The following is a 57671-nucleotide window of genomic DNA, read 5'->3' on the forward strand; positions in this document are numbered from 1 at the left end:
CGCCGCTACGGCGATCTTGATGAAGGGGATCGGCGGCGTCTACTCGGACTTCCCGCAATGGAAGCTGGCGGTGATGTGCGTGGCCAGTTTGGCCTGGGGGTTGGGCGTGATGATGTGGGGTAAGGCGATCACCCACATCGGCATGTCGTTGGGCTTTTCGCTGTTCATCGGCACGGTAATCCTCGTCGGTTCGATCTTGCCGTTGGTCATCAACGTGATGGAAAAGGGAGCCGCCGGATTACCTGCCGGCCCCGCCTTGGCGGCGACCGCGGCCGGAATCGTGATCGTGCTGCTGGGGATCATTTGCAACGGCAAGGCCGGTTTGACGCGGGAAAAGGATGAAGCGGCCGCAAAGGATGCCGAAGACAAGGCCGACGAAAACACCGAAGGGGAAGCCAAAAAAGCGTCGATGGCCCTCGGTATTTTCATCGCCGTCTTCGGCGGCTTGTTGGCCACCGGCTTCAGTGTAGCGAACACGATCGCCAAGCCCGAGCTTCCCGAACTGACCGCCGCGGCAGGCAACCCCGATTGGGTCGCCGCCTTGGCCATCATGCTGCCGATCTTCCTGAGCGGCGGCGTGATCATGACCATCTATTTCGTATGGCAGCTTTCGGCCAAGAAGGCTTGGAGCGGATTCAAGACGCCGTATTTTCCGGTCAACTTCGTGCTGATTTTCATCATGGCGTTTTTCCACTATGCGGCCTCGGCTGTCTTTGCATACGCCGCGTATCGACTGGGCGACCGGCTGGGCGATACGGTCGGGTACGCCATTTTCAATACGACCTGCGTGGGCGTGGCGGTGTTGAGCGGGTTGGCGACCGGCGAGTGGAAGAAGGCTTCTTCTGCGGCCAAGACGTGGTTGTTCGCCGGATTGGCCTGCATGATTCTCGGAATCCTGTGCTTGGCCGGGGCGAACGCGCTGAACAAGAGCGCACCCGCCGAACCCGTCGAACAAGCCGCCGTCTCGGTCCACGTCGCCCCCGCTGAAACGATCGTTTCGGCCCAGTGAACCAACGGAGGGACGCCATGAAACTGACGCAATCGGAATTCGGACAAGTCGACGGTCGTTCCGTCTCGCTATTCGTTCTCGAGAACGACAACGGTATGACCGTCAAGCTGACGAACTACGGAGGCATCGTAACGTCGATCGTCGTTCCCGATGCCCGGGGCAACCGCGGCGACGTGGTCTGCGGATTCGATACACTCGCGGGATACTTCAGCGACACGTATCGCACGAACGCCCCCTACTACGGTTGCATCGTGGGACGTTACGCAGGCCGCATCAAGGACGGCCGCTTCACGCTCGAGGGGCAAACGTACCAACTCGCGACCAACGACGGTCCGAACCATCTGCACGGCGGTATCGTCGGCTTCGACAAGAAAATTTGGGATGCCGAGCCGCTCAAATCGGAAGATGCCGTCGCCGTGCGGCTTTCGCTGGTCAGTCCGGACGGCGATGAAGGCTATCCCGGGCGAGTCGAGGTGGCCGTCGAATACCGGCTCGACAACACGAACGCCTTGAGTATTCGGTATACGGCAACCACCGACAAGAAGACGCCCTTGTCGCTGACCAATCACACGTACTTCAATCTGAACGGATTTACGAGCGACATCCTCGACCACACGGCGCTCGTCGAAGCCGACGTGCGCATGGTGCCCGACGAAACGAACGTTCCCGTCGGCGAGACGGAACAAGTCGCGGATACGCCGCGCGACCTGCGCAAGCCGCGCAAGTTGCGGGAATGTTTCGCCGGACTGCCGATGGGCTTCGAGGATTTCTATATTTTTCGCGAACCGGCCGGCACACTTCGCACCGTCGCCCGCTTCGAAGAGGAAACGAGCGGACGCACGCTCGAAGTCGCCACGACCGAGCCGGGCATGATGTTCTACACCAGCCATTACATGTCGGACGAACTGAAGCGGGAAGACGGCACGCAGTTTGGACAATATCGGGCATTCTGCTGCGAAACGTCGAAGCTGCTCAACGGGCCGAATCTGCCCGACGGGCCGCACGGGATTCTCGAACCCGGCGCGACCTACGACGAAACGACCGTCTTCCGGCTCTCCTGGGCGTGAGCACCACGTGCCGGTGCACACGGTTTCAGCATAGGAAAGCGAGAGGAACGCAATGAAGAAAACGATCGACGGTATCGATCATTACCAAATGTTCATCGGCGGCGAGTGGGTTTCTTCGTCGTCGGGCGAGATGATCGACGTGATCAACCCGGCGAACGAGGCGCTGATCGCGCGGGTGCCCGCCGGTACGGCCGAGGACGGTCGTCGCGCCCTCGAAGCGGCACAGGCCGCGCAACCGAAGTGGGCGGCGATTCCCGCCCGCAAACGCGGCGAACTGCTCTTGGAGCTGGCCGACCGGATCCGCCGAAATCGTGAACAGCTCGCGCGACTGCTGACCTTGGAACAAGGCAAGACCTACGAACTGGCCTTGGGCGAAATCGACGCGACGGTCGATTACATTGCCTTTCCGGCCCAGTGCGCCCGGCGGATCGAAGGCGAGATCGTCCCCTCGGACGAGCCGAAGGAACACATTTGGATTCACCGCGTTCCCTACGGTGTGACGGTCGGGTTGGCGGCATGGAACTTCCCGGTGGCGTTGGCGGGGCGCAAGTTCGGCCCGTCGCTGACCGCCGGGAACACGATGGTCGTCAAGCCGCCGTCCATCACGCCGATCGCCACCCTGGAAATCGGACGCCTGGCCGAAGATCTTCTTCCCCCCGGCGTGTTGAATATCGTCACCGGCGGCGGAAGCACCATCGGCAAAGAACTGGTCTCGAACCCGATCACCCGTCTGGTCACGATGACCGGCAGCGTCGAAACCGGCCGGCAACTGTATCACCTGGCGGCCGAGAACATCACCGCCGTCCGACTCGAATTGGGCGGCAAGGCGCCCTTCATCGTGATGGAAGACGCTGATCTCGATCACGCCGTGTCGTGTGCGGTCGTGTCCCGCTTTCTCAACTGCGGGCAGGTGTGCACGTGCAACGAACGCATGTATCTGCACGAGGCGATCCACGATGCTTTCGTCGAGAAGTACGTCGAGAAAGTCAAGTCGCTGAAGATCGGCGATCCGTTCGACCCTGCCACCGACATCGGCCCGAAGGTTTCCCGCGACGAGGTCGAAAAGATCGACGCGATGGTCCGGCAGGCGGTTGCCGACGGCTGCGAGCTGGTGTGCGGCGGCAAGCGGCCCGAAGGCGAAATGTTCCAAAAGGGATTTTGGTACGAACCGACGGTCCTCATCGGTGCCCGCAACGAGATGGCCGTGATGCGGGACGAGATCTTCGGCCCCGTCGTGCCGATCGCCAAGGTGTCGAGCTTCGACGAAGCCTTGGCCTTGGCGAACGACAGCGATTTCGGATTGGCGGCTTACGTCTTCACGCACGACATGCGCCGCGTCGAACGCCTGGTCGACGAACTCGACTTCGGCGAAATCTACGTCAATCGCCCGATCGGCGAACAACGCCAAGGGTTCCATAACGGTTTCAAACTCAGCGGCGTGGGCGGTGAGGACGGCAAGCACGGCCTGGAAAACTACTTGCAAAAGAAGACCTTCTACGTTCGGTACGGCTGAATCGATCGCGGGAACGACGAAAGGCCCCCTCGTCGGCACCGTGTAACGGGGGTGTTGCCGTTCGATCGAGAGTCGTTTGCCGACGTACTTGTTTGCGTTTCAGCGAGGATCGAAATCATGTCCGAATCACGTTCCGCCGTTTCCATCGTGAAAGCGGCGGTCGAAGAATCACCGTTTGATTATTCCGCGAAAGATGTCGCCGCGTGTCGTGACGCGATCGACCGCGCCGTTTCGTTCTTGGGCGGTTTCGAATCGCTGATCGGCGGGGCGAAACAAGTCGTCGTCAAGCCGAACCTGGTCGAGGTTCCGTTCGAAACGACCGGCGGCTCGGTGATCACCGACCCGCGCATACTCGAGGCGCTGGTCGGCTTGCTCAAGGACTTCGGCGTCGAACGTGTACGGGTAGCCGAGGGCAAGTCGGTCAATCTCAAGCACGATCATTCCGGCCCGCGGAAAGCCTTCCAAGCGGCGGGACTCGATGCCGTCGTGCAACGGGCGGGCGGCGAGATCCTCGGTTGGGACGAAGAAGATTTCGTCGATGTGCCTGTTCCCGGAGGCGAACTGTACGATCACATCCGCCTGCCGCGGTCACTGGTCGAATCCGACGCCTTCATCAGCGTCCCCAAACTGAAGACGCACTGCCAGACGGAAATCACCGTCGGCATGAAGGCGATGCAGGGCGTCTTCCACGTCGACGACAAGGTGAATTACCACAACGAGGCCTTCCCGTGGAAGATGGTCGACATTTTGCGGGCATGTCCGCCCAAGCTCACCTTGGTCGACGGCTTGATTTGCGGCGAGAACTACGGGCCGATCTACACCGACCCGGTCGAAATGGGCCTGGTTGTCGCCTCGGCCGACGTCGTCGCCGTCGATGCCGTCTGCTCGGCGATCATGGGGATCGAACCGTTCGAGGTGCCGATTACGCGATTGGGACACAGTGAAGGAATCGGGATCGGCGATCTCGACCGGATCGACGTGCACGGCGAATCGATCGACGAGGTTCGACGCTACTTCAAACGCCCGCAAATCTGGAACCCGATCGGCGCCGCGAAGAACGTGCGCGTGTTCGCAGGCGGAGCGTGCCGCTTCTGCCTGGCCCAGGTGGGCGCCGCGATCAAGCGATTGGGCTACGAAGGCAAACTCGACAAGCTGGAAGACATCTGCGTCGTCATCGGACACAACGCGCCGCTGCCGCGGAAGGAATACAAGAACGTCTACATCATCGGCGATTGCGCCAAGGAAGCCGACATCGAGGGGACGTTCATTGCGGGCTGCCCGCCGCTGCCGAGCATCCAGATCGCCCGCGCCTTCGAAAAACACATGCGGGACGAAGACGATTCGTCACGCTGACGGCCCTTTCGAATCCGGCTCTTTCGTACTCTGCGAGGAACTTCGATGAAAATACGCGACGTTCAGGCATTTCCGATTGCCTTTCCGTTGGAAACCCCCGCCCGCGACGCGACGGGGGTGTGGGACAGTTGGAACACCGTCATCGTCAAGGTGATCGCCGATGACGGCACCGCCGGTTACGGCGAGATCGGACCGATCCACGGCGGCGGACTGCCGATCTTCAAAGCGATGGTCGATCACAAGCTGCGCCATCTGGTCGTCGGCGAGAGCGTATTCGACCGTGAACGGCTGTACGAGAAGATGCTCGGTCGTGGGACGTCTTCCTACGCACTAGGCCGCAAAGGTGCGATCGTCAGCGCCGTCGCCGGCATCGACATCGCTTTGTGGGACCTGGCCGGCAAGCTGCTCGGACAGCCGGTGTATCGTCTACTCGGCGGTAAAGTCCATGAGAAGATTCCCGCTTACGCCAGCGGCTTTTTCGGCAAGGAAGGCCGCCCCCTCACCCCCGACGAATGCGCCGAAGAAGCCAAGTCGTACGCCGACCAAGGCTTTCAAGGCGTGAAGATGAAGGTCGGCTTCGGACGTAAGCAAGACCTGGCGAACCTCGAAACCGTCCGCAAGGCATTGGGCCCCGAGTTGGGCATCATGGTCGACGCGAACCAGAGCTACTCGTACCACGACGTGGTCAAGATCGCGCACGAGCTGGAGGCCTTCGATCTGACCTTCCTCGAAGAGCCGTTGCCGATCGACGACCTCGACGCGATGGCCGACCTGGTGAAGGCGGTGGCCGTTCCTATCGCCGCGGGCGAAAACTATTACACCCGCTACGAGTTTCGCGAAGTGATCGCCCGCCGGGCGGTAAACATCGTGCAGCCCGACGTGATCCACGCAGGCGGCATCACCGAGACGAAAAAGATCGCCGATATGGCCTCGGCCTGGAACATTCCCGTGGCGCCGCACATCCACGCGACGATCGGCACCGCGGCAAGCATCCACTTGCTGACTGCGATTCCCAACACGCTGGCCGCCGAGTACATCACCAGCGGCGGGTCGTACGCCCTGCGACGCGAGTTGCTGGGCGACGTCTTCCTGGCGGAAGACGGATTCGTCTCGGCGCCCGACACGCCCGGCTTGGGCATCGAGGTAAACGAATCGCTGTTTGAAAAATACGCTCCGTGATCTCGAACAGGGGTGTTGCCGGTTTCGGCGAATTCCTGCCCGCCGGAACCACCGAAGGCAACGGTTTTCGTGCGGCGCCGCCGACGGCTCAGTCCTGCAAGTCGGCGGCGTCGTGCGTTTCTTGGATCGGCGGGGGCTTCCGTTCCTCGAAAACTTGGCAGGCACCGCCATTGTAGCATACGATGGAAGCCCCGGGCGGGCGGAAGCCGATCGTCTGCGGTTGCCGCGATGGTACCCCATCCGCCCCAAAACATGAGTTGTTGCCCCCCTGACAAAGCTGGAAACGGAGCGTCCCCCTATGCCGCGCATCGCACTGTGGTCGATGTTGATGTTCGTCTTGGTACCGTTCATGCCTGCGGCCGCCGAGCCGGTCGAGGTTTCCGCCGATATCGTCGTGTACGGCGGCACATCGGCCGGAGTGACCGCCGCGGTCGAAGCGGCACGCTCGGGCCGGTCGGTCGTCATCGTCGGTCCCGATCGACACCTGGGAGGACTTTCCAGCGGCGGTTTAGGATGGACGGATACCGGCAACAAGGCCGTCATCGGCGGCCTGGCACGCGAATTCTATCATCGCGTGTGGCTCCATTACCAAAAGCCCGAAGCGTGGAAGTGGCAAAAGCCCGAAGAATACGGCAACCGCGGTCAAGGAACGCCGGCCGTCGACGGTACGTTGCGCACGATGTGGATCTTTGAACCGCACGTGGCCGAATCGATCTTCGATGCATGGGTCGCCGAATACGATATTCCCGTCTACCGCGACAAATGGCTCGACCGCGAAAAAGGCGTCGTCAAACGTGACGGGCGCATCGTCGAAATCGCCATGCTCGACGGTTCCGTCTTTCGCGGAAAGGTGTTCATCGATGCGACCTACGAAGGCGATTTGATGGCGGCCGCGGGCGTGCGCTACCGTGTCGGACGTGAAGGTCGCGACGAGTACGGCGAGAAGTACGCGGGCGTCCACACCGAAATTTTGCACCATCGACATCATTTCGGCGTGCTGAAGACGCCGATCAGCGCCTACCGCATTCCGGGCGATCCGACCAGCGGCTTGTTGCCGCGCATCAGTCCCGATCCACCCGGCGAAATCGGCCAAGGCGATCACCGTGTGCAGGCATATTGTTTCCGCCTGTGCTTGACGAACCATCCCGAGAATCGCGTACCGTTCCCCAAGCCCGAAAATTACGATCCCGGTCAATACGAACTGCTGTTGCGCATCTTGCAGGCCGGATGGCGTGAAGTGTTTCATAAGTTCGATCCCATTCCGAACCGCAAGACCGACACGAACAACCACGGGCCGTTCAGCAGCGACAACATCGGTTACAACTACGACTATCCCGACGCCGACTATGCCCGCCGGCGCGAGATCGTCGCAGAACATGAGACCTATCAAAAGGGGCTGTTCTATTTTTTGGCGAATGATCCGCGAGTGCCGGAAGATGTCCGCAGTGCGATGCAAGAATGGGGCCTGGCCGCCGACGAATTCACCGACAACGGAAACTGGCCGCACCAACTTTATATTCGCGAGGCACGGCGGATGGTCGGCGCGTACGTGCTCACCGAGCATGACTTGATGGGCCGTCGCGAGACGCCGCAATCGGTCGGCATGGGATCGTACTCGATCGATTCGCACAACGTCCAGCGATACGTGACGCCCGAAGGGTACGTGCAAAACGAAGGCGACCTGGGGGTGCGATTGGCGGAACCTTACGAAATCGCCTACGGATCGCTCGTGCCGCAGCGAAAAGAGTGCGAGAACCTGTTGGTGCCGGTGTGTGTCTCGGCGACACACGTGGCCTACGGCTCGGTGCGGATGGAGCCGGTGTTCATGATCCTAGGGCAATCGGCCGCGGCAGCCGCCGACTTGGCGATCGACCACGGCATTCCGGTCCAGGCGATCGATTACGAGGAACTGCGAACGCGCTTGCTTTCCGAGGGTCAAGTCTTGCACTATAAGAAGTGAGTTGCCGATCGGCGTGGGAATCCGCACCAATGCTCGGCGGTCAGGCGGGGCTCTGTTTCGCCTGCCCCACCCGGTTTCGACTTGCGTCGGCTCTCGCCGCCATACCCGACGGCTGCCGCCGGTATCGCAGACGTGCGCGAACGTCCGCTCGCAAATCTCCGATTGCTTCCGCTGAAGCTGTTTCCCGCGAACGTCGAAGCAACGTCGGCGTTTCAGAGCTTTCAACCCGGCGGATAAACAGCATCGGCTGTCGAAGCCTTTTTCTGCGTTCGCGCATCGTGCCGTCAGAAACGCGGTCGAAAAAGCTTGTTTCTCAACGTTTCGTGCGGCTATTCTCTACAATCAGCCGCGGTCTGTGCAGAGGTTTTGCAACGGGCTGTTGACGCTGTCATTATCGAAAGGAAAAAAGATGTCTTCACCGAAACAAACCAATCGACGCGAGTTCCTCGGCACTACCGTAGCCGGAGCGACCGCGGCGTGGGCGGGAGCGAGCCTGTACTCCGCCGGTGCATCGGCCAGTCCTGGACCGAACGACACGATCAACATGGCTTTGATCGGCTGTGGCGCCCGAGGTGGCAATCAAGTGATGCCTCACTTTATGGAATTACCCGGCGTGCGGATGGTCGCCGTGTGCGACGTGAATTCGACGCGGCTGGCCCACGTTCGCGAGAAGGCGGGTGGGGACAAGGTCGCGGCCTACCATGATTTCCGCAAACTGCTGGACGACAAGGACATCGACGCGGTGATCGTGGCCACCCAAGCCCACTGGCACGTGCCGATCGCGGTCGCTGCCTGCCAGGCCGGTAAAGACGTTTACTGCGAGAAACCGGTTGGCAACTCTATCGGCGAGGGTCAGTACCTGATCAAAGCGGCGAAGAAATACAATCGGATTGTGCAGATCGGTACTCAGCAGCACAGCATGGAACACTATCGGAAGGCGGTGGACATCATCCAGTCCGGCCGACTGGGTGACATCTCGATGGTCGAGGTTTGGGATCACACGTACTGGGCACCCGGGCGTGGCTTCCCGGACAATTGCGATCCCCCCGCAGAATTGGATTGGGACTTCTACGTCGGCCCCGCGCCGATGCAGCCGTACAATCCCAATATCTACTACAACTACGGCTACGACTGGTTCAAGCTGTCTGGCGGTGGCCATCAAGTCGCCTGGGGTGTCCATCACTTCGACATTGTGCTGTGGGCCATGGGGGTTCAGTATCCGACGACCGTTTCGGCCATGGGTGGGCAGTTTGCCTATCAAGACAATTTCGAGTGGCCCAACACGTTCAGTGGGATAATCGAGTTCGGTCCGGGACCGGTGGCCAAACACGGGTTCGTTCTGCAGTACAGCATGCGGCTCGGCTCGCGCCGTGTCCGCCGCTCCCACGCCAAGTGCTTTTATGGTACCGAGGCGACGATGCTCGTCGATCGCAGTCGCATTTCCATCGCGCCTGAGGCCAAAGGCAAGGCCACCCAGACGCAGGCCGGTTACCTGCTCGGCGAAGAAGAGGAAATCTTGTCAGCGGATGACGAGTTCCGGCATTTGGAGGTCTTCCTGGAAAACATCCGGGACCGCAAGAATCCCGAGACGGATGCCCAGACGGGCCAGTATGCGAGTAACCTCGGCCATCTGATGAACATCTCCTGGCAGGTCGGCCGCAGCATTCAGTGGGATGGCGAAAACGAGCAGGTGGTTGGTGACGAGGAGGCGAACGGGCTGGTAACCAAGCCGTACCGAGCACCGTGGAAACTGGAAGTATGATTTCTGATTTCGCGATTGCTTGCCTTGATCACCTTTTTACCCGATTTTCAAACCGTGGGAGGCCTTCTGAGGCGTTCCGTTTTGTCGCCGGCGTGCATTTGGTTGTCGGTTTCGGTAATGGTTGGTACGGGTGCAGCAGCGCCGCGGCCGAACGTTCTGCTCATCATGACGGACGACCAGGGGGATGGAGACCTCGGCTTTCACGGGAATGATAACAGCGCATTGCACAAGCCGGGCTTGGAAATTGTGTGAAGTGGAATAAGGCCCGGCGGCCGCTTGGACCGCGCAAGACGGAATGGCCACGGGCAGATGAGAAACGTTGGCTGTCGAAGCCTTCTTCTGCGTCCGCGCATCGTGCCGTCAGAAACTTGGTCGAAAAATTTGCTCCTCGCCGCTTTGTGTCGCTATTCTCGATAATCAGCCGCAGCCTGCAGAGAGATTTTGCAACGGGCTGCTAACGCTTTTTTTGTTCATTTCCAAGAACGGCGCAATAGTATTTCAGACGCACACAGACCCGCTCGTGCTTCGCGCTTCTGAACGCAGCAGAACGATTCGTCGACATGGGAGTCGCCACCAACATGAGCACAATCAAAGTCGTTTGTCCCGGCATTTTCCTGCTCTGCATCGCCACGGCGCACGCACAGAGTCTTCCGAGGAGCCCACTCGATGCAGAAGGAACGAGCAGCCTTCATGCCCAGTTCGTGACTCCGTCTGACGAGTACGCCCTCGTTACCTCTGGGCGCATCACACACCTGCATGCCGACGAAAAAGAAACATCCATGCAGGTCGCCATCTGCCCGCGACTCGTACCGGATCCGGCGGCCGGGAAGCAAGATGAATTCGTCCGCCGCGTTGAGGACCTGTTCCTCAACAAGACGGGCCAGTGGCGATTTGTGTCTGAGAACATTTCCCACTTCAAGTTTTACTCCACGGCCATCAGCTGGATGGCCAGGGATCAACCGGAACTTCTGGAACGGGTGGTGCAGAGCATTGCCGCGAGAGATATTGGGATTGCCGTAGAGGTGGGTATCCGGCATGGCCACGCCGAAACCGCAAAACGCATCCTGGATCCGATCACCAGAGCCGGTGGGCGCGTTGACTTCATCGTCACGGACAACGTCTTTATTAAATCCCAGTATAACAAGGCTACGAAGGGTGCTTACAATTGGACCTACGAGCAGGCTGTAGAGAAGTACGCAGAATATGTGGCCGGCATCAAGAAGAAATATCCGAAGCTCAAGGTCGGAATGATTGAAGCAGCTTTCCGCTTCCACTGGGAAGACAAGGAGCGTTTTCCGGCAGAGAATCCGCAGAAGGACAACGGTGATCTGAAAAGGTTGCTGCTCGACGTTATCGAGGCGTGCAAGGCGAAAGGGACACGACTAGATATCTTCCAACCGGAATACTCTTACGAGCGTATCGAGCAGACGACAAATGGTTGGGAGAAAATGAAGGCAATGGAGACTTTTTGCCGTGAGCAGGGAATTGAGTTCTTCTTTCTGTTCAACGATCACACCGGAGGCAACCAGTCGGACAAACTGTTTTGCGAGAACGTGATGAAGTGCCTCAGAGCGGCGAAAGCCCACGACCTGACCCCGGACCTGGGCACAATCCAATCCTGGTACAAACATCCCGAGAAGGACCTGCCCGAGGACCAACCCTACAGCTTCATGTACTTGGCGAAGGAGTTCATCAAGGAAAACATGAAAATGAAATCCGCAGAATGATGACGAACAGAGGGATCGCTTGCACGCTTTTGCTGCTGAGCGACACTTCCGGAGAAACACATGAGAAGCTGGATCAGTTCGATTTGTTTGTCGGTCATTGTTTCGGTGCAGGTTCTTCCGCTCCATGCCGCGGACAAGGGCGGGCTGGCTGAGCAGTTTGTCGACCCGCCTGGTGAATACAGCTCCATCGTACTGTGGGAATGGTGTAACGGATGGATCAGCAAGGAGGCTGCCACCGCGGAACTCGAAGCGATGGCGCGCGTGGGACTCGGTGGCGCCAAGATTTTCAACGTGGGCGGCCCCGAAGGACCGGTCCGCTTCGCCTCGCCCGAATGGTACGCAATTGCAGCGCACTCCCTGCGCGAAGCGAGTCGGCTCGGTCTTCAGCTTTCGATGAATATGACCGAAGGGTTCTCCGGGATCGGCGGCCCCTGGATTCCGCCCGAAATGAGTATGCAGTACGTCGTCTGGAGCGAAACCGAAGTGAGCGGGCCGGGCACGGTCTCCATTATTCTAGAAAAGCCGGACGATGGTCCGATCAAAACCGGCACGTTGAAGCTGGATGACGTCGGGTACTACAAAGACATCAAAGTGTTTGCCGTGCCGCACGTGGCGGCAGATCAAATCACGTCGCTGGACATCAAAAAAGGGATGCGAGAGCACCGCGATGAAAACGAGTCGGTCTTGAAGAAAACACCGCCGGATTCGGTTGCGGCAAGAGACATTATCCCGCTGAGCAAAGTGATTGATCTGACGGACAAGATGGACGAAAACGGAAGGCTCCGTTGGGAGGTACCGGCGGGAACGTGGACGATTTTGCGGATGGGGGCAGCCAGTACGGGCGCCTGCACGCGGCCGGGCAACGAGGAAACGCGCGGCCTCGAAGCTGACAAGCTCAGCCGCGAAGCGGTGAAGCTGCATTTCGACAGCCTTTGCAACCCGCTCTTGGAAATGCCTGGCGTGAAACCCGGAGAAAACCTCACGTACTTTGCCGTCGACAGTTGGGAAGCGGACGGGCAGAACTGGTCGCCGGTGCTGCCGGCGGAGTTTGAAAAGCGGCGCGGATACAGCCTCTACCCGTTCCTGCCGGTTCTGACCGGCCGAATCGTGGAAAGCGTCGACGTGTCGGAGCGGTTTCTCTACGATTTCCGCCGCACGATTGCCGACTGTATCCGCGATAATTTCTACGGCTATCTGGTGGAGCTGTGCGAGCAGCACGGCATGAAGTTCGGTGCGGAACCGTTTTCCCGCGCCGCTTTTGACGGGATGGAAATTGTCGAGACGATTGGATATCCGACCGCCACGTTCTGGCACGGAAACAGCCCGGGACGCGCCTACAAAGAGGGCAAGTGGGCTGCTTCGGCCGCCCATGTGCTTGGAGGCAAAACAGTGACGTCGGAGGCGTTCCCCGCAGGAAAATGGGAAGCAGCGTGGGTTCATTATCCTTGGACTTACAAATGGCTCGCCGATTACGCGTATTCCAGCGGAATCAATCAACTGGGGTTCCATTGTTGTCCGCTGCAACCGTGGGACGATAAAGCAGTACATAAACCCGGTATGGTCTTCAAAAACTGGGGATCACAGTACAGTCGCCATAACACTTGGTGGGAGCAGGGAGGCGCGTGGCACAAATATCAGGCGCGCTGCCAGTTTATGTTGCAGCAGGGAATGTTCCAGGCCGAGGCGCTGTTCATGACTCCCGAAGTCATACCCGGTCTGGAACTGAGCACGCGTCCTTCGTTGCCGCTTGGATACGATTTTGACCTCGCTAGTGCGAGACTAGTTCGGGATCAACTGTTTGTTGAAGACGGAATGATCCGTACGCCGTCGGGCATGAAGTACCATATCCTTGTTCTGCCAAGAATCGACGAGATTTCCGTGCCGCTTCTCAGAAGAATCCAAAAGCTCGTCGCCGACGGGGCTCATCTCGTGGTGTCGAGTATCCCGAAAACGTCGCTCGGCCTGGAGAATTATCCGGCGAGTAAGAAAGAAGTGACCGACATCGTCGCCCAAGTGTGGCAGGGCCTGGATGGGAAAAGTGTGACCGAAGTCACCTATGGCAAGGGAAAACTCTATTGGACGCAGGATCCCCTTGAAGTTCTCCGCAAGCTGGGGGTCGAACCCGACGTAATCGTAGATGCCGAAGGGAAAACCGAGGCGCAGTCTTCGTATCGCGCGAAACTTCCACTGACTTATATCCACCGCTACACGCTGGAAGCCGATATCTTTTTTGTGGCAAGCTCGTTGGAAACACCGGCTTCGGCTTTGCTCAGTTTCCGCATTGCGGGAAAACAGCCGGAGTTCTGGTATCCCGACAGCGGGCGCATCGAAAGATGTTCCGTTTACGAAGAGAAAGACGGGCGCACCATCGTCCCGATGCTCTTCGATCCGGCGGGTGCCTATTTTGTGGTGTTTCGCGAAAAGACGCAAGCTGCGCCAGTCATCTCTGTTTCACTCAATGAGAGCGCTGTGCTTTCTACGGCCGAACGAATAAATCCTCTTGCCGAGACCAGGAAATTCTTCAAGACCGGTGGCGTGCTGAAAATCGAGACCGCGGACGGGAAAAGCATCGCGGAGAAGATCGAACCGGTAACAGTCTGCTCACTCGATCGCGACTGGATGGTGTCGTTCGATGGCGCCGGCGCACCCGAGCCACGGAAATTCGAAACGCTTTATCCGTGGAACGAAAGTTCGGATGAACTGCTTCGCTATTTCTCCGGGACGGGCATCTACAAAAAGACGATCAGCGTGGAAAAGAACAAGGGCGAGCAGATTTGGCTCGATTTGGGCGCGGTTGAGGTCATTGCAACGGTGTTCGTAAACGGCAAAGAAGTTGAGATTGAATGGAAACCGCCGTTTTTGACCGATATCACCGACGCGCTGAAATCCGGCACAAACGAACTCGAAATCCGCGTCGCCAATTTGTGGGGTAACCGCTTGATCGGCGATGAACAATACCCGGATGACATTGGATTTTCCTCCGATGGACTGTTGCGGGTCCTGCCGAAATGGTTTGAAAACAACAAGCCCCGTCCGCAGCAAGGGCGCAAAACATTTACAACCAACCGATATTATGACAAAGACGATCCATTACGACCGTCGGGGCTGTTAGGCCCCATCTCCTTGATCACGCGCTCGAAAAATGCAGATCCGATCGTCGAGCAAATTGCGCGGGATCTGTTTGTTTTCAGTCGCAACCCGGACTTTCTATCCTACGGCTGGCATCGCGAACCGCCGTACTTCAAAGAACTAGCGAAGAAGTCGGAGCAGCGCCCGAAGTGAAAAGGAAATGACAAAAGGGGGCTATTCATTTCTGACGATTCTGTGCACTGTGACGGGGATGGCCGCGGCCCCGGGAGATGTGCTTACCAGCCAATAGCACAAGCCGGTGTTGGGGATCGTTTGAGTTCGAATAAGGCCGGGCGGCGGTTTGGGCCGCGCAAGGTGGAATATTGCCAAACCGGTGTCAAGAAGCCGAACATGTGGCCCAATCGGGCGAATATTAAATTTTTGTAAAGACAGGTAGCCGCAACGACAAAATAGAAAGGACAACCAACGCGAGTCAGGCTCCGCGGGAAGCGCAGTCAGGCAGGGTGTGCCGCGGTTGCCCTTGCTCCCGCAGGCACACCGGTATGGCGGCACATTTGGGGCGACGGTTTCTCATTCGCCCCCCCTTTTTTAAGGGGAACAGGTTTTGCTTGCCCTACGCAACTCCGGTTTGTGTTACGCGAAGGGAGTTGTGAACACTCGTCGTAGGCTGGAACGGCCGGATCGCGTGTGACCGCCTCGTGTGCGTTGCGGGGGAGTCGCAGTGGGACACGCCGTGTCGGGGGCGGGCGTTTCCGCATTGCACGGCTTTTCGTTGACCGCAGATGGTTCAGCCGTTATTCTCAATCGGCGCCGCAAATTTCCTCGGCATGCGATCGGCGGAAAGGCGTGCCGACAATCTTCGATTGCCGGAGGAATTTTTTTCTGCCAAGCCCGCGCCGAGGGCGAGATAATATTCGAAGGTGTCGACTCTTCCATTGCTCTTCGTGAATGGGTGTCCTTATTCTGACGGCGGTTTGTCGAATGCGCGGCACCTCGGGCATTTCGGACGATCTCGCCGCACAACGAATTTGGAGGTGGCGACGATGTCCACAAACCGCGCAGCGACCGGGCTTCTCTTGGTAATTGCGATAGGGCTTTCGATTGGGTGCGGCGGAGGCAAGTATTCCGGATCCACGCAAACGCCCCGAGCGGCCGTTGTCGAATTGGAAGGGGCCGAATCACCGTTTCGACTCGAGCCTCAAAATTCGGATCGTATCGGTGGACTGGTGAGTCCGGGCGATTTGGACGGCGACGGTCTCGCCGACGTCGTCGTGGCGCTTCGGCGAAAAGTACCGGGCGGAGCGTTTCGCCCGGCCGAGAAAACGTGGATCGTTGCGTATTCGTCGAACGACCGCAAGCAACTGTGGAGCTTGCAAGGAAAACAGGATACGGATCCGGCGGTGGCCTACTTTTTGGGACCGATCGCGCCGATTCCCGACGTCGACGGCGACGCCGTGCCCGACCTTTATTGTCGAGAGGCCCGCACCGAGGGGACGGCTTTGTTGATTTCCGGAAGTAGCGGCAGCGTGATCGGGCGGTTCGCCGTGGAACCGCGAAAGCCCGAATACGAAGTGCCGAAACGCTGCGACGACCGCGATGGCGACGGCGTGCCGGATCTGCTCTTCGGTAAGAACAGATCCTCTCGCATCATCGTTTGTTCGGGCAAAGACTTGAGTGTGCTGGAACAACAGGAAGACGTGTGGCCGCAGGCCCAAGGGCGCTTCGAGTGGTGCTTGGCCGTCTATCACGACGACAACGGCGACGGTATGCCCGACATATTGCTCCGCCGCCTGTCGGCGGACAGCTTCGAGTATGCCGTCATCGACGGAAAGACATGGAACGTACTACGCACGTTCGAAAGTCCGCGACTCAGCATAAGCGGTGAGACGTTTTTCGTTCGCACCGACGACCTCGATCGCGACGGTGCAGGCGACTTCGTGTTTGCCTGCGTCGCCGGTGGCGGTTCGGACGGAAATGCGTCGCTGTTGCGCGCGGTCTCGGGGAACGACGGTCGCGTCATCTGGGACGTCGCCGGCGGTGCGTTCGGATCGGGAGAGAAGGCAATTGCCGTCGACCTGAAAAGCGGCGGACGAACGCCCACGGCGCCGGATGTCCGTTTCGGAAGCACGGTCGTTTCGCTTCCGGATCGAAACGGAGACGGCGTAGCCGATCTGGCTGCGTACACCAAGGCCGGCGGCCCTGACGCCGATCCGGCCGTGCTGATCATCTCGGGGGCAACCGGTGACCTCTTGGCAACGCTGGCGACCGAGGATCTCGATGGACGGCCCACGTTGAACATGGCGCGGCTTTCGGCCGAAAACGCAAGTTCCGCAGCGCTGGCCGTGTGTGTGGAGCTGTCCGACACCTTCGGGATCGCCTTCGCGACGCTCGAATGAGCCTCTCGGAACGTGGCGCGTCTCGAGGTGTTGCGTCGCTGTTGCGCACCCATCTGCGCGCCCGTAAACCGCAGATACGGCTTGCAAGAGGCTGAAAAGCCGAAACCAAGAAACGCAAAAAGCCCGGTTTTTTCCGGGCTTTGCGATTCGGTGCAAAATTTGCACCCCCCAAGATAGCGGGGACAGGACTCGAACCTGCGACCTCGAGGTTATGAGCCTCGCGAGCTACCAACTGCTCCACCCCGCGTCCAGGATGGTTCACCAGCCAGGGCCGTGTGACCATCATTCTCTAATCGATTGTATCGGCCCGGCGTCGGCTGCCAAGGGGGCGGCGCAAATTTCTCGTCGGCAAGCGGTTTTGCCTTACCGGAGTGGTTCGCACGTTCATTGCGGCAATCGATCGGCGGCGATCCGCTTGGGGGGCGACCGGCCTCCCACGCGGCTGCTCGGCCGGCGGCGATCGATCCAGGGCACCGGAGCCTGGTTCCGGCAGGCAGGAAAGCCAGTCCGTGGCCCTCGAATCGACTGGACTCCCCCACACAGCAATTGTTTTGTGTACAATATACGTTCTGTTTACACAAATCCCGGCAGCGGGTTTTGCGCCGCGGGTATCAGGGAAAACCGCTTTGTCGTGGGCACTTCGACGGTACGCGGCGGTAACACGAATTCCACACGAGGAGAAGCAATCATGCGGCAGACGGCAGCTTGGTACGGCATTCTCATGGCGGCGTGCATCGGTCTCGGCGGCATCGCGGCGGCCGACGAACACGGCGACGCAACGGCGGTCAAGAGCGAACCCTCGAGCGGGTTCTACGATCCGGTGATTCAACACATCGAAGGGTGGACGGTGTACGTCGATCCCGCGTTGTTGAAAGGCGAACATGCCGACGAAGGCGCCTTGGCCCTGAAGATGCTGGCGAACCATCTCCAGCGGATCAAGATCGTCGTGCCGCCCGAGCCGCTGGCCAAGCTGCAAAAGATCGAAATCTGGATCGAGTGGGCAAACCCGAAGGCAAACGCGATGTGTTATCATCCCGACCCGAAATGGGTGCGCGATCACGGGCTCGATCCGCGGTTGGGCAAGAAAGTGCACATCACCCATGCCGCAGAACTCTATTCGCGGCAGCAGATGTTCAAGCATCCGTTCGTGATCATGCACGAGCTGGCGCACGCGTACCACGATCAAGTGTTGGGATTCGACGATCCGCGGATCATCGCGGCCTACGAAGAGGCGAAGAAGTCCGGCAAATACGACAAGGTGTTGGCGCACTCGGGCCGGTACGTGGAACACTATGCGATGAAGGACCCCAAGGAATACTTCGCCGAAGGGACCGAGGCGTACCTGTACCGGAACGACTTTTTCCCGTTCGTGCGGGCGGAACTCGCAGAGTTCGACCCGAAATTGCACGACGTGCTGAAGGAGATCTGGGGGCCTGCGCCCTCCCGCTGAGCGACGTGAGCACGCTTCAGTCGGGCGTGTCGAGATAGGGGTCTTGCCCCATCTGACGTTGCATCTTTTTGCGCTCTTTTTCGAAGTACATCAGCGCGCGGCGATCGCGGAAGTGACGTCGTTCGACGCGTTTTTGTGCGCGGCGGAAGAGCGGCATCAGATGGTCGAACGGACCGGATTTCTTCTTGCCCATTTCGGCCAGTTTTTCCGCTTTTTTGGGGCCGAGACCGGCTTCGAGGAGCTCGTCGTCGAGAGCGAGGAACTGGCGGAACGTGCCGGGATCGCCTTGGCGTCCGCAACGGCCGCGCAACTGCCAGTCGATGCGGGCGGAGTCGTGCATCTCGGTGCAGATGACGTGGAGGCCGCCGAGTTCCTTGACGCCTTCTCCCAGGCGGATGTCGGTACCGCGTCCGGCCATGTTGGTAGAGACGGTGACGCGGCCGCGTTTTCCGGCTTCGGCGACGATGGCCGCTTCGCGCTCGATGTGGTTCGCGTTGAGGACGTCGTGTTCGATGCCGCGGGCTTTGAGCATCGCCGAGAGGAGTTCCGACTTGTCGATCGAGCGCGTCCCGATCAATACGGGACGGCCCATGGCGTGCATTTCACACACTTCGTCGACGACCGCTTTCCATTTTTCTTCCGAGGTGCCGAAGATTTTCGGCGGCAATTCCTTGCGGATCACGGGCCGGTTGGTGGGAATCGTGATTACGTTGCAGCGGTAGATTTTGCGCAATTCGGCGGCTGAATCGCGGGCGGTACCGGTCATGCCCGCCAGGTGCCGGTAGCGCAGGAAAAAGTCTTGGACCGTCACGCGGGCGGCTTGCCCCGTAGCGACGGTGACTTCGACCCCCTCTTTGGCCTCGACGGCCTGGTGGATGCCGTCTCGCCATTTGCGGCCTTCGGCCAGGCGGCCGGTGAACTCGTCGACGATGACGATCTCGCCGTCGCGGACGACGTATTCGCGGTCGCGAATGTAGTCGCGGGCGACCTTGATCGCTCGTTCGACGTACTCGTAGATGTGGAACATGCCGACGGAGGCCATTTCGTCAGGGCGGGGCAGGCTGCGGGCCTTGCGGCGTCCTTCGCGGGTCAATTCGACGGTCTTCTTTTCGTGGTCGTACTCGTAATCTTCGTCTTCGATGAACTGGTCGGCGACCTGCGCCGCCCAGCGGTAACAGGCGGCTTCGATTTTGGCCTCTTCCGAGGGCAAGGCGCTGATGATCAACGGCGTGCGGGCCTCGTCGATGAGGATGCTGTCGGCCTCGTCGACCAGCGCGAAGAAGGGTTCTCCCTGCACGGGCTGATCGCCGCCGGCGGTGTTCGACGTGCCCAACAACGCCCCGATCAGGTCGGTTTGGCCTTCACTGATGCGACGCAACAAGAGCCGGTCGCGAAGGAAGTCGAATCCGAATTCCTTGGCCGTGCCGTAAGTCACGTCGCAAGCGTAGGCTTTGCGTCGTTCGGCTTGAGGCTGATCGGTTTGAATGATTCCGACCGACATGCCCAGGGCGCGATAGATCGGTCCCATCCATTCGGCATCGCGCTTGGCCAGGTAGTCGTTGACGGTGGCCAGGTGGGCACCGCGTCCGGCCAGGGCGTATAGGTACATCGGCAACGTGGCGGTGAGGGTCTTTCCTTCGCCGGTTTGCATTTCGACGATGCTGTGGTGAAACATGGCGATGCCACCGAGGATCTGCACGTCGAAATGCCGCATGTTGAGTTTGCGACGTCCCGCCTCGCGAACCAAGGCGTAGGCTTCGGGTAAGAGCTTGGCGAGCGGTTCGCCGCTGCGGGCGCGGTAGCGAAGCGACAGGCTCGTCTTTCGTAAATCGTGATCGTCGAGCGCGCGCAGATTCTCTTCGTGCCGGGTGATCACCGGGATCAGCCCGGCCCAGCGCTGCAAGAGGATCTTCGATCCGCCGGGAATGTACGGAGTGACTGCCGTGAGCAACGAATCCATGTCCTGCAAGAGTCGATCGCCCGCCGATGCAATCCTGCAAACGGGGCGGAAGCCGCCGTCGGTGCGGCGTCCATCGATTGTACTCTACCACAGTAAAGCGGAACGGGTACACGGGGATTCCCGATCTCGCACGGACTGCCCGCGGAGAGCCGTCGGTCGCTTGGAAGGCTGAATTTGTTGTACCGCCGGCAAATTCCGCACAAAACCCCCAGGCGGCACGGTCAAGTTGCGGGATCACGGCGGCAATCATGAGAAAGCACGTCTCAGGAAGCTATAGTTGCTGAGACCGAAGATCTTTTGGTCGTCATCGTCGATGTTCGCAACGCGGGGGATGAGGTCTGGTATGACGGGGCGATCGCGGCATGATTTGATCGATGTGATCCTCGAGAAGCGGCTGGGAGTAATGCCGATGGCCGGTGTGAAACGAATGCGCAAACGTCTGTTCGTCGATCCGAACGTCCAAGGAACACTCATTATTCGGGTGATCCTGTACTGGATCGTGTGCCTGCTCACGATCGCCATGATGTTGATGTGCTGGCGAATCGTGACCGGTCCGGCACGCGGCGTTGCTTGGCAGGTGAACGACGTGTGGTACCAGTTCGGCCCTGCGTTCGTGGCGTCGTTCTTGCTTCTGCCGATGGTCATCATCGACATCATTCGGGTGAGCAACCGCTTTACCGGGCCGATGATCCGACTCCGCCGGGCGATGCGTGCCGTGGCAGAGGGGCACCCCGCCCGCCCGATCCGGTTCCGCGATGAGGACTTTTGGCAAGACTTCGCCGAAGAGTTCAACGCGGTACTGTATCGTGTCCAAGAACTGGAGGCGCAACTGGCCGCCGCTCGCCACTGCGATGCCGAAATTCCCGTCACTCCGCCGAAAGACGACACGCAAGACCGGTCGGACGAACCGGCGGAAGCGGGTGCGACGTCGGCCGACTGACCGCGCAAATCGGACCAAAGATCCCTCGCGGCGCCGAGCGATTTCGACGGCGCCGTTTTTTACGCGCGTCGACTCGGGAAACGAGATTGTTGTCGGAAGAACGATCGGCCGCCGATTCTCGACTGCCCGGGGCTGCGGATCCGAATGCGGCCCTTCCGATGAAGCCGATACGGCCGGTACAATCGAGGTTGCGTTCGGCAGGAGTGCCCCTGTCGAGAATCTCCAATTTGCTTCGACGGCGTGAGCCAGAGTGTAACGATGAGCGAGTCGATCCGTCCCATGACGGTGCCGCGTTTCTTGGCCAAGAAGCGGCGCGGCGAAAAAATCACGATGTTGACGGCCTACGACTATCCGACCGCTGCGCTCTTGGATCAAGCCGGAGTCGACAGTCTGCTCGTCGGTGACAGCTTGGGCATGGTCGTTCAAGGGCATCCGAACACTTTGCCGGTGACGCTCGACCAGATCATCTATCACGCCGAGATGGTCGCCCGCGCCGCCCGACGAGCGCTGGTCGTCGCCGATATGCCTTTTCTTTCTTACCAACTCGGCCGCTACAAGGCGATCGAAAACGCCGGCCGCGTCTTGAAAGAAACCGCCTGCCAGGCCGTCAAGCTCGAGGGCGGCGAAGAGCAGGCGGAACTGATCGCCGCCTTGAGCGAGGCGGGGATTCCCGTCATGGCACACGTGGGGCTTCGTCCGCAAAGCGTGCGCGTGCTGGGCGGCTACCGAATCGAGCGCGACCGAGAAAAACTTCTCAACGACGCTCGGGCCGTCGAGCAGGCGGGTGCCTTCGCCGTCGTCCTGGAGTGCATTCCTGCCGACATCGCCTCCGAAATCACGCGACAAATCTCGATTCCCACGATCGGCATCGGGGCGGGGGCGGGCTGCGACGGGCAAGTCTTGGTCGTTCACGACCTGCTGCGATGGACGACCGCCGAACGACTCCCCAAGCATGCCAAGGCATACGCCGACCTGAGGACGGCGATCACCCAAGCGGTAGCGCAGTTTTGCCGCGATGTGCAAGAAGGCACGTTCCCCGGCCCCGAGCAAGTGCTGGAGTAGCCTTCTCCTTACACCGTCGCTTCGGGAGAAAGCGAATCGTGATCGGGCAGGTTGCCCGCCTCGTCGAACGGGAGCGGGCGAGGCGGCACTGTGATCTCGAGGTCTTCGCGCTGCAAGGCCTCGGCAAGATACGCCGTCGAACACTCGATCTGCTCGAGGTGCAACGTATCGCGAATCCACAAGACGCGAGGCTCGGCGTTCTCGCTGCGCGTATACGCCAGCGCCGCATCGAGCATGTCGCGATCAGTTGCAAAGTCGGGCGGCAGCATCGAAGCCGAAATGTGGTTCGACGTCATCGCGTTGACGATCGTCGCCTCGCGGTCCATCGCCTCGATCACTTCGCGGCGACAAAACTCGGCCATCCCGATTCCGATTGCATTGCCGTGCGAACCGGGGCTTAGCCCGCGGATGCAAATCGCGCGAATCCGCGGACGTTCATCCCCGACGGCCTTGTGGTCGTCGCGTTTGCGTCCGACGACGTTCGTGTCGAGTCCTGTGCCCGAGATGTCCTTACCGATGCGATCGATGATCAAGACGTCGGCCCGATCGAAAGGCAGTTTCGGCATCAAGCGTTGTGCCTGCTCGAGCAAGGCGGGTTCGCGGGCGAAGAATTGATGGGCGGGGACGGCTTCGAGTAGGGCGGTTTGTTTGCGGGCATTTTCGACGATCGCCAAGCCTCCCCAAATCGGGGCCTTCGCCAAAATGATTTCGCATGCCGATCGCAGCACCGCCGAGAAACCGTGTTCTTCAATCGCCCGATGACAGGTTTCGGCCCCGCGGTGGTTCCCCAGGCCGATCATCAGCATCTTGAGCAGACCGCTTTGTATCGGTCCGTCGAAACGGGTGTGCGGCTTGACGCGGTTCAACACCAACACGCGATCGGCCTCGAACGCGGTGCGGTCGAACCACACGGGAAAGCCGAGAGCCGTTTTCCCCAGCTCCACGACCTCCATGCTCGCGCGGATCGGGCAGCCGATCGATTCGGGGGTGATACCGTATCCGGCGAGGACGTTTCGCTGCCCCTCGGCCGTGGCGCCGCCGTGGCTGCCCATGGCAGGGACAACGAAGGGCCTAACCCCCCGATCGTGGAGTTCGACCACGAGGTGGCGAAGGATCTCCGGCAAATCGGCAATCCCTCGACTTCCCACGGTGATCGCCACGGATTCCCCTTTGGTGAGGGGGGTGATTGCCGTCAATTCTTCTAGCCTTGCGCGGACTAAGCCGTGCGAAATGGCAACAGAAGGGCAATCGCAATGAGAAATAATGCGAAAAAATTCCGGAATCGTTGTCATTTTGGAGTGCAGGTGGCGAAGATGAAGATATGCAATATATGATCCAGGTGGGTGAGAAAAACCGGGAAGTCACTGCAAACAGAGTTCTCAATTCCGGTTGCATCGCCCGCCGTTATACAAGGGTGCGTCAGCAAGCGGAACGGGTAATCCCTGAGGAAATCGGGCGTACTCCACGAGTACGCGTTCGGTTTTCGGAAATATCCACACTTCCCGCTTGACAGTCACCTTCCCGCCAAAACACAATATTTTAACAGAGCAAAAGGAATGCCCCACTAGTTGGTGTGTTCAAAATTTTGTTCTGCCCCCCCCAATTGTGGAAGTGTCGCTTTTTGGAAATCGTTTTTCGAAACCTTTCTCACATTTCGTGGTTTGTATGCGTAAGGAGGAGAACTGTCTCCTCTGTTCCACGTAAGGAAAAGTGAGAGGTTTCGCGATTTCCCTGACAGTTTTCCCGCCTTCAGCGACACGGAAGCAAGCGGAAGAGGCACAGGAGATTCGGAGTTCCAAGGACGGACAGAGAGACAAGCGGAACAGAGGATCTAGATACGGCTGGTTTTGCTAGGCTGTCCCCCCGTTGAGCCGACGCAACGGCTGCGATGTGAGTCCGCGCAGGGCTTCCATTGCGCGGTGCGGAAAAGGCAAAACGGAAAAGCAGACAGACGCTAGGCGTCTGCCCGCAACCATCCCCATCAACCCCCCCCGGAGAGTTTGAGGCATGCAAAAAGCAACATCCATCGAGAGCTTGCACCTGGTCGGCGAATTTGAAGCGCTCAAACAACAGATCCTGGCGGACGAGCAAAAGTTCGAAGCCCTCAAGAGCAAGACGTTGGCGTTCTGGGCACTGCCGACGGACCGTCGCTTGCCCTTGGCGCTTTTGGGGCATTCACTGGGCGAGATCTTGAACACGCCGTTCATTGAAATTGCCTCGACGCCGGGCATCGGGCGGAAGAAGCTGGCGGGGCTCATCTTGTTGTTGCGTCGCGCCGCATCGACCGATGTCTCCGAGTTGCCCGCCGAAGGTTCCGAGGGTACGGGGCTGGTCGCCGGGAAAGAACTGACCCTTGAAGCCGAGGCCGATGATGTCGATTTCGACAGTGTCTCGGAGGTCACGTGGGCCAAGTGGCAGGCGACCGTCGTACGTTTGGGGTTGGAGAAGGTTCCCTTGGGGCGAGTGGCACCCTCGTTGCGGAACATCACTCGCGTCATTTGGGAAGTGCCCTTGGGCGAATTCACCACGTGCACGTTGGAGCAACTGCGCAAGCGACGAACCTACGGAGCGAAGCGCGTGCGTGCCGTGCTCGAGGTGTTCTACTTCCTCCATCGAATGCTCGAAAACGTTCCCGCCCAGTCGCACTTGGCGATGATCCTGGTTCCCAACCGGATCCGCAAGGTTGAAGAATGGGTCGTCAACACGTGGCAGTCGGGGCGAATCCCGCAGCCGGAGGAATCGTTGGAACACTTCATCAAGCCGCTCTTGGAGCAGGTGAATCTCGATGCAGGGCGGCAGTTGGTGATGTTGGCCGAGGCTCGTTTAGGGATCGGCGGCAGCGTGACGAGTGTGCGCCAACTGGCAAAGTCGAACGGCCTCACCCGCGCCCGGGTGTATCAGTTGTTCAACGAAATGGCCGATATCGTTCGCGTACGCTGGCCGATGGGGCAAGCGTACATGTTCCTGTGGCGGGCGATTCTGCTGGCTCGCACGTCGCAGTTGGTCGCGCCGCCCGATTTGACGCAGTTCTTCGCTGCGATCGACCTGTTCTTTGCGAACCGGAAGCCGGTCGGGAGCGGGGCGACACACATTCACAACCCCATCAGTGACTTCAACATCATCCCGCAGGCGGGCGGCCGGCCGAGTTCGATGTACGACTTGGGGCCGCTCGGCCTGGAAGACGCGTCTGAAGGACGCGAGACCATCGAGACGGAAATCAGCGTCGGATTGGGGGATCGGATCTGAGCTTCATCAGGTTCGCCGCCCTCGAGCGACGAAAAGAACATACCGAAGGCCGCAGTCCCCGCGACAGGATTGCGGCCTTCGTTTGTGTGCCGAACAAGGTGTGGTGCGTCGCCGACCGGGTCACACCTTCGGCGGCGTTCGTCGCTTGGCGCGGATGAGTCCGATGATGCGGTCGGGCGAAAGCTCGTCGTGCGAGTCGACGACCAATTCGGCCGCGGCCAGTTCGCGCCGTTGCCTGCCGGTGCTTGCCAGTCCGATGGCGATCATACCTGCCCGATGGGCCGCTTCGATGCCCACAGGCGAATCTTCGATGACGGCGCAATTCGCGGGATCGACGCCCAGCCGCTCGGCCGCCAGCAAGAAGATTGCCGGATCGGGCTTGCCGCGTTCGACGTCCCTGCCGTGGACGATCGCTCCGAACAAATCACGGAAGGGCATTCGTTCGACGACGAACCGGACGTTTTCCGGCGGCCCCGACGAACCGATCGCGAGTTTGATACCGTTTCGATGCAGGCCGCGGATGAGCTTCTCCACACCCGGCATCAACGGAAAATGCTCGAGCAACAGGTCGCGAAAGATTTGCTCCTTGCGTTCGTCGATGGCGCGAATCTGTTCTTCGGTCTTTGGTTGATGCGGCCACCAGGCGGCGATGACCTCGCGGCTGGTCTTTCCGAAAGTAGCGGCGAATTCGGCCTCGGTGACGTCGCGTCCGTGCTCGGCGGCGGTGATCCGCCAACTCTGATAGTGCGGCTGATACGAGTCGATCAGCACGCCGTCCATGTCGAAAATCGTTGCGTACTCCACAGGTGTTCGTCTCCAAGCCGGAAGATACGATTCCTACACGATTCGTTTCGTTCAGGGGGAAACCTTCAATTGTAGCGTGTCGGCGTCGCTGCGCGGACCGGCCCGGTCGGGGGCCGCGGACGGCAACAGCGCGTGGGGATGCCGAAAAAAGCCATAAAAAACGGCCCCGAACGCATCGATTCGGGACCGTGTCGAGTCACGACTCACAACCGACACCCAACGCGGTGCTCGGCTTTACTTGTAAACCTTCGAGAAGAACTCTTTGCTCTCGTCGACCGAGGGTTTGATCGTCGGCTGGCCCTCGTCCCAGTTGGCCGGGCACACTTCGCCGTGCGTTTCGACGAACTGAAGGGCCTTGACCACGCGCAACGCCTCGTCGACGCTGCGGCCCAGGGGCAGATCGTTGACGACCTGATGCCGCACAACGCCTTCCTTGTCGATCAGGAACAGGCCGCGGAGCGCGATTCCGTCGGGCAACAGCACGTCGTACGCCTCGGCAATCTTCTTGTCCAGGTCGGCGATCAGCGGATAGGTCACTTCGCCGATCCCGCCTTCGCTACGCGGGGTGTTCCGCCATGCGAGATGCGTGAAATGACTGTCGACCGAGCACCCCAAGACCTGGACGCCCAGCTTCTCGAACTCGGCGTTCCGATCCGAGAAGGCGATGATCTCGGTCGGGCACACGAAGGTGAAGTCGAGCGGATAGAAGAACAGCAACACGTACTTGCCCCGGTAGTCGGAAAGTGAAATTTCCTTGAACGAGCCGTCGGGCATCACGGCCTGAGCCTTGAAGTCGGGGGCTTCCTTGGTAACCAACACGCTCATCGTACACTCCTTACAAAAGTTGGATATGTGGATAGAAACTTGAAATCGGACACCAAACCACCCCACATTTAGGGGTGGAGCTCCTGGCGATTGCGTCCGCCTCGTGTGATTATTTATGCACGTGATGAACAATAGTCAAACGACTGCGGGTCAATGCCCCCCGGCGGAACACCGCGACTACGTCCCGCCGCGTTCGAGCGCTTTCTCAATTCTCGTAACCGTTTACAAATTAAGTAGTTACAGTTGATGCTGCGATACGGAAACGATCTTCGCCGGGCGGCGGAATTCGCCGCGAGACCGTCGACTTTCCTTACGACACTTTCGTGACAAGGGGCATCCGCGGCGCGCTTCCCTGCGTAAACCCGCAGAAAATATAACAATCAGCGTAAATTTAGTCGTGTTTGTCCGAGTCCGGTCCGTGAGCTAGATTTGACGAGAGCAAAATGCCGGACGTTTGGTCGGGGCGTCGCGGCAAAGCCGATCCGGATCGACCACCCAAGCTTGGAGTTCTGTCCGATGTCGCCGACACACAAAACCTCGAAGCGTCGCGGACTGATGCTGATCGAGTACACGGCGATCTTCTTGGTGTTGGCGTTGGTGTGCCTGTCGCTGATCGTGTACATCGGTCAATCGACCGCGGGCGGTCCGCCTCCGGAAGCGATGGACCGGATTCAGATGAGCGCGATGCCGATCGGCCACGCTTTTCCCGCTACCGCAGCGGGCGCGTGCCGGTTCCATGCGGCTTGACTGCGGCGACCGAACGGCGCGGTATTGCGCCTTCGGCGAGGTCGCCGCCTTCACGGGAATCGGGCGGGCCGTTCCGCCACCTCGACGTTGAGAGTCAGCGTTTCGCCGTCGCGGTAGATTTCGACCTCGGCCTGCGAGCCGACCTTCGAGCGCGCAACCGCGATACTCAGGGCCGCCGGATCTTCGATGATCGTATCGTTCCAGCGCAGGATGATGTCGCCAGGACGAATTCCCGCTTCGGCCGCAGGCGAACGCGGCACCGTTTCCAAGACGACCGCTCCGCGTGTCGTGTCAAGACCGAGTTCGAGGGCCATGGTTTCGGTCAATTCGGTCATGCGCACGCCCAGCCAGCCGCGGACGATCCGCCGGTTGTTCTTCAGCTTTTCGTAGATATCTTTGGCGATACGGCTGGGAATGGCGAAACTGATGCCTTGGTACGCGTCGCCGAAGATAGCCGTGTTGATGCCGACGATGCGGCCGTCCATATCGACCAGCGGTCCGCCGCTGTTGCCGGGGTTCAAGGCGGCGTCGGTTTGCAGATACTCTTGATAGCCGCCTTGGTTCGTTTCGGCGCGGCGTTGCTTTGCACTGACGATGCCGGCCGTGACGGTCTGGATCAACCCGTAGGGATTCCCGATCGCCAAGACGGGATCGCCGGGCTCGAGTTCGTCACTGTCGCCCCATGTGGCGACGACGAGGTTCGCGGCCGAAATCTTGAGCACGGCCAAATCGTTCACGGGGTCGGCGCCGACCACGCGCACATCTTTTAGGATACGCCCGTCGCTCAGGCGGACGGTGACGCTTTCGGCCTGATCGATCACGTGAAAATTCGTGACGATGTACCCTTCGGGATCGACGATCACTCCCGAGCCGAGTCCCTCTTCGTGAAACCGCGGGGGTGGAAAAAAGGCGGACCATTCATCCCTCGCACGTTTGCCGGGCCGCACCGTCTCGATACCCACCACCGACGGGGCCACCGCCTTGACGATCAAGGGAAAGCGTGCCTCGGGCGCGGGATTTTCGGCCAGCACTTGGCGGGCGACCTCGGCCTTGGCGCGTTCCCTGCCTCGCGTGACGGCGTAAGGGATTTCTTCGGCCAGGTACGGCACGACCAGCACGACCGCCAGCAATACCAATAAGAACAATAGCAGCGGGAACCGCACGACGACGGGGCGAGCGGACGTCGGCGGCACACCGGCGTTCGGCGTTGCTGTCTCGGGGGAAAGCCGATCAGGCGTAAGGCGTTCGCTGTCGAAATGCGCTTCGGAAGGTTCCCGCGGATCGTACGGTGTGCTCATCGGTTTCCGGTTCTCCCGGTTCAAATCGTGAACGTTTTTCGGGCCGCAATCACTGGGTGGCGGATGATGGGTTTCGTTTCTCCTTTCGTCTATGATAGGAAGCGATAACGCCCGTGACGATAGCGACGCCTCGGTGTGCCGCCGACGATACGACTGTTCGGGGCAGGGCGTCCTGTTGCTACGGCGAGCGAATCAAGGACCGAGGGGCGATTCGATGGGACTTTTCCGGCAGCGCATAGCCTTGGGCGAGCTGATCCAACTTTGTCGTCGATTGGCCGTCTCGACGGCGACCGGGATCGGCATGCGTCAAATTTGGAAGCGCGAGGCGGAGCGTTGCCCTCGCCCCCTGGATCGCGCCGTTTTTCGGGAGATCGCCGAACACCTCGAACAGGGCAGTTCGTTGGAAGACGCTCTGAAACACACCGGCGATTTCTTTCCTACGTTGTTTCGGCGGTTTGTCGTGATCGGCGAGAAAACCGGGGCGCTGCCCGAAGTCATGCGCCGCCTGGCCGAGCATTACGAACGTCAGCGCACCCGACGACGCGTTTTTTGGGGATTGTTGGCCTGGCCGTTGTGCGAGTTGGCCTTGGCGTTGACGATCATCGGCTTTCTCATTTGGATCATGGGAGCCATCGGGCAACGTGCCGACATGGAGATCGACCCGCTCGGGTTCGGGTTGACGGGCACATCGGGACTGTTGGTCTACCTGGGCTGTCTGGCGGCGATCGGAACGGTGATCGCGGTGGTCGTTTGGGCGATCCGACGGCAATTAGCGTGGACGAAGCCGGTCCAGATTGCGGTTTCGTCGTTACCCGGCGCCGGTCGCATATGGCGTGCAATCGCACTCTCGCAATTTGCCTGGACACTCCAATTGCTCGTGCGGACGGGAATCGACATTCGTCAGGCGATCGATTCGGCCTTCGAGGCTGCCGGAAACGCCTATTACGGTCGTTTTCGCGAGCAAGTCCGCCAAGCGATCGACGACGGGCAATCGCTGACCGCCGCTTTGGCCCAATGCGGCGTGTTCGATTCCGAATTTCTCGACGCCGTACAAACCGGCGAAGAATCGGGACGACTGGAAGAGACGTTGGCCTCGCTGGCGAAAGAATACGATCAGCGGGCGTCGACGGCGATGACCGTCCAGAATACCGCCTTAGGCGTGCTCATCGTCGGGCTGATCGTGGCGGTGATCGTCTTCTTCATCTTCCGCTTGGCGTTGTTCTACATCAACACGATCTACAGCAACCTGCCGCAGTGACCGACGCAATGCACTGCTTCGCCCGGGCGACGTTTGCGATTTCTTATTTACGCTGATCGTCGCGGCGGACGTCACTCGGCGCGCAGCGGCAGGAAGCCGTATCGTTCGAATATGCCGCGGGCTTCTTCCGATTGAAGAAATCGCACATACTCGGCGGCCGCCGGGTTCTCCGTTTCTCCATCCGGTACGACGCAATGATAGACGATCGGATCGTGCAGCGCGAGATCGATCGCGAACGCCTGTCGGACGGATTGCTCGGCCAAGGCGTCGGAAGCGTACACGATGCCTGCCTCGGCAGCTCCCGTCGCCACGAACAGCAATGCCTTGCGGACATCGTCGGCCGAAACGACCTTCTCTTGCACGTCGTTCCACACATCGGCGTTTTCGAGCGCCTGCTTCGCGTAGATTCCCGCTGGAGCGGCTTCGGGATCGGCCAAGGCCAGTTTGCCGATGCGCGGGTCGGTCAAGTCCGAAAGAGACCGCGGCACGAATTCGGCATCTTGGGGGACGATTACGACCAGCGTATTTTTCAGTAACGGATGCGGGCTCGCGTCGGGAAAACGCTCGGCCACGCGGTTTGCCCAGTCGGCGTTTGCCGAGAGGAAGACGTCCGGCTGCGCCCCCTGAAGGATCTGCCGTGCCAACGCGGCCGATGAGGCTGTGCTCAGCTCGACGGGGATGCCCGAGGTTGCCGTAAAATCACGGTCGATTTCGGCCAAGACGTCGGTCAGGCTGGCGGCCGCAAAGACGACCAACGGCTTCGACTCCGCGTCCGAGGGCTTGTTGCCGACGCACCCCGACCACAGCACCGCGGCACATAGAGAACCGCACACGACCGACCACGCCGTAAATGTGCGCCGCTTTTTTCGGACCATCGACGTTCGAACCGGAACAAAAGGAATGGGCGATTGCCGGCAGGCGGACTCTACGAGGTGATCGTTCATTGCAAACCGGATGTGCGAACTTGTCAATCGACGGCAGGAAAGCCCTCGGCACGCGAGACGAGACCGCCGTCCTGCCGTGGGGGGCGGCTCAAAATCCTTTGCTCTTTGGGGGCTCCGTCGCTAGAATGTCGGGTCGGGCGGGTTGTGCACGCGTTGTCGGAATATCCTTCCTCTCGGCTCACCCATATCGGAGGCCCGCCATGAAGTCGGCACGCACGTGGTTCTGTTTGGGGATGGTGCCTGCTGTCTTTGCCGTGTATCTGGCGGCAACCGCCTTTTCGCAGCGCGAGAAGCCGTCGTCCGTCCCTTATATCGCTTCGCCGGAAAAGCCGGCGCCGGTTACGCTCGGGACGCCGCCGTCTAAACAGGTCTCGTTGTATATCGAGTTACGCAGCAACAGCGAGAACCGCAAGCGAGTTCCCACGGTTTGGGACGGCTCATTGTCGGTGGAGGGGTGCCGGTTGCTGGCCGTTCGCGATTGGGAGGCCGACCCGCGAAACATCTTCGACGGCAACAGTTGGAAAGTGACCACGCGCCGGATCATTCCCTGGAACACGGCCCAGCGGAAGAAAGGCCACGAGTTGCTGCCGCTTCGCGACGTGGCCCTGGTCGTCGAGTTGGCCGACGTGACTCCTTCGGCCGAATTGCGGTTCACGACGGCACAGGGCGATTTCACGATTCGACCGGCCGATGTGGCGTGGGGCGAATCCGTCAAACGCTTGCAAGGAAAAGTGGTCGTGAAGCGGACGGCCGTCACGTCGACAATCGTTTCGGCCGCGACCGAAGACGACTTTCCCGCAGCGATTGCCGGCGACGGCGGCCTGTTCATCGCCTACACCGCCTTCACGCACGGCAAAGGCTTCGAAACCCGTCCGCAAATTCCCGAAATGCCGAAGGATTTCGGTTACCTGGCAACGCCGACCGGCGGCGATCAGGTGCTTTTGGTCCGGGTAGGCGACAAGCCGACCGGCCCGGTTGCGATCACCCCGCCCGGCAGCGACGTGTTTCGGCCCACCCTCGCGCAGGACGGCCAGGGGCGGCTTTGGACCGCGTGGACGCAAAAGCAAAACGGCCGCTGGGACATCTTCGCCCGCAGCTACGATCCGAAAACCGGTCGCCTCGGCAAACTGCTGCGGCTGAGCGATTCGGCGGAACCCGATGTATTCGTGACGGCGGTCACCGACAACACCGGTCGGGTCTGGTTGGCGTGGCAGGCTTTCCGCGGGAACCAATCCGATATCCTCGTTGCGCGTCAAACCGACGAGGGCTTCGGCGAGCCGGACATCGTTTGCGATGCCGCGGGAAATCAATGGACGCCCGCCTTGGCGGCGTCGGACGACGGTCGCGTGGCGGTCGCCTGGGACACCTACGAAAACGGCGATTACGACGTTGCCTGTCGCACTTGGCGCAACGGAAGTTGGGGTGAAACGATCGTCGTTGCGGCAAGTTCCCGTGGTGAGATGCGGCCCTCGTGCGTCTTCGACACCCAAGGTCGGTTGTGGATCGCCTACGAAGATGCGAGCGAGGCGTGGGGGAAAGACTGGGGGGCTCTCGAGAAAACCGGTACGCCCCTGTACCAAGATCGACGCATCGGGGTGCGCGTAGTGGCGAACGGGCAAGTCCTCGCGCCCGAACAGGACGTTACCGATACCCTGGCGCCGCCGTGGCCGGGACGCAACCAACAAGCCAACCCGAAGCTGGCCTTCCCCCGCATCGCGCGCGATGCCAAAGGACGGATCTGGCTCGCCGTGCGTTGGTCGAAGTTGGGTACGCGAACCGCGGTGGGAACGGCATGGTTCACGCATCTGACTTGCTTTGACGGGAAGAAATGGACCGCCGATATTCCGTGCCCGGGGACCGACAATATTCTGGACCAGCGTGCTTCGTTGGTTCCGCTGCCGGACGGCCGACTGTGGGTGGTCCAAGCGTCCGACAACCGCTGGGCCCTGACGGCTCAACTGCCCAACTGGTTCGTCCAAGACCTGAAAAAGCGAAATGTTCCCTACCGTTGGCGCGAGATCGAAAGCCGCTGGCCGGACCGCGTGAATAACGAGATCGTCCTGGCCGAGGTCGGCCCCGTGGCGGGCGAATGGTCGGGCTCGGTTGCGATCGCGCCGGTCGACGTACCGGCCTCGCGCAAGCCGCTTCCCGAAGCCGTAGCCGAAGCCGACCAGGTCGCCATGATGCGTTCCGCGCGGGTCGAAGTCGACGGCAAGCCGCTGCGCTTGATGCGCGGTGAATTCCATCGCCATACCGAAATCTCCAGCGACGGCGGCGGCGACGGCGCGTTGATGGATATGTGGCGCTACGCCCTCGATGCCGCGTCGCTCGATTGGGTCGGCAACGGCGACCACGACAACGGGAACGGTCGCGAATATTCGTGGTGGATCACCCAGAAGACGACCGACTTGTTCCACGTGCCCGGTGCATTCGCCCCGATGTTCACCTACGAGCGCAGTTGCACCTATCCCGACGGGCACCGGAACGTCGTGTTTGCGTACCGGGGGGTACGGACGTTGCCGCGACTGAAGAACGGTCGCGGCCCCGACCTCGACGATCAACCCGACGCGCCGCGGCCGCATACGCCCGATACGCTGATGTTGTACGCCTACCTGAAGCAATTCGACGGCGTGTGCGCCAGTCACACCAGCGGAACGGACATGGGCACCGACTGGCGCGACAACGATCCGAAGGTCGAGCCGATCGTCGAGATTTACCAGGGTTGCCGGCAGAACTACGAAATGCCCGGCGCGCCGCGGGCGCCGACGGCCGACTACGCCATCGGCGGCTACCGGCCGTTCGGGTTCGTCTCGCTGGCCTTGCAGAAGGGCTACAAGCTCGGCTTCCAGGCGTCGAGCGATCACGTGTCGACGCACATCAGTTATTGCAACGTATGGGCCGAAGCCCCCACGCGCGAAGCCATTCTCGACGCGATGAAGAAACGCCACGTATACGGCTCGACCGACAACATCCTGGCCGAGTTCTACTGCGGCGAGCACTTCATGGGCGACGAATTCACGACGTCCGAAAAGCCGATCTTCCGCGTCCGGCTGAAAGGCACGGAACCGTTCGCCAAGGTCCACATCATCAAGGACAACGAGTACGTCCACACGATCGAACCGAACGATCGGATCGTCGAGTTCACTTGGACCGACATGGCCCCCGAGCCGGGCAAGACGAGCTACTATTACGTCCGCGGCGAACAGGTCGACGGGGAACTCGTGTGGGTTTCGCCGATGTGGATCACCTACCGCCCGTGATGTGTTCCGCTCCCCGCCGAACGAGCGCATCTACGACGACACCGGCCTGATGCGTCTTCCTCAAGCAGGCAGGGAAACCTGTTTGCGCACGATCGACGCGTCGACGCTGTGCGCAAATATGATATTTTTCTGCGCAATAATCGCTCGCTTCGATCATGCGGCGCGAACAGACTACAGACACAAGCAAAACCGATGTTGCCGCAGCAAGACGCGGTGGTATGCAGCGTTGTGGGGGTATCGTGGCTTTTAGTGCGGGGAGATTGCCGTGAACCGGTTTCGTTTGATGATCGCCGTAGGGTTTGCACTGGCGGGCTACGTCGCTGTGACGTCGGCGGCTGAACCGCTCGAACCGATCTTCGTTCCCAAGGCTGCCGTCGGAGAGTTCTGGCAGACGCAGTACAAGCGGCTGATCGTCCATTGGATTCCGCACTGCATCGAGCAAATGGAACCCGGCGGTCGCGGACAAGAGTTGCTCAACCTGATCAACGCGGGAAAGGCCCTCCGCGGCGAACCGCACGGCAAGTTCACCGGGTTGGTCTTCGCCGATGCCTATATCTACAACACGATCGAAGCGATGTGTCTGGCGCTGGAGATCGATCCGGCGGATGACCCTGAAATCGCCGAAGCGCAAGCCCTGCTGCGAAAAAAACTCGACGAGTGGATTCCGATCGTCTTGGCCGCCCAATGCGACGACGGCTACATCCATTCGTACCACATCCTCAACGATGTACCGCGGTACTCGAACATCGACCATCACGAGTTTTACACGCAGGGCTATTTCATCGAGGCCGGAGTCGCCCATTACCGACTGACTGGCGGCAAAGATCGCCGGCTGTTCGACGCGGCCCGCCGCTGCGCCGATCACTTGTGCGACACGTTCGGTCCGCCGCCGAAACGGCTTTGGATTTACGGGCACGAAGGCATGGGCATCGCCCTGTGCCGATTGGCAGGCCTGGTCGACGAGATCGAAGGCCCCGGTTCCGGCGACAAGTATGTGAAATTGGCCAAGTACCTCATCGACCATCGTGCAGATGTCCCTCGTTACCGTTCGCCCTATCGCCAAAGTCATGTGCCGGTGGTCGAAATGAGTGAGGCGGTCGGTCATGCCGTCCGAGGAACGTATTTGTATGCGGCCGTCACCGATCTGGCGATGCGGACCGGCGACGACGCCTATGCCGCAGCCGCCGAACGCCTGTGGCGCAGTGCGATCGACCGCAAAGAATACGTGACCGGCGGTGTCGGGGCATCACCCGCGGGCGAAGCCTTCGGTCCCGACTATTTCCTGCCCAACGACGGCTATTGCGAATCGTGCGCCGCCTGCGGCATGGTTTTTTGGTCGCATCGCATGCACGCCAAAGAACACGATGCCCGCTATATCGACGTGCAGGAACGCACCCTGTACAACGCGATCCTGGGGGCGATCGACCTGGCCGGTGAAAACTTCTTCTACCAGAATCCTTTGGCTAGCGAGCAAATGCGCTATCCGTGGCACGGCTGCCCATGCTGTGTCGGAAACATCCCCCGGACGCTTTTGGCCGTCAAGGACCGCGCGTATTCGTGCGACGCCGCGGGAAAAACGCTGTTCGTCAATCACTATCTCGACAGCCGCATGCCGCTGCGGCTGAGCGACGGAACGCGTCTGGTCGTCGAGCAACAGACGAATTATCCGCTCGACGGCAAGGTGCGCATCGAGCTGCATCTCGAAGCGCCGAAGACGGCCGCCGTGTGCCTCCGAATTCCGAATCGGGCGGAAAGTGCTTTGTACACGGTTGTGCCCGATTTATCGGGGAAGTACGCAATCGTCGTGAACGGTGAAAAGATCGACGCCCCGTTGGAAAACGGCTATGCCGTGATCGAACGCGATTGGCACGACGGCGACGTGATCGCCCTGGAACTGCCGATCGAAGTGCAGCGAGTCTATGCCGATCCCCGCGTCGAAGCCGATCGTGGTCGCGTCGCCCTCGTCCGCGGTCCGATCGTGTACAACGTCGAAAACGCCGATCATCCTTGCGACGTTCGCGCGCTGGTGTTGCCGCGAGATGCCGCGATCGTCGACACGTGGCAGCCCGAACTGCTCGGCGGCATCGTCACGTTGCGGGCACGGGCGCTGTGCCGTGCGCTCGACGGTTCGACGAAGCCGGTCGACTTGTTCGCCGTGCCCAACTACGTGCGACTCAATCGTCCCGGTTGGTCTCAGGTGTGGATCGTCGAGGACCCCGAAAAGGTTCCCTTGGCCGACGAGCTTCCTATGCCCGTCGAGCGCCCCGAACTGGATGCCCGCACGATCGACCGCGTGCGCATCGGTGATCCCGAGTCGGAACAGGCCCATGCCTTGAAAGGAGAGAAGACGGGAGCGGGAACGTTTCGGGATCGCAACTGGCGGCATGCCGTCGACGGGGGGTGGTTCGAATTCCGGCTGAAAGTAGACCCCGATCAGGAAAACCGCCTGCTGTGCACTTATTGGGGCAGTGACGGCGGAAATCGTCTATTCGATGTGCTGGTCGAGGGGAAGGTGCTCGTCCGCCAGCGGTTGCAAAACAACAAACCCGGCAAGTTCTTCGACGTGGAATTGCCGATTCCGAAAGAGCTGACCGCGGGCAAGGACCATGTGACCGTTCGCTTCCAAGGTGTGCAGAACGCCTGGGCGGGCGGCGTGTTCGATCTGCGCATCGTCCGTCCGTGATCTTCTTGCCCTCGAGGGCGACTGCGTTCGTCGTCGCACGGTCGGCACTGCGTTCTTCACGAGCCGCGAGACACCGCAACGGGGGTGTTGCGGCTGGAAGACGGCGGGGGCTTCGTGTCCGTTTTTCCGGGAAGACGTTCCCGTTTCCATCAATATCGCGCGCTTCGCCGAAAAGGGCCTACCCCGTTTTCGACGCCGAATTACCCTCGTAACTCTCACACAGGAAGGCCCGCCGGGGAACCATCCGCGCGGGTGAGATGTTCAGGGTGTTTTGTGTCGAAACGAGGAGGATACATGAGTCGCACACGTTGGTTGACCGTTTTGCTTGGTTGCAGCCTGGCCTCCGCGCTGTGTTGGGGAGTCACGGCGCAGGCCGAAGAATACTACAAGCCCGATTGGTCGTCGCTGCGTCGGGCCGAGTTGCCCGATTGGCTCGACGGCATGAAGTTCGGCATCTATTGCCATTGGGGACCGCGAACGATCCAGAACATGCATCTGGACGACGATCCCGACATGGATACCCTCGAAGCGATCGAGAAATGGACCGGCGAGAAGTTCTCGGCCGAAGAGTGGGCCGAGCTGTTCAAGGCCGCCGGTGCCCAATTCGCAGGTCCCGTGGCGTGGCACGGCAACGGCCTGCTGAACTGGGACAGCAAGATCACCGATTGGAACTCGGTCAAGCACGGCCCGAAAGTCGATATCTTCGGGGAGCTTGCCCGTGAAATCCGCAAACGCGACATGAAGCTGCTCAGCTCGTTCCACCTTTGCGAAGGCACCGCCATTTGGGGGCCGATGTCGAAAGAGAACCCCGTCTATCTCGATCCGCGAAAGGACAATTCGAAGTGGATCCTCGGCCCCGAAGGCCGTTGGTCGCGCGAGAGCATGATCGGTTGGGCCGAGCGCATCGAAGAAGCGATCGACTTGTACCGACCCGACATGATCTGGCTCGACGTCAGCTTCGGCGGCACCGTGGGGCCCGAATTGCGCGGTCACTTCGTCGAAGGTCGGTTGGTCGAAGGCGGCGACAACAGCGTGGGCGGCGTCCCCGAAGAATTCCAGCAGCGCATCATCGCCGGGTACTTCAATCGCGCAATCGATTGGGGAAAAGAAGTCGCCGTGATTTACAAATCGCACGATATTCCGCCGGGAATCGGCATGCGCGACATCGAGGACGGCAACCTCACCGGGTTGCAATACGATCCCTGGATGGCCGACATCGACATGAATCTCCACCAGCACTGGCGTTCGTGGTTCTACAACCCGAAGAACGGCATCAAGAGCACCGATACGTTGATCGACACGCTCGTCGATATCACCAGCAAGAACGGTCGTGTGCTGTTGAACGTGCCGCCGTTGCCCGACGGCAGTTTTCCGCCCGAAGTGCGGAAAGAACTCCTTGAGATCGGTGAATGGCTGAAGATCAACGGTGAGGCGATCTACGATACGATTCCCTGGGTGTTCTACGGCGAGGGACCGACCACGGTCAATCATCCGGGGCACCACGGCCAAGGCCAAAACGGCGGTCGAGATATCCCCAAGTACACCGCGAAGGATATCCGCTTCACCCAGAAGCACCATTTCCTTTACGCGATCTGCCTGGACTGGCCCGGCGAACAAATGGTGGTGCGGGCGCTGGGTTGGAAGGGGAAGTTGTATCCCGGCGACATCGTGAACGTGTCGCTCTTGGGTTACGACCAACCCGTCACGTGGAAGCAAACTGCGGAGGCGTTGATTGTCGACATGCCCGCCGAACCGCCCTGCAAGTACGCCTACGTACTGAAGATCGAGCGGCGCAAGGCGGAACCGCTGCAATAAGCAGCAGGCTGACGACGCCGTCGCGCCCTGCCATCGGCGGTGAAAAGATCATTCGGCGTAGTCGTCGAGCTGTTCCATGCGTTCCGAGTTGCCGCGGATGGTCACCAGCGTCGTCGCGTCGTCATCCATGCCGATTTCTTCGAGCATGTCCTTGCGCATGGCGGCGGTCATGTCTGCCAAGGCGGCCATGACTTGCTCTCCGTCGACACCGGAAAGCCTGCCGTCGCGCAAGCCCGATAGCAGGCGGTCGAGGACAACGGCGAACGCCTCGACCGCCTCGATGCTTCCGATCACGGCCAACTTGTGGTTCAGAACGCGCAACTGATCGATCAACGCCGGATCGTAACGCTCGGCTTCGACGATCTGGGCCACTTTCTCGATGCAGGCGATATAGATGTCGTATTTCTGCTGCAAGACGATGACACGTCCTTCTTTGCGCAACTCGAGTTCCGTCTGCCGGTTCAAGAGTGCGGCAGTCAAGTAGATCGTGGCCACCGCTCCCAAGAACACCAGGACCATCTCCTGGGCGAAGGGCATCGTCGCCCCGGCGAAGTACATGGCGCGAAAGGCCAGATAGCCCAATCCGCCGATCACCAGCGCGACGGCCACATAAGCCAGATCGCGCCCGCGGTATTTCTTCGAATCAAACATGAACGGCTCAACTCGCCGGGCTGAACGACGGTACAAATACGCCGGGGGAGGGAGATTCACGCACTGAAAGCAAAGGGGCCGCTTGCCGCAAACGCGACAAACGGCCGATAAGGAGAGCGGGAGACGGGATTCGAACCCGCGACATCCAGCTTGGGAAGCTAGCGCTCTACCCCTGAGCTACTCCCGCAAATGGAGCATGAAAGCGACCCTTCTTACGATCGCTCCACATGACTTGCAATCTAGCGTCGTCGGTCTTTCGCGTCAACTGCCGAGGAGGCGAAAATCCACCGCTTCGGCGGGACGGCCTCCCTCGATCAAGGGAAACTTGCGGCCCTTTCAGTTGCATCCGCAGTTGGGGCGGCGGGTACTTTCGGGATCGCCTTCGAATTCTCGTGGGGCCACCGCGCTGACGGTGAATCGGCGACCGGTGAAATCGACCGCAAAACAGCGCAATGCGTTGAGGAACGGCCGACGCGAGAGCTCGACGCACACCGTCGCCCGAACCAGCCCGGCGTCGAGGTCGGTATTCGGCGGTTCGCAGGCGAGGTTGCCGCGGGAAACGACCGGGTCGCTTGCCGACGGGTCTTCGATCACGACCGACAAGGCGTCGCCGATCGTCAACCCGTGCAGCGAGAGGACTTCCTCGACCGATGCCGCGACCGCCTCGGCATCGGCTCCCTTGGCCGCTTCACGAGCGGCAACCGTCGCTGCGTGCGTCACCGATTGTTCGACGGTCATCAAGATCCCGAACTGCAAGATGGCCAACGACACCAAGAGCAAGATGGGTAAGATCAACACCATCTGCAATGTGAGCGAGCCGCGTCGCGATCGGGATCGGTAGGAATGACGGCGTCTCATGGCAACGGGCCTGTTCGAGTTTGCGGGAAAAATATCGTCGGATCGTGTCACGGGCCGGGACAGATGTATCGTTCCGCCCGCATCAGCCGCGGCCGGCGATCTTCACACGAGTAGACAGCCAAGGTTTTCGCCGACACGCGATAGGGGACGGCCTCGAATCCGAACAGCTTGCAGAACAAACTGGGCACCTGCATCGAGGCCTGCGCCCGCACGGCGAATTCGCCCGCTCCCTTGCCCGACAGCACCAGGTACGACTGGCCGTTGTTGTTCGGCGCGCTGGAAGGCGGGCACGGCAGATCCTCGATGCCGCTGGGATGTACGGGGCAGCTTCCGTTGCAGTCGTTCGACGATTCGGTATTGTCGACGAACACGCCCGACACCGGCGGCAAGGGGACGCCGTCGATCGCAAAGACGACGGTAACGGTCACGCCGTCGCGGCCGATGCCGTCGCCGTCGTCGGCTCCACTTCCCGACGACACGTCTTCCACGCCCGCTCCGAAGCGGAACCGGTCCCCCGGCTCGAACCCTTTGTCGTATTCACCGGTATCGGGATCCGTCGCCGGCTGAAACAGGATCGTAAGCTGCGACGGCTCGCCGCTTGCGGGCAAGAAAACGATCTGATGTTGCGGATCGACGAATCCTTCGATGTCGTCGTGGCACGGCAAAACGGGATGCGGATCGTTGTCGGAAAGCACCGGCCCGCCTCCGGAAAAATCGAATCGGCCCGAGCCGCCCGAACCCTGCAAATCGATCGTGATCGAAACGATCGTCAAACCGTCGGGTAAGTCGGGATCGTCGCGAAAGACGACGCCCCACGCGTTGTCGGCCGCCAAATTGCCCTTTCCTTGACCGGTGGCGTCGATCAGCACCTCGCCGATGCCGCAGCCGGGGCGTCTCCCGGCGTTGAAGGTGATGGGGCACTCGGGATCGTCACGCACGATTGCACCGAAGATCAAATTGCCGCCGGGACCGCTGCCGTCCAGGTCGCGCGGAGTGAGCGTGCACGTCAAATTCTGGTTCGGATTGTCGTCGTCAGCGGCCGGGTCGTAGTTCTCGTCGATCGTAAGCGGCATTCCGCGAACGCAGTTCGCCGCCGCGTACGCCTTGGCGACGCTCCGCGCGTACCCGGTGTCGCCGCCGCCCGCATCACCCCATTGTTTGACCGCCGACAGCGCCGCCGCCTCGAGGGCATTTTCCAGTTCGACGCGGGCGAGGTACAAGTTTCCGATCTCGACCATGAACACGAACAAGGTCAAGAATATGGGCGCCCACAAAATCAGCCACAACGTGGAGAATCCGCTGCGATGATGGGTTCGTCGAAAGCGTCGCATCGTGTTCCTCGTTGCGGGCAGCGTTTTCACGTCGAAAAGGGCCGGGATACGTCACGCCGAGGGCGCATCGTCAGTCGATCTCGTAACGAAACGTCTGACTGAAGGCCGTGCGCTTGTCGGGTCCGGCCAGCTCCAATCCGACGACCGACAAGGCGTCGGGCATCAACTCGGAAGTCGGCACGACCACCGTCGCCCGCACGTAGCGTCCCGGCGGAGGATCGGACGACTTCTCCAAGCTCAAGCCCGAATCGACCGTCGGATAGCGCAACACGACCGGCTCGCCGCCGGTGTTGTGCTCGATGCGAATGGCCGCCCCGGTGATCCCGCAGCTTGCCAAGTGCTGCTCGACCGCCTTTCGGATGTTTTCGGGCACGGGATCGCCGTCGGCGTCGGGCAAGTTCGGCGTCTGCGAGGCGACTTCCGCCGCAATGCGGGCGGCCATCGAAACCTGCTGCATGTTCTCGAAGTAGAAACCGAACTGCACGATCGCCAACAACGCGATCAGCATGATCGGCAACACGATTACCATTTCGAGGATCAGCGCACCGCGGCGCACTCGCGTGCGGCGCCGAAGGAATCGTCGGGCGTGCGAGCAGGATATTCGCATGGTGCTTCGATCCGCCGAATGGAATCAATGCCGCCAGCGACCGCGTACCGAGCGGTCGCACACTGCCGACGTTCTACCTGCGAACCGCGTGCCCAAGCCGCGAAATCCCGGATGAACGTTCCGGTTGTGTCGAATTTTGCGACGAGAACGCCTTGCCGGACGAAATTGGAGGCATGGTCTTGTCGGCTTCCAGCAACACGCATGTTGCCTTCCGGCGACAGAACGGACGGGTGCCTTGCCTTCCGACGTAAGCGCAAACGCGATTGCAGCGCTGCGGCGAGGCCCAAGTTGCCCAGCGTTTTCGAGCCGATCGAAGCGAAGCCCGCAAACGGTCTTGGGGCTTTCAGACGACTCGGATTTCCTGCGGCGCATCGACGCCGGCGATGCGGACGTCGTATGTTCCGGCGAACACCCTGGCGCGGTAGCGGCCTTGCGCGTCCGTCCGCACCGTCTCGACCGACCACCACTTCTCTTTGATCAGACGCATGAGCGCTTTGTAGGCGGGCTTGGGCGTCATGTCCTTGCGAACCAGTCCCGCCGGTGCTCGCTGCCAGGCGCCGTTATCGCTGAAATCCCACCACGTGATCGCCGTAACGGCCGGATGCGAGAAGAGCATCGTGTAAAAGCGGATGACCTCCTTTTCTTGGTAACGGTCGCCTTCGTCCGAATATTCCCAGGCCGAGCCTTGGCCCTTCCACTGGTTCGGCGGCAGCGAAAGAATGGTCGTTTCGGTGAAGTGCAACGGCACGCCGAACCGCGAGAATCGCTCGCAGACGTCCCAAATCTTCGCGTTGTCCCAGGTGCCGCGGTGCTGATGGCTTTGGATACCGATCACGTCGTACAGGCGATTGCCGTTTTCGTCGACCAGTTGCTCGACGACTTCTTCGTACAGCGGCCCGACTTCGTAATCGTTGATCAACAACGTCGCGTTCGGATTGGCCTTTCGCGCCGTGACGAAGCATTGCCGCGTGAATTCCATCTTGCCCGTCTTCGCCCACATGTCGGTCATCTTGGGCGCGCGGTTGCGTTTGCCCTCGAAGCGGGCCACTTCGTTGACGACGTCCCAACGATCGATCAAGCCTGCGAATCGTGAGACGCAATCGGTGATCCGTTCCATTTGCAGCCGGCGAATCGTCTCGGGATCGTCGGGCAGCCACCACGGGTCGGCGTAATTCCACGCCAGCGGATGGCCCTTGAGGGCGATACCGTTTTCCTTGCACCAGCGGGCGAGGGCCTCGGCATAGGCGTGGTTCGGCTCGCCGCGCCGGCGTTCGTACGACGGCCAGTAGAACCCTGTCGTTGCGTAGTTGAGCAATTCGCGAAACCGGGCGCGATAAGCATTCTCGAGTTCTGCCGACTCGAGCTTACCCCAGCGGAAGATGTTGCATCCGAACAGGAACGCATGACTTTTTTGCGTCAAGGTGACTTCGACATCGGCTAGGGGCCTGCCGGTTTGCGGATCGAACGCCGTTCCGACGATCTCTTGTTTGCGATGCTTTTCGATGCGTTCCTCGGCCTCGGCCAGCCAGTCGGCGTCGGGACGCTGCGCGCGACCGATTCGCGGCAAAGCGCACACGTTTCCCGCGGCGAACAATGCCGCGCTCGCTTTGAGAAAACTTCGGCGCGAAGCGATCAAACGCTCACCGTGACGACGTAACGCGTTCATGCGATCCGACATCGCAATTCGACTCCTCTCAGTTGGGCGGGAAAACGATCGGGACGACCGTGGCGGAAGGACAGGTTCCGTTTCGGCGGGGGCAATTGAGGGAATGTGTCGCGCGAAGCGACAAACGATGAACTTCCTTCTTTGCCCAAATAGTGTAATTCCACGTTCGCGGGATTTCGAGCTCGTTCTTTCGGCGGTTCGGTCGACCCTCGCTTCGGTGTCGCCTCCGGCGAGCGGCGTGGGGAAACATTTTGAGCTGCCGCCGTGGGAAACTATAATGACCGTCACATCCTAAAGGCTGTTGCAAGACGGCACGCAACGCTCGATTGGCCCACCCCGCCCTGTCTTGCCGGAGCCGCACTTGCCGCCATGCAATCGAATCGGTCGCTGACCATCAGCCGCCGACACCCGCTATATTTCCCACCGATGCCATCACGCAGGAGGACCGTCATGCGACGCTTGTCGGACGGATGCACGGGGATGAGCCTTTTGTCTTGGGGCTGCACGGCAGTTACCCTTTTGGGCCTGTTGGTGACGGCGTGTGCCGCACCGGTTTGGGCGAGCGACTCGGCCGTGCGGGCATACGAAACGCAGCTTCCCGACTACAAGCCCGGCCCGATGCTCTCCCGTTTCTTGGCCGGTCCCATGCGCGATGTCGAGGAGATCGTCTTTGCCGTCCGCGTGCCGGGGCACGATCACTGGTACGTCAACTTCGGTAACTACGCCGGATACACGCAAGACGCGAAAGACCGCGCCTTCAAGTTCGAAGACGGCGTCTACTGGGGTTACGGCGAAGGCGGCCGCTTGTGTGCCTTGAACCTGCGGACGGGTAAACTCCGCGTGCTGCTGGACGACCCCACCGGCGGCGTGCGCGATCCGGTCGTTCATTACGACGGAAAGAAGATTCTCTTTTCGTATCGCCCCGGCGGAACACATACGTATCACTTGTACGAAATCGACGTCGACGGATCGAACCTGCGGCAACTCACCGACGGCCCCGACGACGACATCGAACCGATCTACTGCCCCGACGACTCGATTATCTTCTGTTCGGCGCGTTGCCGACGGTTCGTCAACTGCTGGCACACACGAGTCGCCACCCTGTACCGGTGCGATGCCGACGGCGGCAATATCCGCATGCTCTCCAGCAACAACGACCACGACAATACGCCGTGGATGCTTCCCGACGGACGCGTGCTGTACATGCGCTGGGAGTATGTCGACCGCAGCCAGGTTCACTTTCATCACCTGTGGACCTCGAATCCCGACGGAACGGGGCAGATGGTCTTCTTCGGCAACATGTACGGCGGCATTGTCATGCTCGATGCGAAGCCCGTGCCGGGAAGCAACAAGGTGGTGGTTTCGTGGTCGCCGGGACACGGACGGCCGGAACATCTCGGCCCCGTCGCCTTGGTCGATCCGTCGAAGGGCCCCGACAACCTCGAATCCGTCCGCATCGTGAGCAAAGACCGCAACCTGCGCGACCCGTTCGCTTTCAGCGAAGATTGTTTTCTGGTCGCCAGCGCCCGCGGATTGCACGTGATGGACGGTCAAGGCAATCTCGAAACGATCTACGCACTGCCGGACGAAGAGCGCGGTCGCCTGGAATGTCATGAGCCGCGGCCGATCGTTCCGCACCCGCGGGAACGGATCATTGCCCCTCGGGTGGATCTGAACAAACCGACCGGCACATTGATCCTCGAAGACGTGTACGCAGGGCGCAACATGAAGGGCGTCGAACGCGGCACGATCAAGAAGCTGCTGGTACTCAAACAGCTTCCCAAGCCGGTGAATTTTTCAGGCGGCATGCAGCCGTTGACGATCGGCGGTTCGTTCACGCTGGCCGAGATCGTCGGCGAGGTGCCCGTCGAAGAAGACGGCTCGGCCTATATGGAACTCCCCGCCTTGCAGTCGTTGTTCTTCGTGGCCCTCGACGAAAACGACCGATCGGTGAAGCGGATGCACAGTTTCGTCACGCTTCAGCCGGGTGAAGTCACCAGTTGCGTGGGCTGCCACGAACCGCGGACGCATACGCCGCACGATGTACGTCGCGATCTGCTCGCCTTGCAAAAACCGCCGCAACCGGTGCAGCCGATTCGCGACGTGCCTTCGGTGCTCGACTTTCCACGCGACGTGCAACCGATCTTGGATCGGCACTGCGTCGAATGTCACAATCCCGACCGGTACGAAGGAAAGGTCGACCTGACCGGCGATCACACCGCAATGTACACGATTTCGTACTGGACGATCCGCCAGCGGAATCTCGTGTCGGACGGCCGGAACGAACCTCGCGGCAACCGGCCGCCGTACAGTTACGGCAGTGCCGCCAGCCGCCTGCTCGACCTGATGGACGGTTCCCACTACAACGCCAAGCCGACCGACCTGGAACGGAAGATCGTCCGCCTGTGGATCGACACCAGTGCCTGCTATCCCGGCACGTACGCAGCGCTGGGCGACGAATTCACCTATCGCACCGCCTTGCCGTACGGACCGATGATACAGCGTTGCGCCGAATGCCATCTGCGCGAAGTCGACACACCTCAAGGCAGGCAAAAACGGTTCGTCATGGGGCAGTTCGGCACGAACATCGAGCCGTACGCGAACCTCGATCGGCCGGAAAAGTCGTACCTGCTCTTGGCGCCGCTGGCGAAATCGGCGGGCGGCTTGGAATTGTGCGGCAAACCGGTCCTCGAAAGTAAGGAGGATCCGCTGTACAAGGCGATGTACGCCGCGATCGACGACGCTCACCGGCGTCTTTTGGCCGGTAAGCGGTTCGACATGCCCGGCTTCCGGCCGAATCAACATTACATTCGCGAGATGCAGCGGTTCGGTATTCTGCCGCCCGATTTGGGCCCCGATGATCCGATTGATGTGTACGCGGTCGATCGGGCCTATTGGGACTCGTTTCTGTACCGTCCGCCGGCTCCGCAAACAGGACAAACGGCCGAGACCCGCTGATCGTCTCGTCGCGTCCGATCGCGCAATCCACGCGCCGCAACGGCTCCGTTCGGACGTTGCGGCGTTTTCGCTGGAATGACGGCGGCAACACCGGCGTTCCGCAACCGATCTGCCGCAGATTTCGTCGCGCCCCGGGGACCGTGTCCCTCGGCAGCCTGATACAATGAAAGCTGTGCGCGACGCGATGAGCGTATCGAGCGCAATCGTTTCTTCCTTCGACTGTCGGGCGGTGCAAGGATCGATGAGCGATTCTTCGGCGGATATCTTCGATTTCGACACGCACAATCTTCGCGAAATCGAGCGGCTCAATCAGCGCGGCGGACGCATGCTCAGTATCGTCGACCTGCTGAATGCCGGCACGATCGGGCTCGAGATGACCGCCTGTGCGTTCGAGGCGATCGAGTCGGGCGCTTCGTTGCTGACGGCCGCGCGACCGGGCGGCGCCGGAAAAACGACCATCATGGCGGCGTTGCTCGGGTTGCTTCCGCCGGGTATTCCGATCGTGACGGTCGCCGACGAAGCGATCATCGATCGAGCGCAACGCGACCCGCTGCCCATCCCGCCTTGTTTCCTCGTCCATGAAATCGGAAACGGTCCCTACTTCGGCTATCTTTGGGGGCCGAAAACGCGCGACTATTTTCAACTCACGCGACGCGGTGCACGAATCGCCTCGTGCCTGCACGCCGACACGCTTCCCGAGCTCGAGTCGATCTTGACCGGCCCGCCGCTGGAAGTCGCCGCCGAAGACCTCCATCGCCTCGGACTGATTCTGTTCGTTCACGTGGCGCGACAAGGCAGCGCGGTCGTTCGTCGTGTCGATACGCTGTATCGGACGGATAACGGTCGATTGGAACTCATGTTCCGCCGGCGTTCCGAAGAAATCGCTCCTCAAGGCGCGTCGTGGGAAGAGATGGACGGCGCCTTGTTCGAATGTCTTGCCGACGATGAAACCCGCCGCCGCTGGGCTCCGCACCGCGAGTTTCTCGCCGCATTGGCCGAGCGTTGCGCCTCGCCCGACTTGGAAACCGTGCGACGTGCCGTCGTCGGTTGGTACCGGGACCGCACGGCGTGAATCGAAGCGGCTTTTCGCGGGTTGCGACTAGCCGCCGGCGGCACTCTCTTGCGGGACAGCCTGAAGGATGATCCGAAAGGTACTTCCCTCACCGACTTTGCTGTCGACCTCGACCCTTCCGCCGTGAACGACGGCCACGTGTTTGACGATTGCCAGTCCCAGGCCGGTTCCGCCCAACTGCACACTGCGGCCGGGATCGACACGATAGAATCGCTCGAACAACCGCGGAAGATGCCGTTTTTCGATGCCCGCCCCGTGATCGACGACTTCGAGGACGACTTCATCGTCTCGCGGGAAGAACCGCACGACCACTGTTTCGCCCTCGGGGCTGTATTTGATCGCGTTGTCGACCAGGTTGACGACGGCCTGTTCCAAAAGCCGCGGATTCATCAGAGCGTGCACGTCGTCGCCGTCGATAGTCAGGCGTACGGCGTGCTTCTCGGCCGCGTAGCGGCACATGCCGAGGGCGTTTTCGACCACGTCGCGCACAGAACCGGCCTCCAGGCGGATGTTCTGTTTCGCCTCGTCGCGTTCGAGTCGGGCCAGGCTCAGCAGGTCGGTAATCAGGGCGTTCAGTCGATCGACCTGCCGGTGGACGATCGAAAGAAACCGTTCGGCCGCCTCACGATCATCGAGGGCGCCGTTCAATAGGGTTTCGATGAACCCCTTGATCGAGGTGATCGGTGTCCGTAACTCGTGGCTGACGTTCGATACGAAGTCGCGACGCACTTGTTCCAAATAGCGCAACCGGGTCACGTCGTGCAAAACGACCAACACGCCGATCGTCCGTGCCTGCGAATCCAGCAGCACAGAACCTTGTGCGATGTAGTATTGCGTTTCGCCTTCGTCCAGCCGCAATTCGACCTTGTCGGCTTCGCGCCGGTCGAGCAGGCGTTCGACCAGGTCGACCAACTCGGGCGTGCGGACGACCTCGCGAATGTGTTTTCCCAGGGCGTCGCGCGAAGGTATCCGCAAAAGTCGTTCGCAGGCATCGTTGATCCGCAAGATGCGACCCCGCCCGTCGACCGCGAGAATGCCTTCGACCATCGACGAAAGGATCGCTGCGCTTTCTTCGGCGTTTCGGCGGAGGGCCGAAAACCGCCGCTCGAGTTCGTCGGCCGCATCGTCGACGGCTTCGAGAGCCTCGGCGATTTCGCGAGGTCCTTCGCGTGGAATCGGGACGTCCCACGCCCCTTCGGCAAGTCGGCGCACCGTGCGGGCGATTTGCGAGACCGGGCGCGTGATCGTACGCGACAAAACCCACGCGACGGGAACAGAGGCTACCGCCATTACCAGCAGCAAGGCGGCCAAGACGTCCGGCCGCGGCAGGAAGGCCCCGTCGTCGATCGGCAAACTCAACCAGACGACCGATTCGCGTTCGTCGGGATTGCTCGAAGCGGGAAGGATCGGTTCTGCGGCACAAAGGCAGTGACTTCCTCGCCCCGGTTCAAAGCGCGCCTGTGCGACGAAAGTACCCCGGCGGCGGGCTTCGATGATTTCGGGATACGCAGCCACGGCGATCCGCTCGGGAGCACCGGGTAATCGCCCTGCCGCGATGCGATCGTCGGCGGTAATCAATCGCAACCGAATCGATCCGTGCCGCGCCGCTTCACGGAACTGCGCGTCGAGGCCGTCGAACTGTCGGGCGCTCACGGCCCGACGGGCGTCGAGCGCCGCCGAAGCCGAAATCGAGCGCGCCGCCTGCTCCAGCCGAGAGACGGCCTCGCGGTGCTCTTGCCGGCGGACAAGCAGCCGACCGCCCAACAGGACGATGCCTGCGGTCAGCAACTCGCCGAACAAGATCAACCAGAAAAGGCGCGGCTGTCGGAGCATCACCGGAAAAGTACGACTCCAGCTCGAGAATCCGTTTTTGCCATTTTAGTCCGGCACAACCTGGTATTGACCCGACCCTTGCGAAATCCTAATGTTAGCATACGTCAGGATACGGCGGCGCGGACGCTTTCCGCGCGCAACCCGGAACCAAGGAAGGAATCTCCAGGGTATGAACGAGCATCATCAGCACGGGCAGGATGCCCCGACGGATCGACCGGTCCCGCTCTTGGATCTGCAACGTCAAAATCGTCCTCTTCGCGATGCGTATCTTGCCGAATTGGCCCGGGTTCTCGATTCGGGAATCTTCGTTCTCGGACCGTATATCGAGCGATTGGAAGAACGCATTGCCGCGTACAGTCATTGTCGCTATGCCGTGGCCTGTGCCTCGGGAAGCGATGCATTGTTGTTGGCCTTGACGGCCTGCGGGATCGGTTGCGGCGACGAGGTCATCTTGCCGAGCTTCACCTTCTTTGCCACGGCAGGGGCGGTTGCACGACTCGGCGCCGTGCCCGTGTTTGCCGATCTCGATCCGGTCACGTTCAATATCGCCCCCGATCACGTCGCGCGATTGATCACCAAGAAGACGAAAGCGATCATTCCCGTCCACCTGTTCGGCCAGAGCGCCGATATGGATGCCTTGGTGGCCATCGCCGACAAGCACGGCATTCCCCTCATCGAAGATGTCGCTCAATCCATCGGCGCGGAATGGCGCGGCCGGAGATTGGGCAGCTTAGGAGACTTGGGGTGCTTTAGTTTCTATCCCACGAAGAATCTCGGTGCTGCCGGCGACGCGGGCATCGTCACCACCAACGATCCCGAGCTGGCCGAACGTGTGCGGCGGCTGCGCGTGCACGGCATGGAGCCGCGTTACTATCACTCAATGGTCGGAATGAACAGCCGGCTCGACGCCTTCCAGGGGGCGATCTTGAACGTCAAGCTCGATCACCTCGACGAATGGACGGAAGAACGTCGAAAGATCGCCTCGCGCTATGCCGATCTGTTCCGCGAAAAGCAATTGGACGAGCATATCATCCTGCCCGAGCACGTCAGTCCCGGACGCCACGTGTGGAACCAGTACGTGATCCGGGTTCTCGGCGGTCGCCGCGACGCGCTCCGCAGCTTCCTGCAACAGCGCAAGATCGGTTCCGAAATCTACTATCCGTTGGGGCTTCACGAGCAAGAGTGCTTTGCTTATCTCGGATACGCCCCTACCGATCTGCCCGAAACGTTCGCTGCCTCGCGCGAGGTGATGGCTTTGCCGATCTTCCCGGGGCTGACGATCGACGAGCAAGCCATCGTGGTCGAAGCGATCGCCGAATTCTTCGCCCAATCACCCAAGGCGAAACCGGCCAAGCCGATGTTCCTCAAGCGGTCGGAAAGTCGAGTCGGCGGCGTATCGCCCCGAGACGACGCAGCCGGTGTGTAACGTTTCGGCTGTCTCGACAGCGGCGGCCGTCGGCGACACAATAAACGAATGGATGGACCTTGAAGCGGCGTAACGATGCCCGCGCATCGACGCCGCTTTCGTTTTTCCAACCACTTCCCCGCTGAATGCACGAGTACCATGCCCGAAGTTCCCACGATTCCGCCGGAAACCTGGATCGACACCCATGCGCACCTCGACGGCGAAGAATTCGCCGACGACTTGGACGACGTTCTGGACCGCGCACGCGAGGCGGGCGTTGTGAGGGTCGTCTGCCCGGCCATCGGCGTGGGATCGAGTCGCCGCGTGCTCGAATTGGCCGACGGTCGGCCGCAGTTGGCCGCGACGGTCGGCATTCATCCCAATTGCATCGAAGACGAACCGGAGGATGCCTGGCAGGCCATCGTCGAACTGGCCGAAACGCATCGCGAGCGGATCGTCGCGCTGGGCGAGACGGGTTTGGATTGGTATCGTCCCTATACGCCGCGAGAACGGCAGATCGACTTCTTTCGTCGGCACCTCGAGTTGGGAGCGCGGCTCGATCTGCCGGTCATCATCCACTGCCGCGAGGCCGACGACACGATGCTTCCGCTTCTGAAAGAGACCATGCAAGAGCGGCCCTTCCGCGGCATCATGCACGCCTGCGCGGCACCGCCGGAACTTGTCCGCGAATACGCGGCATTGGGCTTGTTCATCAGCTTTGCGGGACCGGTCACGTTCACGAACAAGAGCTGCGAGCCGCTGCGTGCCTCCGCCCGCGTCGTGCCCGAAGATCGATTACTGGTCGAGACCGATTCGCCTTATCTCACGCCCATGCCCTATCGTGGAAAGGTTCGGCGGAACGAGCCGGGAATGGTCGTCCACACGGGCCGCTTTCTCGCTGAGTTACGAGGAATGTCGGCCGGTGAACTGGCGGAGATTACGACCCGCAATGCCTGCCGCGTATTCGGTTGGAAATCGGCCTGACACCGCAATGCGGCAATTTGCCTTCGGGCGTTCACTCGGCGAGCAGCGGTTCCAAGAGTCGTCGCACGGCATCCGATTCCAGATCGGCCTTCCCGAAGCCGCGCAACGCACCGAGTTCGACCGCGCGATCCTGGGCGTCTTGGTAGTTCGACAGCAGCATCACCGGCTGATCGGCCGTTTCGGGATTCGCCTTCAACTTCGCGATGAGGTCGTGACCGCTTTCACCGACGGTCAGCACGCGATTGACCAAGACCAACGCGTACGCCTTTTCGGCGACGGCATCGAGCGCTTCGTCGATCGTGTCGCAGGTATCGATTTCGACGTCGAAATGCTTCGTCAACACCGACTGCAAACGCCCGTTGTCGAAACCGCAGTTGCCCACCGAAAGAACCCGTTTCATCACGCTACCTCGTCTTTGTGCGGGCGAGGCCGCGGCCGTCGCGAGCCGCTTTCCGCCCAAACAGGAACGCCTGGGAAACCGAACCGTCTCCCAGGCGTCGGAATTTCCATCATCGGTCGTCTGCCCGACGGACATTGCCCGATGCTTACGCCAGTGCGGCGTCGATGGCCTCGGCCAATCGCGACTTGTCTTGAACGCCCAAGAACTGGTTGACGACCTGGCCGTTTTTGAAGATCAACAACGTCGGAATGCTGCTGACGCCGTACTTGCCTGCCAGGTTGGGCGATTGATCGACATCGACTTTGCAGATCTTCGCCTTGCCTTCGTACTCTGCGGCAAGCTGTTCAATTACCGGCGCGATCATGCGGCAAGGGCCGCACCACGTGGCCCAGAAATCGACCAAGGCCACGCCGTCGTATTGCAAGACTTCGCTGTCGAAGGTATCCGCCGTCAATTCCAATGCTTTACCCATAAGTGTTCGCCTTCTCGACTAGAGTGAAACCATCATCCGTTTCGCCGACACCGCGCCGCCATTGCCGCACGCCGCCGATGTCACGGCCTATTTTACCGGTCGGGGCAACATCGGTCACCTGCTACCGGTCGATGTCGCGACCGGAAGGGCTTCCGACTCGCCCTGAGTCGTTCCTTGAATTGATGCGCCGAGACGACCAAAAGATACAAAGAATTGCTCGGGCTTCCCACCGGGCGTGCCGAATCGCGGCTGCCGTGAGGGGGAGGGACGCATCTCACGCCTCGTCGTCTTCCGGCAGCGATTTCAATGCAGCCGAAAAGGCAGCGAAGGCGTCTTCCCCGAACAGCACGAATCGCACCAACTCCGGGGCCCGGCGGCATTTGAGAAAATCGGCCGTCGTTTCCAGGGCGACGCGGGCCGCCTCGGGCAATGGATAGCGATAGGCTCCCGCGCTCAATGCGGGAAAGGCGACACTCCGACAATCATGCTCGACGGCCAGCTCCAACGATCGCCGGTAGGCCGAGGCCAACAAATCGCGCTCGCCCGCGTTTCCGCCCCGCCAAATGGGGCCCACGGCATGGATGACGAACTTGGCGGGAAGGTCGCCGGCGGTCGAGATGACGGCCGAACCGGTGGGGCACCCTTGCGGGTACTTCGCTTGCGTTTCCGCCATGATCGACGGTCCTCCTCGCCGATGGATGGCGCCGTCGACGCCGCCGCCCCCGGCCAGGCGACTATTCGCCGCGTTGACGATCGCATCGACTTCTTGGTCGGTGATATCTCCTTGGACCAGCTCGATCGTGCATTTCCCGATTTGCCGCTTCATGATTCGGACTCCCCTGAATAGACTGCCCACCACACGCGAAACCGTTTCACCGCCGTCTGTCGTCTTGTTTGTTGCGGTCTTGCGACATAGAATCACTCGGAAGATGCGTAAACGCAACCTTCGGCTTCCGCACGAAACAAACAGGTTCTCATCTTTTCGGGAAACATTGTAGAACCCCCATGAGCGAACGCGAAGCATCCGGCCGCCCGGAGGCCCTGCTCAGTGAACTATGGACGTTTGCCGCACGCAGCGAAGATCTCGACACCTTTCGTGAACAGGCCGTCGTCTTGTTGGCCGGACGTATCGGGGGCGGATATGCCGGTTTCGTGTGTTCGCGCAAAGGCCGTTGGACGCCTTTGGCCGAGTTCGGTTCTCCTCCGTCCGGCTGGCGTGACCTGGCTGCCGAGGCGGCCGATCGCGGCGAACCGGTGGTCGGACGGGCATCGGCGGTTGTGCTCAAACCCGAGATTCCCGAACTGTTGCTCTTGGGTGCTCCCTGTGACGACGAGACCCTGTCGCGACTGGCGCAGGGACTCAACGAGATCGCCGAATCGCTGCACCGGTCGGCACAACTGCGACGACAGGTCGTTCGGCAGGCTCGCGTACTCGAGTTGGCTCGGCGCTGGAGCCGATCGGAGCACAGTGTCGAGTTGCTTTCCGAAATCGCCAAAGCCGCCACCGAGCTGTTGGGCGCCGACCGGGCGAGCATCTTCCTTTGGGATCCGGTCTCGCACACGTTGGTGGCCCGGCCGGCGTTGGGCGTACCGGGAGGCGAGCTTCGGCTGCCCGACAACCAAGGCGTCGTCGGGCACGTCGTTCAAACGGGACGTACCGTGCGGATCGACGCCGACTCGCCTCAGGCCGAAATGATCGACCGGCAGACCGACAAGCGCCTGGACTATCGCACGCGGAACCTGCTGTGTGTGCCGCTCGTCTCGACGCAGGGGGATACCCTCGGCGCTTTCGAAATTCTCAACAAGCTGGAGGGTGACTTTACCGACGAAGACGTCGAATTGCTGACGCGGTTGGCCGAACAAGCGGCCGCGGCCATCGAGAACGTCCGTGATCGCGAACGCCTGCTCGACGACAACCGGCAACTGGCCGACGAGGCGGCTTCGCGGATTCGACTGATCGGTGATAGTCCGGTGATCGCCGCTTTGCGCTCGACCGTCGAGCGGGTCGCACGAACGGATCTGGCTGTATTGATATTGGGTGAGAACGGGACGGGCAAAGAAGTCGTCGCCCGCATGATTCACTACTACAGCGACCGCCGGAACAAGCCGTTCGTCGCGATCAACTGCGCGGCAATTCCCGAATCGCTGGCCGAAAGCGAACTGTTCGGGCATGAACAAGGGGCCTTCACCGACGCGCGGTCGTCCCGCGCCGGAAAGTTCGAGCTGGCCGACCAAGGCACGCTCTTCCTGGACGAGATCGCCGAATTGCCGATCAGTTGCCAGGCGAAACTGCTGCGGGTGCTGGAGGAAAAGATGTTCGTGCGGGTGGGCGGCTCGCTGCCGATGAAGACCGACGCCCGCCTCATCGCCGCGACGAACCAGGATCTGGGCCGCCTGGTGCGGGAAAAGCGTTTTCGCGAAGACCTCTACTTTCGTTTGTGCGTGGTCAAACTGGATCTTCCACCGTTGCGCGAGCGCGGCGGCGATATCATCCAGCTTGCCGAATACTTCTTGCGACAGTTTTCCCAACGTGCGGGGCGTCCCACGCCGGTCTTGACCGAAGCCGCCAAGAAAAAACTGCTCGAACACACCTGGCCGGGGAACGTCCGCGAGTTGCGAAACCTGATGGAACGGCTGGCGTACCTGTCACCCAAAGAAACGGTCGACGCGGACGACATCGCGTTCATCCTGACCCCCGGCAACGCGCCGACGGGTAACGTGCCGCCGAATTTGACACTGCAAGAGGCGACCGACCTGTTTCAGCGGGCGTACATCGTTCAAGTACTGCGCGAAACCGGCGGCAACATCGGCGAAGCCGCCGATCGCTTAGGGCTGCACCGCTCGAACCTGTACCGAAAAATGCGAAAGTTCGAGATCGAGCCGTAACCGAAGCCCCTTGCCGCGGGCCCTGTTTCTGCCGGCGTGAGCGGTTTCATTGCCGAATCGCGCGAATCACGCCTACGACCACCCCGACCACCTGGGCGTTCTTCACGTAGATCGGCTTCATCGAACGGTTCGCCGGTTCCAATCGAATGCGGTTCTTCTCAGGAAACCAACGTTTGAGGGTGGCTTCGTTGTCCTCGGTGAGGGCGACGACGATCTGCCCGCGATCGGCCGTCGGTTGCCGTCGTACGACCACATAATCGCCGTCGGCGATTTGGGCCTCGATCATCGACTCGCCGTGGACCTGAAGCATGAACAGGTCTCCGTCGCTGTTGTCGAACAGGTCAGCCAGATCGATTTCTTCGCTTTGCTCGATGGCCTCATGAAGCGTACCGGCGGCGACCTCACCGACCAACGGCAGCGGCAACGAGGAACGTCGTTGACGTTTCAACGAAGAGGGCAACGCCGACTCTTGCGCCAAGCGAATTGCGCGAGACCGGTTCGGCTCCCGAATGATCAATTGTTTGCGTTCGAGTGCCCGCAGGTGGCACATCACCCCGTTGGGCGAACGAATACCGAAATGATCGGCGATTTCGCGAACCGTCGGCCCGTAGCCGCGTGAATGGATTTTGTCGCGAATGAAGTTGTAAACTTCTTGCTGGCGCTTGGTGAGAGGATGGGGCGAGGCCATCGGAAGCTCCTTCGCAGGATCGGGAACACGTGTGTGTACAAGTGTACAACAACACGTTTTGCGCCGTCAACCGGCTGCGCGTGAAATTTCCGCTCCCAAGCACCGGCATAAATCACCCGTCGGCAGGGAAATTGCGGATCGCGGTCTTGATGCGATCCTTGGCGGTTTGGGAAAGCCGGTCCCGATCGTCGGCTTGCGGAAGACCTTCTGCGGCTTCACGCCGGACGAGTTTCCGCAGCCAACGTAGCTGCCTCGCGAAACCGCGACACATGCCGCACATCGCCAAGTGAAATGCGACGCGCATGCGCGTGATGAGCGGCAACGGCTCGTCCAGCGACCGCGACACCAGTTCTGATACTTCTCGACACCGCAACATTGTAGATTTCCTCCGCCTCGAATCGCGGACGACTCAGTCGAGCCAATGCCCCTTCAAACACCGCATCAGTTGCAGCCTTGCGCGATGCAACAAGACCCAAAGGTTGGAACTCGTGATCCCCAAGGCTTCGCAGATT

42 protein-coding genes and 2 tRNA genes (1 of these 44 running past the window's edge) are annotated in these 57671 nt (G+C 60.7%); 24 read left to right on the forward strand and 20 right to left on the reverse strand.

All coding sequences use genetic code 11. From position 1 onward, the window contains the following. From ACYQ2I_RS00005 to ACYQ2I_RS00050, 10 genes are all read left to right on the forward strand, one after another. Nucleotides 1–1009 (forward strand): L-rhamnose/proton symporter RhaT (locus ACYQ2I_RS00005; RefSeq protein WP_460164928.1); only part of this gene is annotated, 1009 nt, incomplete at its 5' end. A 17-nt stretch (nucleotides 1010–1026) separates the two neighbouring features. Further along, nucleotides 1027–2076, forward strand: a complete 1050-nt coding sequence (locus tag ACYQ2I_RS00010) for an aldose epimerase family protein (protein WP_460164929.1) — start codon at nucleotides 1027–1029, stop codon at nucleotides 2074–2076. A gap of 52 nt (nucleotides 2077–2128) precedes the next feature. After that, nucleotides 2129–3589, forward strand: coding sequence for an aldehyde dehydrogenase (gene aldA, locus ACYQ2I_RS00015; RefSeq protein WP_460164930.1), 1461 nt, complete (start codon nucleotides 2129–2131; stop codon nucleotides 3587–3589). Between the two features lie 117 nt (nucleotides 3590–3706). Beyond that, nucleotides 3707–4942 (forward strand): DUF362 domain-containing protein, encoded by a 1236-nt coding sequence (locus tag ACYQ2I_RS00020; protein WP_460164931.1) that lies wholly within the window; start codon nucleotides 3707–3709, stop codon nucleotides 4940–4942. A 45-nt stretch (nucleotides 4943–4987) separates the two neighbouring features. Beyond that, entirely contained in the window at nucleotides 4988–6121 is a 1134-nt protein-coding gene (locus ACYQ2I_RS00025; protein WP_460164932.1) for a mandelate racemase/muconate lactonizing enzyme family protein, read from the forward strand. 298 nt (nucleotides 6122–6419) lie between these two features. Then, nucleotides 6420–8081, forward strand: a complete 1662-nt coding sequence (locus ACYQ2I_RS00030; protein WP_460164933.1) for an FAD-dependent oxidoreductase — start codon at nucleotides 6420–6422, stop codon at nucleotides 8079–8081. Nucleotides 8082–8490: 409 nt separating this feature from the next. Continuing rightward, complete coding sequence (locus ACYQ2I_RS00035) at nucleotides 8491–9843, forward strand: Gfo/Idh/MocA family protein (protein WP_460164934.1); 1353 nt, start codon at nucleotides 8491–8493, stop codon at nucleotides 9841–9843. A gap of 560 nt (nucleotides 9844–10403) precedes the next feature. Continuing rightward, nucleotides 10404–11570, forward strand: a complete 1167-nt coding sequence (locus tag ACYQ2I_RS00040) for a hypothetical protein (protein ID WP_460164935.1) — start codon at nucleotides 10404–10406, stop codon at nucleotides 11568–11570. A gap of 60 nt (nucleotides 11571–11630) precedes the next feature. After that, entirely contained in the window at nucleotides 11631–14852 is a 3222-nt protein-coding gene (locus ACYQ2I_RS00045) for a glycosyl hydrolase (protein WP_460164936.1), read from the forward strand. 851 nt (nucleotides 14853–15703) lie between these two features. Then, complete coding sequence (locus ACYQ2I_RS00050; RefSeq protein ID WP_460164937.1) at nucleotides 15704–17056, forward strand: hypothetical protein; 1353 nt, start codon at nucleotides 15704–15706, stop codon at nucleotides 17054–17056. Between the two features lie 174 nt (nucleotides 17057–17230). Here ACYQ2I_RS00050 and ACYQ2I_RS00055 read toward each other — a convergent pair. Then, a tRNA-Met gene (locus tag ACYQ2I_RS00055) sits at nucleotides 17231–17303 on the reverse strand. 441 nt (nucleotides 17304–17744) lie between these two features. Between ACYQ2I_RS00055 and ACYQ2I_RS00060 the strand changes: the two genes are divergently transcribed. Beyond that, nucleotides 17745–18506, forward strand: a complete 762-nt coding sequence (locus ACYQ2I_RS00060; protein WP_460164938.1) for a metallopeptidase — start codon at nucleotides 17745–17747, stop codon at nucleotides 18504–18506. Between the two features lie 16 nt (nucleotides 18507–18522). Here ACYQ2I_RS00060 and ACYQ2I_RS00065 read toward each other — a convergent pair whose 3' ends face one another. Continuing rightward, entirely contained in the window at nucleotides 18523–20466 is a 1944-nt protein-coding gene (locus ACYQ2I_RS00065; protein ID WP_460164939.1) for a preprotein translocase subunit SecA, read from the reverse strand. 343 nt (nucleotides 20467–20809) lie between these two features. Here ACYQ2I_RS00065 and ACYQ2I_RS00070 point away from each other — a divergent pair, with 343 nt between their 5' ends. Together ACYQ2I_RS00070 and panB are read left to right on the forward strand one after the other, a co-directional pair. Further along, on the forward strand, nucleotides 20810–21406 hold the full coding sequence (locus tag ACYQ2I_RS00070) for a hypothetical protein (RefSeq protein ID WP_460164940.1): 597 nt from the start codon (nucleotides 20810–20812) through the stop codon (nucleotides 21404–21406). Between the two features lie 258 nt (nucleotides 21407–21664). Continuing rightward, a complete protein-coding gene (gene panB, locus ACYQ2I_RS00075) occupies nucleotides 21665–22468 on the forward strand; it encodes a 3-methyl-2-oxobutanoate hydroxymethyltransferase (protein WP_460164941.1) in 804 nt (267 codons plus the stop codon). A gap of 8 nt (nucleotides 22469–22476) precedes the next feature. Here panB and ACYQ2I_RS00080 read toward each other — a convergent pair whose 3' ends face one another. Continuing rightward, nucleotides 22477–23760 carry a nickel pincer cofactor-dependent isomerase, group 22 gene (locus tag ACYQ2I_RS00080; protein ID WP_460164942.1) on the reverse strand — a complete coding sequence of 428 codons (1284 nt, stop codon included), beginning with the start codon at nucleotides 23758–23760 and terminating at the stop codon, nucleotides 22477–22479. 715 nt (nucleotides 23761–24475) lie between these two features. On the opposite strand from ACYQ2I_RS00080, the gene ACYQ2I_RS00085 reads away from it, so the two are divergent. Continuing rightward, nucleotides 24476–25714, forward strand: coding sequence for a hypothetical protein (locus tag ACYQ2I_RS00085; protein ID WP_460164943.1), 1239 nt, complete (start codon nucleotides 24476–24478; stop codon nucleotides 25712–25714). 120 nt (nucleotides 25715–25834) lie between these two features. Here ACYQ2I_RS00085 and ACYQ2I_RS00090 read toward each other — a convergent pair whose 3' ends face one another. Together ACYQ2I_RS00090 and ACYQ2I_RS00095 are read right to left on the reverse strand one after the other, a co-directional pair. Next, on the reverse strand, nucleotides 25835–26494 hold the full coding sequence (locus ACYQ2I_RS00090) for an HAD family hydrolase (protein WP_460164944.1): 660 nt from the start codon (nucleotides 26492–26494) through the stop codon (nucleotides 25835–25837). Between the two features lie 258 nt (nucleotides 26495–26752). After that, nucleotides 26753–27343: a peroxiredoxin gene (locus ACYQ2I_RS00095; protein ID WP_460164945.1), complete on the reverse strand. Its 591-nt coding sequence runs from the start codon at nucleotides 27341–27343 to the stop codon at nucleotides 26753–26755. Between the two features lie 516 nt (nucleotides 27344–27859). Between ACYQ2I_RS00095 and ACYQ2I_RS00100 the strand changes: the two genes are divergently transcribed. Then, on the forward strand, nucleotides 27860–28090 hold the full coding sequence (locus ACYQ2I_RS00100; protein ID WP_460164946.1) for a hypothetical protein: 231 nt from the start codon (nucleotides 27860–27862) through the stop codon (nucleotides 28088–28090). Nucleotides 28091–28140: 50 nt separating this feature from the next. Here the strand turns inward: ACYQ2I_RS00100 and ACYQ2I_RS00105 are convergent, their stop codons facing one another. After that, a complete protein-coding gene (locus ACYQ2I_RS00105) occupies nucleotides 28141–29388 on the reverse strand; it encodes a S1C family serine protease (RefSeq protein WP_460164947.1) in 1248 nt (415 codons plus the stop codon). 214 nt (nucleotides 29389–29602) lie between these two features. Between ACYQ2I_RS00105 and ACYQ2I_RS00110 the strand changes: the two genes are divergently transcribed. Continuing rightward, nucleotides 29603–30646, forward strand: coding sequence for a type II secretion system F family protein (locus ACYQ2I_RS00110; RefSeq protein ID WP_460164948.1), 1044 nt, complete (start codon nucleotides 29603–29605; stop codon nucleotides 30644–30646). 71 nt (nucleotides 30647–30717) lie between these two features. Here the strand turns inward: ACYQ2I_RS00110 and modA are convergent, their stop codons facing one another. After that, the gene (modA, locus tag ACYQ2I_RS00115; protein ID WP_460164949.1) at nucleotides 30718–31521 is read right to left on the reverse strand and encodes a molybdate ABC transporter substrate-binding protein; all 804 of its coding nucleotides are present in this window, start codon (nucleotides 31519–31521) and stop codon (nucleotides 30718–30720) included. A gap of 269 nt (nucleotides 31522–31790) precedes the next feature. Between modA and ACYQ2I_RS00120 the strand changes: the two genes are divergently transcribed. The 3 genes from ACYQ2I_RS00120 (at nucleotide 31791) to ACYQ2I_RS00130 (ending at nucleotide 39348) form a co-directional block, all read left to right on the forward strand. After that, the gene (locus ACYQ2I_RS00120; protein WP_460164950.1) at nucleotides 31791–34850 is read left to right on the forward strand and encodes a DUF3604 domain-containing protein; all 3060 of its coding nucleotides are present in this window, start codon (nucleotides 31791–31793) and stop codon (nucleotides 34848–34850) included. Between the two features lie 265 nt (nucleotides 34851–35115). After that, the gene (locus ACYQ2I_RS00125; protein WP_460164951.1) at nucleotides 35116–37533 is read left to right on the forward strand and encodes a glycoside hydrolase family 127 protein; all 2418 of its coding nucleotides are present in this window, start codon (nucleotides 35116–35118) and stop codon (nucleotides 37531–37533) included. Between the two features lie 294 nt (nucleotides 37534–37827). Continuing rightward, nucleotides 37828–39348 carry an alpha-L-fucosidase gene (locus ACYQ2I_RS00130; RefSeq protein WP_460164952.1) on the forward strand — a complete coding sequence of 507 codons (1521 nt, stop codon included), beginning with the start codon at nucleotides 37828–37830 and terminating at the stop codon, nucleotides 39346–39348. A gap of 48 nt (nucleotides 39349–39396) precedes the next feature. On the opposite strand, the gene ACYQ2I_RS00135 is transcribed toward ACYQ2I_RS00130, so the two are convergent. From ACYQ2I_RS00135 to ACYQ2I_RS00160, 6 genes are all read right to left on the reverse strand, one after another. After that, nucleotides 39397–39999 carry a hypothetical protein gene (locus ACYQ2I_RS00135; protein ID WP_460164953.1) on the reverse strand — a complete coding sequence of 201 codons (603 nt, stop codon included), beginning with the start codon at nucleotides 39997–39999 and terminating at the stop codon, nucleotides 39397–39399. A 115-nt stretch (nucleotides 40000–40114) separates the two neighbouring features. Further along, a tRNA-Gly gene (locus ACYQ2I_RS00140) sits at nucleotides 40115–40186 on the reverse strand. 149 nt (nucleotides 40187–40335) lie between these two features. Beyond that, the gene (locus tag ACYQ2I_RS00145; RefSeq protein ID WP_460164954.1) at nucleotides 40336–40857 is read right to left on the reverse strand and encodes a TadE/TadG family type IV pilus assembly protein; all 522 of its coding nucleotides are present in this window, start codon (nucleotides 40855–40857) and stop codon (nucleotides 40336–40338) included. A gap of 47 nt (nucleotides 40858–40904) precedes the next feature. Further along, complete coding sequence (locus tag ACYQ2I_RS00150; RefSeq protein ID WP_460164955.1) at nucleotides 40905–42188, reverse strand: TadE/TadG family type IV pilus assembly protein; 1284 nt, start codon at nucleotides 42186–42188, stop codon at nucleotides 40905–40907. Nucleotides 42189–42258: 70 nt separating this feature from the next. After that, on the reverse strand, nucleotides 42259–42795 hold the full coding sequence (locus tag ACYQ2I_RS00155) for a TadE family protein (RefSeq protein ID WP_460164956.1): 537 nt from the start codon (nucleotides 42793–42795) through the stop codon (nucleotides 42259–42261). Nucleotides 42796–43138: 343 nt separating this feature from the next. Continuing rightward, nucleotides 43139–44473, reverse strand: coding sequence for an endo-1,4-beta-xylanase (locus ACYQ2I_RS00160; RefSeq protein WP_460164957.1), 1335 nt, complete (start codon nucleotides 44471–44473; stop codon nucleotides 43139–43141). Between the two features lie 438 nt (nucleotides 44474–44911). Between ACYQ2I_RS00160 and ACYQ2I_RS00165 the strand changes: the two genes are divergently transcribed. Beyond that, nucleotides 44912–47419 carry an HzsA-related protein gene (locus ACYQ2I_RS00165; RefSeq protein ID WP_460164958.1) on the forward strand — a complete coding sequence of 836 codons (2508 nt, stop codon included), beginning with the start codon at nucleotides 44912–44914 and terminating at the stop codon, nucleotides 47417–47419. 241 nt (nucleotides 47420–47660) lie between these two features. After that, nucleotides 47661–48491: a hypothetical protein gene (locus ACYQ2I_RS00170; protein WP_460164959.1), complete on the forward strand. Its 831-nt coding sequence runs from the start codon at nucleotides 47661–47663 to the stop codon at nucleotides 48489–48491. 27 nt (nucleotides 48492–48518) lie between these two features. Here ACYQ2I_RS00170 and ACYQ2I_RS00175 read toward each other — a convergent pair whose 3' ends face one another. Then, a complete protein-coding gene (locus ACYQ2I_RS00175; RefSeq protein WP_460164960.1) occupies nucleotides 48519–50324 on the reverse strand; it encodes an ATP-binding protein in 1806 nt (601 codons plus the stop codon). Nucleotides 50325–50493: 169 nt separating this feature from the next. Between ACYQ2I_RS00175 and ACYQ2I_RS00180 the strand changes: the two genes are divergently transcribed. Both ACYQ2I_RS00180 and ACYQ2I_RS00185 read left to right on the forward strand, forming a co-directional pair. Next, nucleotides 50494–51750, forward strand: coding sequence for a DegT/DnrJ/EryC1/StrS family aminotransferase (locus ACYQ2I_RS00180; RefSeq protein ID WP_460164961.1), 1257 nt, complete (start codon nucleotides 50494–50496; stop codon nucleotides 51748–51750). Between the two features lie 138 nt (nucleotides 51751–51888). Continuing rightward, on the forward strand, nucleotides 51889–52713 hold the full coding sequence (locus ACYQ2I_RS00185) for a TatD family hydrolase (RefSeq protein WP_460164962.1): 825 nt from the start codon (nucleotides 51889–51891) through the stop codon (nucleotides 52711–52713). A gap of 31 nt (nucleotides 52714–52744) precedes the next feature. On the opposite strand, the gene ACYQ2I_RS00190 is transcribed toward ACYQ2I_RS00185, so the two are convergent. The 3 genes from ACYQ2I_RS00190 to ACYQ2I_RS00200 all read right to left on the reverse strand — a co-directional run bounded on the left by ACYQ2I_RS00190 (nucleotide 52745) and on the right by ACYQ2I_RS00200 (nucleotide 54411). After that, a complete protein-coding gene (locus tag ACYQ2I_RS00190) occupies nucleotides 52745–53113 on the reverse strand; it encodes a response regulator (protein WP_460164963.1) in 369 nt (122 codons plus the stop codon). Between the two features lie 145 nt (nucleotides 53114–53258). Continuing rightward, on the reverse strand, nucleotides 53259–53585 hold the full coding sequence (gene trxA, locus ACYQ2I_RS00195) for a thioredoxin (protein WP_460164964.1): 327 nt from the start codon (nucleotides 53583–53585) through the stop codon (nucleotides 53259–53261). Nucleotides 53586–53859: 274 nt separating this feature from the next. Then, nucleotides 53860–54411 (reverse strand): O-acetyl-ADP-ribose deacetylase, encoded by a 552-nt coding sequence (locus tag ACYQ2I_RS00200; RefSeq protein ID WP_460164965.1) that lies wholly within the window; start codon nucleotides 54409–54411, stop codon nucleotides 53860–53862. Between the two features lie 179 nt (nucleotides 54412–54590). Between ACYQ2I_RS00200 and ACYQ2I_RS00205 the strand changes: the two genes are divergently transcribed. Then, nucleotides 54591–56471: a sigma-54-dependent Fis family transcriptional regulator gene (locus tag ACYQ2I_RS00205; protein ID WP_460164966.1), complete on the forward strand. Its 1881-nt coding sequence runs from the start codon at nucleotides 54591–54593 to the stop codon at nucleotides 56469–56471. Between the two features lie 46 nt (nucleotides 56472–56517). Here the strand turns inward: ACYQ2I_RS00205 and lexA are convergent, their stop codons facing one another. The 3 genes from lexA to ACYQ2I_RS00220 all read right to left on the reverse strand — a co-directional run. Further along, the gene (lexA, locus tag ACYQ2I_RS00210; RefSeq protein ID WP_460164967.1) at nucleotides 56518–57159 is read right to left on the reverse strand and encodes a transcriptional repressor LexA; all 642 of its coding nucleotides are present in this window, start codon (nucleotides 57157–57159) and stop codon (nucleotides 56518–56520) included. 112 nt (nucleotides 57160–57271) lie between these two features. Beyond that, the gene (locus ACYQ2I_RS00215) at nucleotides 57272–57535 is read right to left on the reverse strand and encodes a zf-HC2 domain-containing protein (protein WP_460164968.1); all 264 of its coding nucleotides are present in this window, start codon (nucleotides 57533–57535) and stop codon (nucleotides 57272–57274) included. 33 nt (nucleotides 57536–57568) lie between these two features. Next, a protein-coding gene (locus ACYQ2I_RS00220) for a sigma-70 family RNA polymerase sigma factor (RefSeq protein ID WP_460164969.1) crosses the window boundary here: on the reverse strand, nucleotides 57569–57671 show its final stretch. 464 nt of this gene lie beyond the right edge of the window; 103 of the gene's 567 nt are visible here — the last part of the coding sequence; its start codon lies off the right edge, out of view; it ends in the stop codon at nucleotides 57569–57571.

Source organism: Thermostilla marina (assembly GCF_054657455.1).

Bases quoted from the DNA above. Each gene is read 5' to 3' on its own strand.
- ACYQ2I_RS00160 (WP_460164957.1), bottom strand. From the start codon at position 44,473: ATGTCGGATCGCATGAACGCGTTACGTCGTCACGGTGAGCGTTTGATC.
- ACYQ2I_RS00095 (WP_460164945.1), bottom strand. From the start codon at position 27,343: ATGAGCGTGTTGGTTACCAAGGAAGCCCCCGACTTCAAGGCTCAGGCC.
- ACYQ2I_RS00215 (WP_460164968.1), bottom strand. From the start codon at position 57,535: ATGTTGCGGTGTCGAGAAGTATCAGAACTGGTGTCGCGGTCGCTGGAC.
- ACYQ2I_RS00200 (WP_460164965.1), bottom strand. From the start codon at position 54,411: ATGAAGCGGCAAATCGGGAAATGCACGATCGAGCTGGTCCAAGGAGAT.
- ACYQ2I_RS00065 (WP_460164939.1), bottom strand. From the start codon at position 20,466: ATGGATTCGTTGCTCACGGCAGTCACTCCGTACATTCCCGGCGGATCG.
- ACYQ2I_RS00145 (WP_460164954.1), bottom strand. From the start codon at position 40,857: ATGAGACGCCGTCATTCCTACCGATCCCGATCGCGACGCGGCTCGCTC.
- ACYQ2I_RS00085 (WP_460164943.1), top strand. From the start codon at position 24,476: ATGCAAAAAGCAACATCCATCGAGAGCTTGCACCTGGTCGGCGAATTT.
- ACYQ2I_RS00080 (WP_460164942.1), bottom strand. From the start codon at position 23,760: ATGACAACGATTCCGGAATTTTTTCGCATTATTTCTCATTGCGATTGC.
- ACYQ2I_RS00165 (WP_460164958.1), top strand. From the start codon at position 44,912: ATGCGACGCTTGTCGGACGGATGCACGGGGATGAGCCTTTTGTCTTGG.
- ACYQ2I_RS00130 (WP_460164952.1), top strand. From the start codon at position 37,828: ATGAGTCGCACACGTTGGTTGACCGTTTTGCTTGGTTGCAGCCTGGCC.
- aldA (WP_460164930.1), top strand. From the start codon at position 2,129: ATGAAGAAAACGATCGACGGTATCGATCATTACCAAATGTTCATCGGC.
- ACYQ2I_RS00070 (WP_460164940.1), top strand. From the start codon at position 20,810: ATGACGGGGCGATCGCGGCATGATTTGATCGATGTGATCCTCGAGAAG.
- ACYQ2I_RS00150 (WP_460164955.1), bottom strand. From the start codon at position 42,188: ATGCGACGCTTTCGACGAACCCATCATCGCAGCGGATTCTCCACGTTG.
- ACYQ2I_RS00090 (WP_460164944.1), bottom strand. From the start codon at position 26,494: ATGGACGGCGTGCTGATCGACTCGTATCAGCCGCACTATCAGAGTTGG.
- ACYQ2I_RS00185 (WP_460164962.1), top strand. From the start codon at position 51,889: ATGCCCGAAGTTCCCACGATTCCGCCGGAAACCTGGATCGACACCCAT.
- ACYQ2I_RS00190 (WP_460164963.1), bottom strand. From the start codon at position 53,113: ATGAAACGGGTTCTTTCGGTGGGCAACTGCGGTTTCGACAACGGGCGT.
- ACYQ2I_RS00120 (WP_460164950.1), top strand. From the start codon at position 31,791: ATGAAGTCGGCACGCACGTGGTTCTGTTTGGGGATGGTGCCTGCTGTC.
- ACYQ2I_RS00175 (WP_460164960.1), bottom strand. From the start codon at position 50,324: ATGCTCCGACAGCCGCGCCTTTTCTGGTTGATCTTGTTCGGCGAGTTG.
- trxA (WP_460164964.1), bottom strand. From the start codon at position 53,585: ATGGGTAAAGCATTGGAATTGACGGCGGATACCTTCGACAGCGAAGTC.
- ACYQ2I_RS00050 (WP_460164937.1), top strand. From the start codon at position 15,704: ATGTCCACAAACCGCGCAGCGACCGGGCTTCTCTTGGTAATTGCGATA.
- ACYQ2I_RS00010 (WP_460164929.1), top strand. From the start codon at position 1,027: ATGAAACTGACGCAATCGGAATTCGGACAAGTCGACGGTCGTTCCGTC.
- ACYQ2I_RS00180 (WP_460164961.1), top strand. From the start codon at position 50,494: ATGAACGAGCATCATCAGCACGGGCAGGATGCCCCGACGGATCGACCG.
- ACYQ2I_RS00155 (WP_460164956.1), bottom strand. From the start codon at position 42,795: ATGCGAATATCCTGCTCGCACGCCCGACGATTCCTTCGGCGCCGCACG.
- modA (WP_460164949.1), bottom strand. From the start codon at position 31,521: ATGGTCCGAAAAAAGCGGCGCACATTTACGGCGTGGTCGGTCGTGTGC.
- ACYQ2I_RS00135 (WP_460164953.1), bottom strand. From the start codon at position 39,999: ATGTTTGATTCGAAGAAATACCGCGGGCGCGATCTGGCTTATGTGGCC.
- ACYQ2I_RS00110 (WP_460164948.1), top strand. From the start codon at position 29,603: ATGGGACTTTTCCGGCAGCGCATAGCCTTGGGCGAGCTGATCCAACTT.
- ACYQ2I_RS00105 (WP_460164947.1), bottom strand. From the start codon at position 29,388: ATGAGCACACCGTACGATCCGCGGGAACCTTCCGAAGCGCATTTCGAC.
- ACYQ2I_RS00100 (WP_460164946.1), top strand. From the start codon at position 27,860: ATGTCGCCGACACACAAAACCTCGAAGCGTCGCGGACTGATGCTGATC.
- ACYQ2I_RS00030 (WP_460164933.1), top strand. From the start codon at position 6,420: ATGCCGCGCATCGCACTGTGGTCGATGTTGATGTTCGTCTTGGTACCG.
- ACYQ2I_RS00040 (WP_460164935.1), top strand. From the start codon at position 10,404: ATGGGAGTCGCCACCAACATGAGCACAATCAAAGTCGTTTGTCCCGGC.
- ACYQ2I_RS00045 (WP_460164936.1), top strand. From the start codon at position 11,631: ATGAGAAGCTGGATCAGTTCGATTTGTTTGTCGGTCATTGTTTCGGTG.
- ACYQ2I_RS00035 (WP_460164934.1), top strand. From the start codon at position 8,491: ATGTCTTCACCGAAACAAACCAATCGACGCGAGTTCCTCGGCACTACC.
- ACYQ2I_RS00020 (WP_460164931.1), top strand. From the start codon at position 3,707: ATGTCCGAATCACGTTCCGCCGTTTCCATCGTGAAAGCGGCGGTCGAA.
- ACYQ2I_RS00205 (WP_460164966.1), top strand. From the start codon at position 54,591: ATGAGCGAACGCGAAGCATCCGGCCGCCCGGAGGCCCTGCTCAGTGAA.
- panB (WP_460164941.1), top strand. From the start codon at position 21,665: ATGAGCGAGTCGATCCGTCCCATGACGGTGCCGCGTTTCTTGGCCAAG.
- ACYQ2I_RS00060 (WP_460164938.1), top strand. From the start codon at position 17,745: ATGCGGCAGACGGCAGCTTGGTACGGCATTCTCATGGCGGCGTGCATC.
- ACYQ2I_RS00025 (WP_460164932.1), top strand. From the start codon at position 4,988: ATGAAAATACGCGACGTTCAGGCATTTCCGATTGCCTTTCCGTTGGAA.
- ACYQ2I_RS00170 (WP_460164959.1), top strand. From the start codon at position 47,661: ATGAGCGATTCTTCGGCGGATATCTTCGATTTCGACACGCACAATCTT.
- lexA (WP_460164967.1), bottom strand. From the start codon at position 57,159: ATGGCCTCGCCCCATCCTCTCACCAAGCGCCAGCAAGAAGTTTACAAC.